Source organism: Moorena sp. SIO1G6, from assembly GCF_010672795.1.
Lineage (GTDB): Bacteria > Cyanobacteriota > Cyanobacteriia > Cyanobacteriales > Coleofasciculaceae > Moorena > Moorena producens.
Genome location: NZ_JAAHFZ010000004.1, coordinates 1 through 57671 on the forward strand (window position 1 = coordinate 1; position 57671 = coordinate 57671).

General features: G+C 43.3%; 48 protein-coding genes and 2 pseudogenes. 23 read left to right on the forward strand and 27 right to left on the reverse strand.

Annotated features, from left to right (window positions below; all coding sequences use genetic code 11):
* Window positions 1-465: 465 nt before the first annotated feature.
* Together F6K63_RS05250 and F6K63_RS05255 are read right to left on the reverse strand one after the other, a co-directional pair.
* Window positions 466-1680: an acyl-CoA dehydrogenase family protein gene (locus tag F6K63_RS05250; protein ID WP_008187099.1), complete on the reverse strand. Its 1215-nt coding sequence runs from the start codon at window positions 1678-1680 to the stop codon at window positions 466-468.
* A gap of 551 nt (window positions 1681-2231) precedes the next feature.
* Complete coding sequence (locus tag F6K63_RS05255; RefSeq protein ID WP_131827059.1) at window positions 2232-2429, reverse strand: hypothetical protein; 198 nt, start codon at window positions 2427-2429, stop codon at window positions 2232-2234.
* Window positions 2430-2716: 287 nt separating this feature from the next.
* Between F6K63_RS05255 and F6K63_RS05260 the strand changes: the two genes are divergently transcribed.
* Window positions 2717-2839: a hypothetical protein gene (locus F6K63_RS05260; RefSeq protein ID WP_287263928.1), complete on the forward strand. Its 123-nt coding sequence runs from the start codon at window positions 2717-2719 to the stop codon at window positions 2837-2839.
* Here the strand turns inward: F6K63_RS05260 and F6K63_RS05265 are convergent.
* The gene (locus F6K63_RS05265) at window positions 2821-3000 is read right to left on the reverse strand and encodes a hypothetical protein (protein ID WP_008187095.1); all 180 of its coding nucleotides are present in this window, start codon (window positions 2998-3000) and stop codon (window positions 2821-2823) included. The two genes, F6K63_RS05260 and F6K63_RS05265, sit on opposite strands and share 19 nt — an antisense overlap.
* A gap of 192 nt (window positions 3001-3192) precedes the next feature.
* Here F6K63_RS05265 and F6K63_RS05270 point away from each other — a divergent pair, with 192 nt between their 5' ends.
* Window positions 3193-3354: a hypothetical protein gene (locus F6K63_RS05270; protein ID WP_287263925.1), complete on the forward strand. Its 162-nt coding sequence runs from the start codon at window positions 3193-3195 to the stop codon at window positions 3352-3354.
* Between the two features lie 834 nt (window positions 3355-4188).
* Here F6K63_RS05270 and F6K63_RS05275 read toward each other — a convergent pair.
* Entirely contained in the window at window positions 4189-4425 is a 237-nt protein-coding gene (locus F6K63_RS05275; RefSeq protein WP_131827060.1) for a hypothetical protein, read from the reverse strand.
* A 6-nt stretch (window positions 4426-4431) separates the two neighbouring features.
* Here F6K63_RS05275 and F6K63_RS05280 point away from each other — a divergent pair, with 6 nt between their 5' ends.
* Together F6K63_RS05280 and F6K63_RS05285 are read left to right on the forward strand one after the other, a co-directional pair.
* Window positions 4432-7269, forward strand: a complete 2838-nt coding sequence (locus F6K63_RS05280) for an Ig-like domain-containing protein (RefSeq protein ID WP_287311126.1) — start codon at window positions 4432-4434, stop codon at window positions 7267-7269.
* Window positions 7270-7902: 633 nt separating this feature from the next.
* A complete protein-coding gene (locus F6K63_RS05285; RefSeq protein WP_287311128.1) occupies window positions 7903-9054 on the forward strand; it encodes a hypothetical protein in 1152 nt (383 codons plus the stop codon).
* 440 nt (window positions 9055-9494) lie between these two features.
* On the opposite strand, the gene F6K63_RS05290 is transcribed toward F6K63_RS05285, so the two are convergent.
* On the reverse strand, window positions 9495-9728 hold the full coding sequence (locus F6K63_RS05290) for a DUF2283 domain-containing protein (RefSeq protein ID WP_008187086.1): 234 nt from the start codon (window positions 9726-9728) through the stop codon (window positions 9495-9497).
* Window positions 9729-10182: 454 nt separating this feature from the next.
* Window positions 10183-11154, reverse strand: coding sequence for a threo-3-hydroxy-L-aspartate ammonia-lyase (locus F6K63_RS05295; protein ID WP_008187083.1), 972 nt, complete (start codon window positions 11152-11154; stop codon window positions 10183-10185).
* A gap of 89 nt (window positions 11155-11243) precedes the next feature.
* On the opposite strand from F6K63_RS05295, the gene F6K63_RS05300 reads away from it, so the two are divergent.
* Complete coding sequence (locus F6K63_RS05300; protein ID WP_267872066.1) at window positions 11244-11372, forward strand: hypothetical protein; 129 nt, start codon at window positions 11244-11246, stop codon at window positions 11370-11372.
* 148 nt (window positions 11373-11520) lie between these two features.
* Here F6K63_RS05300 and F6K63_RS05305 read toward each other — a convergent pair whose 3' ends face one another.
* The 6 genes from F6K63_RS05305 to F6K63_RS05330 all read right to left on the reverse strand — a co-directional run bounded on the left by F6K63_RS05305 (window position 11521) and on the right by F6K63_RS05330 (window position 18191).
* Window positions 11521-13893, reverse strand: coding sequence for a CHASE2 domain-containing protein (locus F6K63_RS05305; RefSeq protein WP_287311130.1), 2373 nt, complete (start codon window positions 13891-13893; stop codon window positions 11521-11523).
* Between the two features lie 250 nt (window positions 13894-14143).
* Window positions 14144-15127: a DUF1822 family protein gene (locus F6K63_RS05310; RefSeq protein WP_008187080.1), complete on the reverse strand. Its 984-nt coding sequence runs from the start codon at window positions 15125-15127 to the stop codon at window positions 14144-14146.
* Window positions 15128-15209: 82 nt separating this feature from the next.
* Window positions 15210-15848, reverse strand: a complete 639-nt coding sequence (locus F6K63_RS05315) for a hypothetical protein (RefSeq protein WP_008187078.1) — start codon at window positions 15846-15848, stop codon at window positions 15210-15212.
* A 142-nt stretch (window positions 15849-15990) separates the two neighbouring features.
* Entirely contained in the window at window positions 15991-16578 is a 588-nt protein-coding gene (locus F6K63_RS05320) for a zinc ribbon domain-containing protein (protein ID WP_008187077.1), read from the reverse strand.
* The gene (locus tag F6K63_RS05325; RefSeq protein WP_008187076.1) at window positions 16556-17359 is read right to left on the reverse strand and encodes an RNA-guided endonuclease InsQ/TnpB family protein; all 804 of its coding nucleotides are present in this window, start codon (window positions 17357-17359) and stop codon (window positions 16556-16558) included. The genes F6K63_RS05320 and F6K63_RS05325 overlap by 23 nt, the downstream gene beginning before the upstream one ends.
* Before the next feature lie 613 nt (window positions 17360-17972).
* A complete protein-coding gene (locus F6K63_RS05330; protein WP_008187074.1) occupies window positions 17973-18191 on the reverse strand; it encodes a hypothetical protein in 219 nt (72 codons plus the stop codon).
* 97 nt (window positions 18192-18288) lie between these two features.
* On the opposite strand from F6K63_RS05330, the gene F6K63_RS05335 reads away from it, so the two are divergent.
* From F6K63_RS05335 to F6K63_RS05360, 6 genes are all read left to right on the forward strand, one after another.
* On the forward strand, window positions 18289-19800 hold the full coding sequence (locus F6K63_RS05335; protein ID WP_287311132.1) for a hydroxysqualene dehydroxylase: 1512 nt from the start codon (window positions 18289-18291) through the stop codon (window positions 19798-19800).
* Window positions 19797-19931 carry a hypothetical protein gene (locus tag F6K63_RS05340; RefSeq protein ID WP_287311134.1) on the forward strand — a complete coding sequence of 45 codons (135 nt, stop codon included), beginning with the start codon at window positions 19797-19799 and terminating at the stop codon, window positions 19929-19931. The genes F6K63_RS05335 and F6K63_RS05340 overlap by 4 nt, the downstream gene beginning before the upstream one ends.
* Window positions 19932-20129: 198 nt before the next feature.
* Window positions 20130-21269: a Na/Pi symporter gene (locus F6K63_RS05345; RefSeq protein ID WP_287311136.1), complete on the forward strand. Its 1140-nt coding sequence runs from the start codon at window positions 20130-20132 to the stop codon at window positions 21267-21269.
* Between the two features lie 621 nt (window positions 21270-21890).
* Window positions 21891-22049: a hypothetical protein gene (locus tag F6K63_RS05350; RefSeq protein ID WP_287251791.1), complete on the forward strand. Its 159-nt coding sequence runs from the start codon at window positions 21891-21893 to the stop codon at window positions 22047-22049.
* 185 nt (window positions 22050-22234) lie between these two features.
* A complete protein-coding gene (locus tag F6K63_RS05355) occupies window positions 22235-23392 on the forward strand; it encodes a cupin domain-containing protein (RefSeq protein WP_287311137.1) in 1158 nt (385 codons plus the stop codon).
* 156 nt (window positions 23393-23548) lie between these two features.
* Window positions 23549-24550, forward strand: coding sequence for a ferredoxin family protein (locus F6K63_RS05360; RefSeq protein WP_287311139.1), 1002 nt, complete (start codon window positions 23549-23551; stop codon window positions 24548-24550).
* A 252-nt stretch (window positions 24551-24802) separates the two neighbouring features.
* Here F6K63_RS05360 and F6K63_RS05365 read toward each other — a convergent pair whose 3' ends face one another.
* Both F6K63_RS05365 and F6K63_RS05370 read right to left on the reverse strand, forming a co-directional pair.
* Window positions 24803-25282, reverse strand: coding sequence for a GNAT family N-acetyltransferase (locus F6K63_RS05365; RefSeq protein ID WP_229414619.1), 480 nt, complete (start codon window positions 25280-25282; stop codon window positions 24803-24805).
* 402 nt (window positions 25283-25684) lie between these two features.
* A complete protein-coding gene (locus tag F6K63_RS05370; protein WP_287311141.1) occupies window positions 25685-26533 on the reverse strand; it encodes an alpha/beta fold hydrolase in 849 nt (282 codons plus the stop codon).
* Window positions 26534-26788: 255 nt separating this feature from the next.
* Here F6K63_RS05370 and F6K63_RS05375 point away from each other — a divergent pair, with 255 nt between their 5' ends.
* On the forward strand, window positions 26789-27196 hold the full coding sequence (locus tag F6K63_RS05375) for an acyl-CoA thioesterase (protein WP_044494067.1): 408 nt from the start codon (window positions 26789-26791) through the stop codon (window positions 27194-27196).
* Between the two features lie 365 nt (window positions 27197-27561).
* Here F6K63_RS05375 and F6K63_RS05380 read toward each other — a convergent pair whose 3' ends face one another.
* Window positions 27562-27762: a hypothetical protein gene (locus tag F6K63_RS05380; protein WP_008187052.1), complete on the reverse strand. Its 201-nt coding sequence runs from the start codon at window positions 27760-27762 to the stop codon at window positions 27562-27564.
* A gap of 301 nt (window positions 27763-28063) precedes the next feature.
* Here F6K63_RS05380 and F6K63_RS05385 point away from each other — a divergent pair, with 301 nt between their 5' ends.
* The 3 genes from F6K63_RS05385 to F6K63_RS05395 all read left to right on the forward strand — a co-directional run bounded on the left by F6K63_RS05385 (window position 28064) and on the right by F6K63_RS05395 (window position 33408).
* Window positions 28064-31495 (forward strand): CHAT domain-containing protein, encoded by a 3432-nt coding sequence (locus F6K63_RS05385; protein ID WP_502708282.1) that lies wholly within the window; start codon window positions 28064-28066, stop codon window positions 31493-31495.
* A gap of 4 nt (window positions 31496-31499) precedes the next feature.
* Window positions 31500-31850: a hypothetical protein gene (locus F6K63_RS05390; protein WP_287311144.1), complete on the forward strand. Its 351-nt coding sequence runs from the start codon at window positions 31500-31502 to the stop codon at window positions 31848-31850.
* Window positions 31851-31977: 127 nt separating this feature from the next.
* Window positions 31978-33408 carry a hypothetical protein gene (locus F6K63_RS05395; RefSeq protein WP_287311146.1) on the forward strand — a complete coding sequence of 477 codons (1431 nt, stop codon included), beginning with the start codon at window positions 31978-31980 and terminating at the stop codon, window positions 33406-33408.
* An 81-nt stretch (window positions 33409-33489) separates the two neighbouring features.
* On the opposite strand, the gene F6K63_RS05400 is transcribed toward F6K63_RS05395, so the two are convergent.
* The 8 genes from F6K63_RS05400 to menA form a co-directional block, all read right to left on the reverse strand.
* A complete protein-coding gene (locus F6K63_RS05400) occupies window positions 33490-34398 on the reverse strand; it encodes an Rpn family recombination-promoting nuclease/putative transposase (RefSeq protein WP_287311148.1) in 909 nt (302 codons plus the stop codon).
* 183 nt (window positions 34399-34581) lie between these two features.
* Window positions 34582-35586, reverse strand: a complete 1005-nt coding sequence (locus tag F6K63_RS05405; protein WP_287311150.1) for an Rpn family recombination-promoting nuclease/putative transposase — start codon at window positions 35584-35586, stop codon at window positions 34582-34584.
* A 268-nt stretch (window positions 35587-35854) separates the two neighbouring features.
* Window positions 35855-36877 (reverse strand): tRNA dihydrouridine(20/20a) synthase DusA, encoded by a 1023-nt coding sequence (gene dusA, locus F6K63_RS05410; RefSeq protein WP_287311152.1) that lies wholly within the window; start codon window positions 36875-36877, stop codon window positions 35855-35857.
* Between the two features lie 12 nt (window positions 36878-36889).
* Complete coding sequence (locus tag F6K63_RS05415) at window positions 36890-37066, reverse strand: hypothetical protein (RefSeq protein ID WP_287311154.1); 177 nt, start codon at window positions 37064-37066, stop codon at window positions 36890-36892.
* The gene (locus F6K63_RS05420; RefSeq protein ID WP_287311156.1) at window positions 37054-38547 is read right to left on the reverse strand and encodes a 2-succinylbenzoate--CoA ligase; all 1494 of its coding nucleotides are present in this window, start codon (window positions 38545-38547) and stop codon (window positions 37054-37056) included. The genes F6K63_RS05415 and F6K63_RS05420 overlap by 13 nt, the downstream gene beginning before the upstream one ends.
* Window positions 38548-38645: 98 nt before the next feature.
* Window positions 38646-39578: an o-succinylbenzoate synthase gene (locus F6K63_RS05425; RefSeq protein ID WP_287311157.1), complete on the reverse strand. Its 933-nt coding sequence runs from the start codon at window positions 39576-39578 to the stop codon at window positions 38646-38648.
* 487 nt (window positions 39579-40065) lie between these two features.
* Window positions 40066-40764, reverse strand: a complete 699-nt coding sequence (ubiE, locus tag F6K63_RS05430) for a bifunctional demethylmenaquinone methyltransferase/2-methoxy-6-polyprenyl-1,4-benzoquinol methylase UbiE (protein ID WP_008187030.1) — start codon at window positions 40762-40764, stop codon at window positions 40066-40068.
* Between the two features lie 17 nt (window positions 40765-40781).
* Entirely contained in the window at window positions 40782-41693 is a 912-nt protein-coding gene (gene menA / locus F6K63_RS05435) for a 2-carboxy-1,4-naphthoquinone phytyltransferase (RefSeq protein WP_044494059.1), read from the reverse strand.
* A gap of 333 nt (window positions 41694-42026) precedes the next feature.
* On the opposite strand from menA, the gene F6K63_RS05440 reads away from it, so the two are divergent.
* From F6K63_RS05440 to menD, 6 genes and pseudogenes are all read left to right on the forward strand, one after another.
* The gene (locus F6K63_RS05440; protein WP_008187026.1) at window positions 42027-43223 is read left to right on the forward strand and encodes a methyltransferase family protein; all 1197 of its coding nucleotides are present in this window, start codon (window positions 42027-42029) and stop codon (window positions 43221-43223) included.
* Window positions 43224-43281: 58 nt separating this feature from the next.
* On the forward strand, window positions 43282-43473 hold the full coding sequence (locus tag F6K63_RS05445; RefSeq protein ID WP_154659860.1) for a hypothetical protein: 192 nt from the start codon (window positions 43282-43284) through the stop codon (window positions 43471-43473).
* Window positions 43474-43897: 424 nt separating this feature from the next.
* On the forward strand, window positions 43898-45346 hold the full coding sequence (locus F6K63_RS05450; protein WP_008187020.1) for an isochorismate synthase: 1449 nt from the start codon (window positions 43898-43900) through the stop codon (window positions 45344-45346).
* Between the two features lie 190 nt (window positions 45347-45536).
* Window positions 45537-46322 carry a 2-succinyl-6-hydroxy-2,4-cyclohexadiene-1-carboxylate synthase gene (menH, locus tag F6K63_RS05455; protein ID WP_008187019.1) on the forward strand — a complete coding sequence of 262 codons (786 nt, stop codon included), beginning with the start codon at window positions 45537-45539 and terminating at the stop codon, window positions 46320-46322.
* Between the two features lie 39 nt (window positions 46323-46361).
* On the forward strand, window positions 46362-46496 hold the full coding sequence (locus F6K63_RS05460; RefSeq protein ID WP_287311158.1) for a hypothetical protein: 135 nt from the start codon (window positions 46362-46364) through the stop codon (window positions 46494-46496).
* A 33-nt stretch (window positions 46497-46529) separates the two neighbouring features.
* A pseudogene (gene menD, locus F6K63_RS37090) lies at window positions 46530-47609 on the forward strand (2-succinyl-5-enolpyruvyl-6-hydroxy-3-cyclohexene-1-carboxylic-acid synthase); the annotation flags it as partial.
* On the opposite strand, the pseudogene F6K63_RS37095 reads toward menD, so the two are convergent.
* Together F6K63_RS37095 and F6K63_RS05470 are read right to left on the reverse strand one after the other, a co-directional pair.
* Window positions 47597-48013 (reverse strand): annotated as a pseudogene (locus tag F6K63_RS37095) (pentapeptide repeat-containing protein); the annotation flags it as partial. The pseudogenes menD and F6K63_RS37095 sit on opposite strands and share 13 nt — an antisense overlap.
* A gap of 707 nt (window positions 48014-48720) precedes the next feature.
* On the reverse strand, window positions 48721-49677 hold the full coding sequence (locus F6K63_RS05470; protein WP_287311162.1) for a GGDEF domain-containing response regulator: 957 nt from the start codon (window positions 49675-49677) through the stop codon (window positions 48721-48723).
* Between the two features lie 477 nt (window positions 49678-50154).
* On the opposite strand from F6K63_RS05470, the gene mfd reads away from it, so the two are divergent.
* Together mfd and F6K63_RS05480 are read left to right on the forward strand one after the other, a co-directional pair.
* Window positions 50155-54042, forward strand: a complete 3888-nt coding sequence (mfd, locus tag F6K63_RS05475; RefSeq protein WP_287311164.1) for a transcription-repair coupling factor — start codon at window positions 50155-50157, stop codon at window positions 54040-54042.
* Window positions 54043-55616: 1574 nt separating this feature from the next.
* Entirely contained in the window at window positions 55617-55973 is a 357-nt protein-coding gene (locus F6K63_RS05480; protein WP_008179812.1) for a Mo-dependent nitrogenase C-terminal domain-containing protein, read from the forward strand.
* Window positions 55974-56301: 328 nt separating this feature from the next.
* On the opposite strand, the gene F6K63_RS05485 is transcribed toward F6K63_RS05480, so the two are convergent.
* The gene (locus F6K63_RS05485; RefSeq protein ID WP_008179810.1) at window positions 56302-57018 is read right to left on the reverse strand and encodes a biliverdin-producing heme oxygenase; all 717 of its coding nucleotides are present in this window, start codon (window positions 57016-57018) and stop codon (window positions 56302-56304) included.
* A 427-nt stretch (window positions 57019-57445) separates the two neighbouring features.
* Complete coding sequence (locus F6K63_RS05490) at window positions 57446-57661, reverse strand: hypothetical protein (protein WP_131827057.1); 216 nt, start codon at window positions 57659-57661, stop codon at window positions 57446-57448.
* Between the last annotated feature and the right edge of the window lie 10 nt (window positions 57662-57671).

Genomic DNA, 57671 nt, shown 5'->3' on the forward strand with positions numbered 1-57671 from the left:
TCCTAGCTCTTTCAATATCCATTGTTCCATATTTGTGATAATAGATGCCAGAGGCGATTCTAGCAAGAACACACACTTGACTCTTTTTGTCAAGTTTTATGTTAAGAAAGATGTTTATAAAGCATAGCTTAATAAGGGGGGCTGGGGGGGATCTAATATCTTGCGGAAAACTTTGAAAACACGCCCTAGCCCCCCAATTCTGGGCGAGCAATCCCTCGCTCGGGGGACCCACGGGGGCTTTAACAAAACCAGATGATCGCGCATTCATTCCTTAATTCAGCAACGCCGCTTATTTTATTCAAAAGCACCGATTGCGCTACTTGAGGTGCTGCGCAAACAGTAGCGTGTGCTTGGGCATAAACTGTTCGGTGTAGCGTGGCCACAGACCCAAAGCACCTCAAGTAGCACCATCTGTAGCGCATAAGCACCTCAAGTAGCACCATCTGTAGCGCTTAAGCTGAATGCTTACTTCTGTGAAGAATTAAAAAACGCCCGATCGCTTTCTTGCCCCAGTATTTCCTGACCAATGGAGGCCAAAACGCGATCGCAATTATCATGGAGAGTATAGAAGGATAAATCGCGATAAATCCGTTCCAAAGGACTGGGTTGAATCATAGCACGAGCGCCACACATGCGAGTACAGTGTTCCAAAGTCTCCAGTGCCAATTTTTCTGACAAATAACGAAAGCGGTTACCAGCTTCTTTGGCCTGCTGGTGTTGACCTGTTTCCCACAACAAAGCCACTTTTCGTAGCCACAAGTCCATGGTTTCAATGTTCATGGTTGATTTAGCAATCCGATGCTGCACATAAGCATCCTGTTCTCTGCCTTGCTTTTTGATATGAGCGTGGGCATAACCATAAGCCCCTTCTGCCGCCCCCAAAAATGCCGCTCCATACTGAGGAGTAAAGCGAGTTTGCCACTCTTCAAGCAAGTATTGCCCTGGATAGCCAATCAGATTTTCTTTAGGAATAAAGGTGTGATCGAATTGTACGCGATAACTTACACTTCCCCGCATTCCAATCGGTTTCCACCAGGTTGAATCAAAGCTTACACTTGGGTCTGATAAATCACAGGCTAACATCAACACGGAATTCGCTGGTCCATCGTGATGACGAACAGCTCCTGTTCCGGCAGTACTCACAAACAATATCGCCCATTGTAGCCCATCCGCTCCTGTGGCAAAGACCTTGCAACCATCAACAATATAGCCCCCCTCTACAACCTTAACTGTTGTCCCAATACCACTGGTTTGCCCAGGGACTTTAGAAAGAGGTTCGCCACTCCAACCCGCCCATTTTTCCCCTCGTTGCACAATCCCTTCAAACCAACGTTGCTTTTGAGCTTCATTAGCGTTGGCAGTCAATAATACTTGTATATTAGTATGGCCTTCCCAGCAACGGGTGAAAGCTAAATCTACCTTTGCTAATTCTCGTGTCATCATCCAGAGGGTGAGGATATCACTGCTGTGACCTAAGCCTAAACCACCATACTTAATCGGTACAGCTGGGGCATGAAGACCTGCATCAAACAGAGTCTCAAAGTTTTCTGCTGGGAAGCTTGCTGTCTGGTCGTATTGAGCCGCCCTAGGGGCAAACTCTTCCTGAGTGAGCTGGCTTAAATGATCCAGGAGGGCTTGTGGATCATAGACTTGCCGATCTAAGAGAACAGGAGTTTGCACAGTTTATTGAGTAGATGTTTTTGTTCCTCGTTAATTGTAGCGGCTGGCAAACAGTAAAGGATCAACTACCAAATAACTTTATTTTTGCGGGGTAATTCTAGCTATTTTGTATAAAGTTTACTTGACAAAACAGACGTTCAATGTATCAGGAATTTAACTACAGCAATTTTCAATGGGGTGAGGTTTTTAGGGAGCAGGGAACAGGGAACAGGTAAGAAGTAAGAAGTAAGAAGGAAAAAATACTGTGTATCTGATAGTTATGAAGAACGCTGTATCAGCTAAATGATGCTAATTGTTAGATCATGTCCGGATAATTAGTTATCAAAAACCATTACCGATAAAACCTTACTTCTGCCTTCTGCCTTCTGCCAGCCCCCCTTATTAAGGGCTGATAAGGGTAGGTTTTTTACATTAGGGTAAAACATGGGGCGACCCAGAGGGAGAGGAAAAGGAAAACAACGAATAAATGATGATTTTTAACGACAAATTAAGTACATTGTCTTGATGCAATAGCGAGTGGTTTGAATTTACCGTAAGATCGGGTCGCCTTATTAAAAAATATTTAACCCTTTTCTGCATAACCTGCTAACTATAAAGGCGACCCTATCTAAGGTTTTGTCTCCGGGGGAAACCACGGCAATAGCGAGTGGGGAGGGGCTGTGTGCGGAACCTGCGTCCGCACCGCTGTTTGCCCCGTGGAGACCCCCAAGACCGTAATGGTGCGTTTGACCCGTAATTAAATTCGCCACGGGTCGCACCTCTGCCTCCCCAAGACCGCGCTGGATCGCTTTCTTATCCCCCACACCCGGTCACCCCACGCCCGCTCACCCCACACCTGAGGTCTTTGTAAAAAACCTACCCTTATGAGGGGGGGATTCCCAGCTGTTTGACCCACTCGGTGGAATTGGGGTCTTGGTAGAACAGGCATCTTGCCTGTGTACTATTTTGGTAGAACAGGCATCTTGCCTGTGTACTATTTTGGTAGAACAGGCATCTTGCCTGTGGACAAGATTTTGGTAGAACAGGCATCTTGCCTGTGATCAATATTTTCCTCACAGCATCGAAGCCTATTCTACACAACTACTCCCGATTCCCGATTCCCGATTCCCGATTCCCTATGTCACAGGCAAGATGCCTGTGCTACACCACTACTCCGTGATCCAAAAAAAGTAGAAACTTGGCATCAGGCATCAGCAGTTTCAGGACCTGCACATAGCCCTTGGCATCAGCAGGGTTGTCGAACCGAGCAAAAACGACTGGTGGCATTGGTGGCAATAGGCGCACCACTACCCATGGGTATAGGTGTTGAGTATGGGACATATTATTAAGTTATCTCCTGTAAGGGGAACCCAGAGCCAGCCTGCAGCCTGCGAAAACTCTAAGGCTGGCTCTTCCCGTGGATTTTTTTGTCCACACTTTTAGTTTAACACAAAAAATAGCAAATTATAGCATATTTTAAAAAGTTTTGTAACAAATTCTTTTTGAGGGAGCAGGGAGCAGGGAGCAGGGAGTGTGGTAAGTGTGGTAAGTGTGGTGAGTGTCCCCCCCTTGTTAAGGGGGGTTAGGGGGGATCTCCAGTTGGGGTTTAGCTGGGAAATTAGCGATCGCATAATCAATACAGTGGTGCGTTACGGGCAGCAACCTAACCGCGAACAGGCAGAAAATCAGGGCTAGCCCGTCCCTAACCCACCCTACGCAACTGCATCGCTGAAAGCCCCGTGGAAAGTGGGGATCCCCCCTAACCCCCCTTAATAAGGGGGGGACAAACCCTTAATAAGGGGGGGACAAACCGTTGCTGATCTGACTCCCCATCTCCCCACACTTCCCACACTTCACTCCCGACTCCATCGGTGCGCTTGACCCGTAATTAAATTCGCCACGGGTCGCACCGCTCCCGACTCCCGATTCCCGATTCCCGTTCCCCTCCTGGGAGGGGTTAGGGGTGGGTTCCGATTCCCGATTCCCTTATTTAGCAGAAATAGAAAATTACTACTATAAAGACTTGATGAATTTATCCGAATAATAGTGACATAAAAAAAAACTCATGGCATCAATGAATAAGGTGATTTTTTGACGGCAAGGAAAGAGCATGAATGGCAAGGCTCTTTCCTTTTTATAGGGGATATTACGTGAGAAATTGTAATGAAGCGATCGCTTCATTACAATTAATATTATCCTTCCCAAATATAAATAATGCTAAACCGATAATTTATTCATGTTTATGAAGCAAAAATATATTTATATATTATATTATAGCATCGGTTAATCTTTACTAGTTTATCTTACATTTGGCCATGAATCTGGAAAATAAATCCGGATATCTGGAGGTAAGTAGGTATTTATTTATTGGTAGATCATTAGATAAGCATTCAGCGTCGTGCTATCCAATATATGCTATCAGCTATTAATGATAAGTTCAACAGCAATCTTGCTATGACCTGCTAAGCTATCAGCTATCAGCTAATGCGCTACAGATGGTGCTACTTGAGGTGCTATCAGCCAATAGCGTCAGCCATTCGCGTAGCGTGGCCTTTTGGCCAAGGCTGACGGCTGAGGACTGACGGCTGAATGCTTAATGGACTTACTCTCTTGATTTAAAACGCTATCAGCTATCAGCTGACCGCTGAGCACTGATGGCTGATAGCTAATAGCTGTTGGCGTAGCCTGCGCGTAGCGCATATGCTTAGGATTATTGTCAATGTTAAGTGCCCACAGCCTTAGCAACTGAGGAGTTTTGTAAGACAAAATATTATGCCGAGATTTGAATTTGATGACCCCCGCTTTACTCTAAATACTTTTCAAGTTAGTGATAATAACGCTGCTTCAAATAATAAACTGATCGATTTACCTGACGGTAATAGCACTGGCACTGCTACTACAACCTTTGATTTGCCCAGTGGCACTTACCAGGTCATCCTGAAAGTTGCTGATGAGACAGACGGGAATAGCACAGTCGGTGTCACCATTGGTAATCAGACATTTTCATTCACTCTCGATGATCCCAATCCTAATGCTGGTATTTTTCCTGATGCTGATGCGTTCAAGGATCTGACCGTTAGCAATAGCATATTTATTCCCGAGGGGACTCAAATCACCATTAGTGGGGAAAGTGACGATGATGAACGTATTCGACTTGATTATATTGACTTCAACCTACTTAATGAAGCTCCTGTTCCAGTAGATGACACTGCTACTACTGATCAAAGTACCGAAGTTATCATTGATGTCCTAGGTAATGACTCTGATCCTGAAGGGGATCCCCTGACTGTAAACATTGAAGCGCAGCAATTTAATGGTACAGCAGTAGTCAATCAAGATAACACCATTACCTACACTCCTAATGATGGTTTCACTGGGACTGATACCTTCACCTACCAGGTCAGTGATGGCATCAATCCTGGGGTCACAGCTACGGTTACCGTTGATGTCCCTAATAAACCTCCAGTAGCGGAAGACGATACTGCAAGCACTGATTTAAACACTGCAGTTACTATCGATGTCCTAGCTAATGACGTTGATCCTGAGGGAGATCCCCTGACTGTAACCCTTGACCAGCAGGGCGGTAATGGCACAGCAGTAGTCAATGACGTTGATGGCACCATTACCTATACTCCTGTTGATGGTTTCACTGGCACTGATACCTTCACTTATCAGCTTAGTGATGGCATCAATCCTCCGGTCAAAGCTACGGTTAGTGTTAATGTTAATCAACCTCCAGTAGCAGACAACGATACTGCTACCACTACTTCAAACACTGCAGTTAATATCAATGTCCTAGGTAATGACACTGATGCTGATGGGGATGGGCTGACTGTAACCATTGAACCGCAGGAATTTAATGGCACAGCAGTAGTCAATGACGTTGATGGCACCATTACCTATACGCCAAATGCGGACTTCACTGGGGCTGATAGCTTCACCTACCAGGTCAGTGATGGCACTAATCCTCCAGTCACAGCTACGGTTAACGTTGAGGTAACTAATCCTAATCAACCTCCAGCACCGGTAGACGATACTGCTACCACTACTTCAAACACCGCAGTTACCATTGATGTCCTAGGTAATGACACTGATGCTGATGGCGATGGGCTGACTGTAACCATTGAACAGCAGGAATTTAATGGTACAGCAGTAGTTAATCAAGATGGCACCATTACCTATACTCCTAATAATGGTTTCACTGGGACTGATACCTTCACCTACCAGGTTAGTGATGGCGTCAATGATCCAGTCACAGCTACCGTTAACGTTAATGTCACTAATAATCAATCTCCAGTAGCGACAAACAATAACAATACTGCTACCACTGAGCCAAACACTCAAGTTACCATTGATGTTCTAGCTAACTACTCTGATCCTGATGGCGATCCGCTAAGTTTTGCAATTGTCACGGAGCCAACCAACGGTACGGCAGCAGTCAATGATAATGGCACTCCGGATAATCCGACAGATGACTTTATTATCTATACGCCAAATGCGGACTTCACTGGCACTGATAGCTTGACTTTTGAGGTAAGCGATGGCAGTGGCGGTACTAGCACAGGCACTGTTAACATCACCATTGAAGAGAGTGGTCCGGTATCCTCGACTCTGACTCAGAATGCCAATAATACCTTCACCATTACCGGCGACACTGCTGGACAATCCCAACTCCAATTCACTCTTACAGGTCGCGAGGCTGGTGAGGTCAGTGAAATTGGAGTATTTGCTGTTGATAGTGCCGAAGGTACAATCAATGGCATTGCCCCTGGTCAGAGTGGTTATGTACAAGCTGCTCTATCTCAGGCTAAGACAATTTTCTCTGTTCTCCCTGACGGTTTAGGTACTGCTCAAGCCACCCGCACCATCGACAGTTTTGACGTCAACGATAACCTGGTATTCTACGTAATCCAAGGTGGCTCTAAAGATGGGGTGCTAGGGGGACAGGATCCTACCTCCAACGTATTCTTCAGTGGTGCTTCATTTAATAGCGATGGTCAGAACCATGTACAGGTAACTGACAATGGCAATGGTCAGTTAACCTTGGGCTTTGAAGATGGCAATGACGGAGACTTCAATGATGCAACTGTGATTGTCTCAGACGGTTCAGGTTCGACTCCGCCAGTGGGAACAGGCACTACCCAGATTCAAGGGCAACGGGAACTGCTGGATTTGACCGATGTGACTGGTACAGTTACTGGTAGTCTTGTGGTCAACAGTGAAGCTTCTTTCAATAATACCATTGGCTGGTATCGGATTGATGATGAAAGTGGCACAGTTAACGGTATCAATGTTGGTAATGCTGGTTATGCACAAGCTGCACTATCCAATCAGGTAGACTTAAGTGCTGGAGTATCCGGTGGGGTACTACTGGCTCCATTCCTGATTTCGGATGGTACAGTAGCGGAGTTCCTAGCTGATAATCCTTCTAATGCAGATCAAGAGGATTCCGACCTGAATGCCTTCTTTGCTTTCGTGGGGGCTAACCCAGATGGAGTTGACCACGTTCGCCTGCTAGGGGATAACACCTTTGGTTTCGAGGATCTGTTTGGTGGTGGTGACCAAGACTACAACGATGTGGTAGTACAGGTTAACTTAAGTGTTGCCTAAGCACACTGCGGACGCTTTTTCCTAGTAGTAGGGTGCGTTAATAACGCACCTTACAATTACTCTAGATTTTGGACTAAAGCTATCAGCGTGTCGCGTATCAGCTAATGCGCTACAGGCACGCTACTGTTCGCGCAGCGTGCCTGTAGCGCAATCGGTGCTTTTGAATAAAAGAGGTAAGCAAAAGTTTAATCTGAGTTATAGCACTACGCATTCAGATGTTTGACATTGTCTTGATGCAATAGCGAGTGGGGGAAACCACGGCAGTCGCTCATGGGGGGAACCCCCAAGACCGCGCTGCCTCCCCAAGACCGTAATGGTGCGTTTGACCTTGGCGAATTAAATTCGCCACGGGTCGCACCTCTGCATCGCTCCTAAACTCCGAAACGTAAGTAATCGCTTACTTCTGACTTGCGGACTTGCGGACTTGCGGACTTGCGCGTAGCGCTATAAGTCTGCTCACCGCTGACCCCTGACCGCTGACCGCTGACCGCTGAATGCTTACCTCAAGCAAATATACCCTACAAGCCTCAGTATCAGCTGAGGTTTTTTTTTGTTTCATCGAATATTTTCACTGGTAAAATTAAAAATCGAATAGCACTATAGCAATCCCATCCCATCTACCATCCTATATATATGAACTCCTATCGTCGATTTAACCTAACCTTGGCAGCAGTTACCTTTCCCAGTTTATTTGGGTTTGGCTTATTGAACGCTGCTGTTGACCCTTACGGAGTCATAAATAGCCCAGAGTTACCCGGTCTAAATCAGTTAAAACCTGAACAATTTAACCATGTCAGACTATTCAAGGCTATAGATGTTATTCGTAATGAACCCAAAATCGTTTTGTTAGGTTCATCACGAACTGACCTGGGACTTAACCCAAACCACCCAGGACTGAAACCAGGAAACTCCGGATACAATTTGGCACTAGTTGGTCCAAATATGTATGAAGTTAAACGTTATTTTGACCATGCTATAACTAATCAACCGGATTTAAAAACCGTTGTGATTGGTATTGATTTTTTCATGTTCAATGACTTGAAAAATAATGCTCCAGATTTTAAGGAAAGTCTTCTTAATCAAGAAACTATTCCCCTGCAAGAGTTGATTAATTCGACCCTATCCCTAAACGCGCTGAATGCTACCAAATCAACCGTAAGTTCTAGTATCAAGTCAAAGGCTTACTATCTTTATGATGCCCATGGTATGCGTTTTGTTTATAACAATAAGCCCGATCAACCTTCACTAGGAAGGTTTAAGGACACGCTCAAGGGCTTAATGACAAGTGATGGATATTATAAAGAGTATCGACTTTCCGATAGTTTTTTGGATGATCTTCAAGACATTGTTGATACCTGTAAGGAAAAAGGGATAGAGCTAAAAGTATTTATATCACCATCCCATGCTACTCAATGGGAAAGTCTTAGGGTTACTGGACTTTGGCCAGTGTTTGAAGAATGGAAACGTCGGTTAGTGGAGATTACACCATTGTGGGATTTTTCTGGTTATAACAGCATTACCACAGAATCGATTAGGGAAGGGATGAAAAACTATTGGGATAGCTCTCATTATCGCGAGGAAGTAGGTGATCTAATCCTGAATCGCCTGTTCAGTTATCAAGTTCAGACTGTTCCAGAGGATTTTGGTGTTCTAATTACACCAGCAAATATTGAATCCCACCTCGGTAAAGTTAGGAATGAGCGGGAGTCATGGGCAGAGACTAATCCTGATCTAGTCAAGTTAGTGGAAGATTTAAACCAAAAATCTGAGATAGCGAGTAAGTAATTTTCCTATACTTAGTGTGGTTTGGTAAGAAGTAGGGTGGGCAAAAACCTTTTGGTTAAAATCAGTCTTCTCGATCAGATAACTTTGCCCACCCTACTATCAGGCAAAAACCTTTTGGTTAAAATCATTCTTCTAGATCAGATAACTTTGCCCACCCTACTATCAGGCAAAAACCTTTTGGTTAAAATCATTCTTCTAGATCAGATAACTTTGCCCACCCTACTATCAGGCAAAAACCTTTTGGTTAAAATCAGTCTTCTCGATCAGATAACTTTGCCCAGCCTACTATCAGGCAAAAACCTTTTGGTTAAAATCATTCTTCTAGATCAGATAACTTTGCCCAGCCTACTATCAGGCAAAAACCTTTTGGTTAAAATCAGTCTTCTAGATAACATAACTTTGCCCACCCTTTAATTGGGATTTTTTTGACACGCAAGTCCCTAAGCTGAATGCTTACCCGAAAGATTCAAGAGCTTCCCCTGGGCTGATTCTACAATGGCGTCTCGGATGAAGGCACTTGCTTGGATAATCTCTATTCCAATTAAGTCTCCTGCTTCATTGAGTTCGGCCGTAATGTTAGGACTAATCTCGACACTACCTGCTTCTGGTTCATCAGACAGGGTAAGGTGAAGGATATCCTCTTGTTCAAAGTATGTCATCTTGGCATTATTCATTAATTGTAAATCTCCCAGTTCTTAAGCGGAATCGTAGTTGTTGACGGGTGGTGCTATGGATGGTTACTGGAGTTATCAAATCACCACTGCGTTCATAAGGAATTATGACTAACTGATTGTCGTGCTTGCCAACTGCGATCTGTCTGCCTGTGACGGTATCATAATATCTCTATCCAGAAAATCTCAGGATTTCCTCGATCTTAGCTAGGTCAAATCCCCTGAGTTCGGCTCGATACTGTAGATAATTTGACCAGACAATTTGTGGCATTTGTTAAACGTTGCTGAAGTTTGAGTTGCGAGCACAACTTCTATAATACACGCAAGCAATCCCACTCCTTCTTACAATATCTTCCAATTCTAACCAAAACGCGATCGCCTACGGTGGATACTTCGTACCATCCTAAAAATACCTCATCCTTAATATTTAATCCTTAAAACTTAATACTTCTAATACCTAGTTTCCAGTCAATTGAGCAATTTGCTTCAAATCCACATTGCCACCGCTGATAATGACACCAATCCGAGCATTGGGCATGTTAATGATACCTTCAAGTAGGGCAGCAGCAGCTAAGGCACCAGTGGGTTCAACTACAATTTTGAGCCGTTCCCAGAGGAAAAACATGGTACGGATAATCGCAGCTTCCGATACAGTTACCATGTCATCGACGTAATTAAGGACTAGGGGAAAGGTAAGTTTACCCAGGCTGGGAGTTCTGGCTCCGTCAGCAATGGTATTGGGATTGTCAACAGTTTGGAGGATTTTGCTATGGAAGGAACGGGTGGCATCATCGGCCTGTGCTGGTTCTACACCAATCACACGGCAATTAGGATATAGGGTTTTGGTTGCGATCGCACATCCGGAGAGTAAGCCACCACCACCACAACACACCAGTAACAGATCCAGTGAACCAACTTGTTCTAGGAGTTCTTTGGCCGTAGTACCCTGTCCAGCAATAATGTGGGGGTGATCGTAGGGAGGAATGATAGTGAGTTTGCGATCGCGTGATAACTCTTCCGCTAATGCTTCCCGTCTCAATTCAGCCCGATCATATAAAATTACTTCAGCACCATAGCCACGGGTAGCGGCTTGCTTGACAGCTGGGGCATCTTTGGGCATGACTACAGTGGTGGGAATACCGAGGAGGGTGCCAGATAATGCGATCGCTTGGCCATGATTACCAGAAGAAAAGGTGAGAACCCCTCGCTGTTTTTGTTCTTCAGATAGTTGTGACAGAGCGTTATAAGCCCCTCGAAACTTAAAGGCACCAATACGTTGGAAGTTTTCGCATTTGAAGAAGACTTGAGCCTTGGTGAGCTGGTTGACAGTCCTGGAGGTATGGACTGGAGTTTGATGGGCATTGCCCAATAGGCGTTTAGCGGCGGCTTCTATGTCAGTGTAGGTTACGGGTAATGCTTGCAGTTCCATAGCAGTAGGGAGTCGGGAGCGGTGCGACCCGTGGCGAATTTAATTCGCCTACGGAAAGCGCACCGAGGGAGTAGGGAGCGGTGCGACCCGTGGCGAATTTAATTCGCCTACGGAAAGCGCACCGAGGGAGTAGGAAGTCGGGAATCGGGAATCGGGAATCGGGAGTCGGGGTAAGAAACTTGAATGTACCTGATCAATATAAGAAACAGGCTTACTAAATTCTCAATTCTCAATTCTCAATTCTCAATTCTCAATTCTCAATTCTCAATTCTCAATTCTTAATTCTCAATTCTCAATTCTCAATTCTCAATTCTTAATTCTCAATTCTCAATTCTGAGATTACTTGATCAATTTTAGAGGATATGGTTAAGGTTGATCATAGAGAACAATAAAACTACCAATAACCACCACAGCCAATGCTGAGGGGACTAATGGTACCCAATACCCTTGTTTCAAAAGACCTAAGCAGGACCCGTAGAGAATCGATAGAGCCAACAGCAACACACCCAAACGTAGGGAGGATTTACAGCGCCAACAAACCAGACCAACCGTTAGGCCCCAACCCCAAATCCACACTACTTCACGCCATGCAGGCCAATGCCGTATCAGGGGTCGCTCATCTAAAACAGCACTGAGAATCTGACTTACCATGTGGCCATGAATAATTACCCCTGGTGTTTGATCCTCTATGTCATTACCTTTACTATAGGGTGTAAAAAAATAATCCTTACGGCTGGGAGCAGTAACCCCAATCAGAACAATTTTTCCCTTGAAAGCATCAGGATTGATCTTACCCTTTAGAACTTGAGAGAGAGTGACTTGGGGCACAAAATCCTCTGGAGATTGGTGAAAACGGTAATTCAGCATGATTTGGTGTCCCCAGGCATGAAGCTTATGATAACTGCCAGTATGATGGGTTAAGGGTTTAAAGACTACATCACCTAGCTGTAAGTATTGTTTATCTTGTTTTTGAGCTTCTGTGTATTTGGGAAAGATTCCCTCTGCCACTAGATACCGCATGGCCAACTGGGTACTCAGAGCATAAGAAGCACTACACACTGATTTTGGATCAGGGTTAAACGCCAACAGATGGCGACGGATCACCCCGTCTGGGTCAACTACAACATCACTAAAGCCCAAGTTTTGTTTCGGAACTTCTGGGGGCGGTGAAATTCCTTTATCCTCTTCGTTACTGGCTTTGCAGACCGTAACCAAATTCTCGCTTTGCTCTAGGAGCCTTCCCAAATCCTGATAATCTGGGGCTACAGGAAAATCACGATGAATATCTAGGCCAATGACTTTGGCTTGAGAGGAATTAAGTATTTCTAACAGTTGTTGGAGTGATCGGTCTGATAAGGAGGTAGCTGGTCTTAAATCCGACTGCTGAGCTTCAATATCTTCTTCAGTCACCTCTACCACTATCAGACGGGAATCGGGAAACTCCGCTGGTCTTCTATTGATCAGGTGGTCGAAGGCTTTCAACTCCAAACCTTGCAGTAAACCGAGCTGCTGTATAACTATCAAGAAGCATGTAATTACTAAACTGCTCACTAATACCTTGACGAAGCTTAGAGGCTCAGGGCGTGGAGGTGGAGGTGGAGGTGGAGGTGGAGGTGGAAGTGGATATTTTCCATCAAAACTGTCCCTCAACCCTGGCCAAGTCGGTGGCTTTGCGGCAGGATTCTGACAAATTATCGGTAACCAAGTTGCACAAGGAAACTCGTCTTCTATCCCTTGTAATCGTTCCCTAGCTTCCCGCACTGCTAAATAGAAGGACTGCCCCCCAGCAAAAGCGGTTAAAAAATATTTCAAAAATTCCTGTGAAACCCGGTCGGGTACCGGTTCTCGCATCACAATAATTTGGGGAATCTGTAAATTAGCCAGATTCGAGGCTAAACCCAATCCATCACAAGAATTAAAAATAGCGATTTTTAAGCCTTTTCCAATTGCTCTTTTTAAGCCAAACTTTAACTGATTAATGGTTAAACTATCGGTTTGATTAATATAAATGTGGCCCGTTTCACCATCGTTTTTACTGGAACTATGACCAGCAAAAAAGAGGATATCCCAGGATTGCTCCCAAAGGGCTTCATGGACTTGCTGGCGCTTGGGTTCTATAAGGAACGTGAGCTGAGCATCAGGTAATTTCTCTAGCAACTTCTGATCCGCTTCGGTATCAATACCAATACTATTGCCAATAATTGCTAAAATTTTCACCTTCTGGTGGGGCTTGGGATTTAGAGTGACTGGTTCAAACTTTAAGGCACTTAAAGCAATTTCTGCCTTGGAATAGCGTTCCCAAAAATCCCACAGATGCCAGGGCAGTCGCCGTAAACAACTGTTCTCGGTTTGAATAATGAGACGAATTTCATCGGAGGGTAATAGTTGTTCGAGTAATTTCTCCTTAATCGGTCGAAATGGCTCTGAGGATAGCCAAGCATTTAAGCGATCGCCTAAGACTTGGGCTGCATTGTAGCACCGTTCCAGTTTAGATACATTGGTCACTTGTACCACAGATGCTTCTAGACGGGAACGTAACCCCAAACTGTGATAACTCGTTGTCCAACTTTGGCACGATTGCATAATTTCCGGAGCAGGAGGTAACCTGCCAGTGATTTCCAACAAAGGGCTTTTGCCCTCTTCCCAAATCTGTAAAGTGACTGGAAACCCTTGGTCAAAGCAACCATCTCCTATCTTTAAGACAACTAATTTACCAATGCTGCGCGTGTTATTTGTCATTGGTCATGGATCACTGGTGTTGCAGATGTGATTTCTACCCTCATTTTACTTATTTATAGAGGTTTATAGAGGTTTATAGAAGGTGTATCGGTGCCTTAGGATTGACCACTGACTGATATCAAAACTGATATCAAACAAGACACCAGATAACCGATCTATCCCCGAAGGACTTTGAATTATAACGCTTTCGGTGGTGTGTCGATGGCTAAATTCAGGAATTCCTAGATTGGCCGTAGGCCACGCTACGGGATCAGATTGCAAAATCCTCAATAATCCTGGCATCGCCAAGGGCAACTTCGACACTAAATTGCTCTCCTGGTAAACCACTGAACTGCAATTGAATGTAATTATCGATTTGTCTGGCTTGGGCTTCAAGAAACACTGTTCCCGATCCATCCAGCACAGTGAGTGTGAGGTTGGGAGGCAAATAGGTTTTACTACCGGTGGGATATACCTTGAGGCAAATATTTTGCTTGAGTTCAGATTCTGGTAAAAGTTCCACCACCAAAGCCACGGGGGAACCCGCTAGCAATAGGCCTAAGTCGATTAACTTAGCCCGCCTAATCCCCACATCAAGATTTTCCTCTAGGGGTAACGCCTCAGTTGACTCTAGACCAGAAGAGCGGAAAGCGAAAATTGGTTCGGGTGGGTTTAACAAGTTTTCCAAGCTTTCGAGAGTTTGCCAACCGGTTTCAACCACATTGTCTAACCACTGACTCAAGTTTACCCTAGTTCTCTGGGCTAGCTCTGAGATGGGTTGATGGAACTGATCGATTAAATCGTCAACGGGTCGTAGTTGGCTAATGGGTAATTCTTCGGTATCAGCAGTTGGAGTAAATCCCAACACTGTTCCCTGGGACGATTGTTCATCAATCTGAACAACTACATAGCCAATCCGATCACACCAAACTTCGGGGGGAATATGGCAAAGGGAATCTTGGGCTTTGATCGGTCGGCATTCGATACGACCGATATCGGATATTTCCAAGTCGGCCACATTAGCTAACAGGCGTATAATAGGATTCCAGCTGTCTGAGGCTTTTAAATCTGTAGGCATCCCCAGCATTTGCATGTAATCATTGACAACCAACACAGCCAAGGTGTTGAGTCGAACTTGCTCAGCTTTTTCAGAGGTAGGCTGCTGCCTAGCAAATTGCTCAGCACTCCTGCGTGCATTGTCAGTAATGGGCAGAGGAAGGGCAAATTGTTCTAGGTTATGGGTGTTGTAGGTCATAGGAATTGTGTTTCTGTACTGATGTGAACACCTTGACTGAACCAGGTTAAGGTTAAGGTAAGTCTTTTTAAGGAACCTCCTATTATAGATATCCTTCCGATTCTCCAAATTTACGCAAACGGGGCAAACATTGTCGCTGATAAAAGCTACTTAATGTAGAAATTGATACATTAAACTCTTCTGAGAGAGTTTTCCAGCTAGTTTCTGGAGGCAAGCGTCGTAAAATTAAGACTTGGCAGGTGACCTCTGGATGACCTTTAACATGGGTAGTGCGTAGATCACTATCAACACCCGCCGTTTCCACCCATTCCCTAACATCTTCGAGTAACCTAGGCACCTCAGGTGGAGCTGCCACACTATTGATCGGGTCAAGGTTTTCACCATTTTGAGCCTTGATAGGAGAGACTGTCTGACGTTGTCCGTCTATGTTCTTGATGCGAAAGTCTTGGAGTCGTTTCTTCAAGTAGAAATTGAGCCAAGTGACCACACTGCCACGGCTAGAGTCGTAGGGATTACCGGTTTTGCCTTCGCAAATATTCTGGCAAAAGTAAATCCAGGTTTGTTGGAGTGCGTCTTGATAGTAGGGAGTATGTTCTTGCCAAAGTTTCTTAGTGACTAAACGAATAATTTTTGTTAAGTTTTTTTGACGGTGAGCGCTTCCAGGTGGATGACTACATGCTTCCGTCACTAGCTGGTTGAGCTGCTCATAGAGTTGAGTCATAATGCGATCGCTCCGCCTTTGCTGATATTGCCTTTCTCCGAAAATACTATGTTCACACAGGTATGTATATGTTATGCAGGGTCAGCCTCAGGTCTGTAATGTGACGCTCCTACACCAACCTTAAAGGTATGGTGTAGGCTTCTCAGGCACCCCGAAGAGTGCGTAGAACTTCCTTGGAGGTATCATCAGTAATAGAATCAACTATTTTGATGCTACCTTTAAGGCGTTTTATAGTGGGGAACACGTCCAGCCCCACTCTCTTGATGTTGATAGCAGCATTAATATCTCTATCAACCCAGAGGTTTTCTATTTCATCCCAATATTTCCGGATACCGCAATCAGTAAAAATCACTTGATCTCGATAGGATAACAATTGAGAGGTATAAGCAGGATTCTTGGCAACCACAACGGCTCCAGCTTTCGCAGCTATGTGACCAAGGATTACAAAGAATTCTCCAAAAGCGGCATCCGCCCAACTTAGGTTGAGCCCGGACTTGGCCGATTGACCATTTGGTAGGTATTTCCCTTCTTTGTCTTGTAATGGTGCATTACGCTTACTTAAACCTTTAAGGTTGAGGTTTTCATGAAAGAATACTTTCTTGCCTGTACTTACTAAGCTGTGGGCAGTCTTGTATTGGAAATCTTTTCTGGCGCGAGCAATTTTTTGGTGTTGCAACCCCTCTTTTTTCGCTAGTTTTCGGCGTGCTTTACTGCCTTGAGGTGCGAGCATTTTTCTTTTTGGAAATTTTGGCTAATTTAGATTGATTTCGCCTCAAAAACTTGGCGGATGGTAGCTTTCCCCCTAAAGATGTCGCCAGATAGTACTCCTGGTGAAGTACTGCATCCATTCCTAGGGAGTTCTCCCAATTCGGCACGATTACATCAGGTGTAATACCAGGAACAGTAGGATCATCAAGTTTAAGGTTTACAAACCATCCATCACTTTTTTTGATGAATTGCACTTGTTTGAGGATTGCACCATCCGGTAGATGGCGGTGAGAGCGAATTTTTAGCAAGCCGATCTTGGGTATTTTCAGGTAAAGGAACTTTCCCCCAGTCGAACATGAATGCAGGGTTAAACCTGCTCCTTCAACAATAAATGAGCGATAACGAGGTTGAGATTTGAAGCGAGGCTTACCACTCCTATTGCCGTTATTGTCCCCATAAATAAACCGATCAAACGCCTTATCTACACGTTTACAGACCTGCTGCAGAGTATTAGCTGGAACCCGTGAAAAATCTAAATCATATCCTGACCATTCCACTGTTACCTTACCCTTTTTGAGTCCTGGTAAAAGTTTCTTTTGGCTGTAGTAGTTGGGGCGATCGCGCAGTTCAGGAAGATGACAGACCAAGGGGCAAGAGTTAACCGAAGTTCTGTTACGTTCCCACCAATCAAACCTTTCACCAAGCTGACGATTATACCAGTACTGGCAAATCCTTAGCCAAAGATTTATCTCTAGCTTTTGGTCGGTGCTTGGAAGTGCTTTATACTGGTAAGTGTATTTCATCCCCTGGTGTTGGTCACTATAGTTAATAATACACTAATTAGTGTATAGATTTTGGAAAGGTTGCCATGAAAGATGATTAAATTATTACGAAGATATATTAAATCTCAGGATTCTTTGAAAGTGTAATTTGCTGTTAAAGGGGTATTGAACCCCTTTAACAGCCGCGCATTCCTCTCACACCAAATCAAAGATTATGGTGTGAGGCTCCTGCTAAGCTAGCTCAACTACTCCAGGATACTCGGAGTTTTGGTTAAGACTAACCCAGTATTCAGCTGTTGACAGTCTAGGTATTATGTGTTAATTACTAGGGACTAGAAACTTTGATTAACTATCTAACAGTTAATATCTAACAGTTAATATCTAACAGTTAATATAAAATATCACTAAATAATTACTTGGCGGTTAAAATACAAGATTTTAAGTTAAGTTGTAAGACCTAACACCTAATACCTGATACCTAATACCTAACACCTAACACCTAACACCTAACACCTAACACCTAACTCCTAACACCTAAGGCAAGCAGTGATGTTTCCCAATTGCCAGAAATTTCTGATCAAATTTTCGGGAATCTGTGGAAGACACCTTGTATTAAGTAAGTAACGTAGCTTTACTAGAGCTTGTCAAACATCTTGGACAGTTTTTGACATATGCCTCTAGGATTTCCTCCCAGTTGATGTACAGTGGCGGTTGTAGCAATGGTTGCAGCCGCTTTTTTTTTTGGAGAGTAATGGGTAATGGGTAATGGGTAATGGGTAATGGGTAATGGGTAATGGGTAATAGCCACTGCTGTATTGAGGATTTGCCGAATGCGTTCGCGTAGCGGCTCCAAAGGAGCATCGCATCACCGATTACGCAGTGACCTTAACATAACTTCATAGTTATGTCATCCTGAGAAAAGAGTTGTAAATAGACTCAAGAAAAGGCCAATGTCAGAACTCTCAGAAAGAAAACGAGTAGTTGTAGTCGGTGCTGGATGGGCAGGCTTAGGCGCAACTCACCACTTAGCCAAACAAGGTTACGATGTCACTCTCCTAGAAGCAAGTTCCTATCCCGGTGGTTTAGTGGCAGGATGGAAAACGACCGGTGGACGTTCTGTAGAAGGGGGAATTCATGGTTTCTGGTATCCCTATCACAACATTTTCAACCTCGTAAAGGAACTCCGACTCAATCCTTTCACTCCTTTCACCCGTTCTTCCCAGTATTCTCCTGCTGGATTAGAAGTCGAATCCCCTATATTTCAAAATGAACCACGACTTCCCACCCCTCTAGGAACCTTCCTCTACACTGATTTCAAACGCTTACCCCTGATTGATCGACTCTCTGCCTTACCCCTGCTCTATGCCGTTATTGACTTCGATAATTCCCACCAGGCGTGGGCTAGGTACGACTCGGTAACCGCCCGTGAATTATTTAAACAGTTTGGGGTTTCGGCTCGACTCTACAAGGATTCCTTTGAGCCCATGCTGTTAGTGGGTTTATTTGCTCCAGGAGAGCAATGTTCAGCCGCAGCCGCCCTAGGAATGCTGTATTACTTCATTTTGGCTCACCAACCGGACTTTGATGTGGTCTGGTGCCGAGGAACGGTAGCACAGATGATATTTAAACCCTGGATGGAACAGATTGAAAAAGCCGGGGGAAAGGTACTTACCAATAAACGGGTCAATGACATTATTTTAGACCACACAGGCAAGGCCAAAGGGGTGATGTGTGGTGATGAATGCTTTGAGGCTGACGCGGTGATTTTTGCTGTCAGTGTCAATGGTATGAAGAAAATCCTTCAGAGTAGCACCATGCTCCAAAGCCGCAAGGAATTCCGCAACCTGATGAATTTAGGGGCAATTGATGTGCTATCAACCAGGCTATGGTTTGACCGCAAAGTTATGATTCGCCATCCCTCTAATGCTTGTTTTGGCTTTGATGCAACCACGGGTTGGACATTTTTTGACCTTAATGCCTTGCACGATGAGTACCGGGATGAACCTGGTAGCGTGATTGAAGCAGACTTTTACCATGCTAACCAGTTGCTACCCCTGAGTGATCAGCAAATTATCCAGAAAGTTCAGCGTGACCTAGGCACCTGTGTTTCTGGTTTTCGAGAGGCAAATCTGATTGACAGTACTGTGATTCGAGTACCGCAAGGGGTGACTCACTTTGCTCCCGGTAGCTATCAGTATATGATGCAGCGAACCACTAGTATTGAAAATGTATTTATGAGCGGGGATTGGATTGTCACTCGCCACGGTTCTTGGTCTCAGGAAAAAGCGTATGTTACCGGTTTAGAGGCAGCAAATTTGGTAATTAGGCGCTTTAGACAAGGGAATCTAGCTAAGATTATTCCTGTTGATGCAGATGAATTCCATATTCAGATAACACGGAATATTAACAAAACTGTACGGGAGTTTGGTCAGACGTTATTCACTAATTTTTGGTTACCTTGATTTTAAGCATATGCGCTACGCGCACGCTACGCGAACAGCGGTCAGCGGTCAGCCTTCAGCCTTCAGCCTTCAGCCTTCAGCCGTCAGCCGTCAGCCGTCAGCCTTTGGCTGTTCGCTTAGGGTGCGCGTAGCGCATAAGCACCTCAAGTAGCGTGCGCGTAGCGCATAAGCTGAAAGCTGATAACTGATAGCTGATAACTGATAGCTGATAGCTGATAGCTGATAGCTGATAGCTGAAAGCTGATAGCTGATAGCTGAAAGCTGATAGCTGATAGCTTACAGTTTGACTTGGTAGTTGCTGAATAAACTAATACAGTAATAATAAAGTAATGGAAAGGGTTCAGAACTCAGACAAGCTTGTTATTAGCTTCTACAAATGGGTAGGTATTCTGGTTTTGGTTTACCTACTGATTGTGGCAGTAGGGATAATTGGTACAGGCTTTAGGTCAGCTACTGGGGAGCAAGCTAAGGAATTGTTCGAGTTTGCTACTAATCCCTTTGCTGCTTTAATTGTCGGTACCCTAGCAACTGCTTTAATCCAATCTTCAAGTACAGTAACCTCGATTATTGTAGGTCTAGTAGCTGGTGGTTTGCCAGTGGCAACGGCTGTTCCTATGGTTATGGGCGCTAACATTGGCACCACCATCACTAATACACTGGTTAGTTTAGGACATATTCAAAATAAGGACGAATTTAAACAGGCTTTTGCTGCTGCAACCATCCACGACTTCTTCAATCTGATTAGTGTCGTTATCTTCCTACCTTTGGAAATTACCACTCACTTCCTGGAAAAGATTAGTCTGTTTTTAACAAGCCTGGTTGTGGGGGAAAACTCGCTCAGCTTAAACAACGTTAATCTGATTAAATTTGCCACTGCTCCAGTCACTGATAGGATTAAAACTATCAGTAACATTTTCCCAGAACCATTTAATGGTATTGCCCTGATTGTCCTAGGTATCAGTGTTATTTTCCTATCCATCTTTTTCATTGGCAAACTACTCAAAACCCTAATGGTAGGACGAGCGAATCAGATGTTGCACACTGCTATCGGTAACGGTCCCATTGCTGGGATTGCTTCTGGGACACTAGTCACTGTAATCGTGCAATCTTCCTCGACTACCACCAGCCTGATCGTTCCCCTAGCTGGTACAGGTTTATTGAGCTTACAAGAAATTTATCCCTTCACCCTAGGAGCAAATATCGGAACCTGTATCACTGCCTTACTTGCCGCTACCGGAATAACCGAAAACCCAATCCCTGCTCTAGAAATAGCTACAGTGCATCTACTTTACAACAGCCTCGCAGTTGTGATCATCTACAGCATTCCTGTGTTGAGACAAATGCCAATCCTGGGTGCAGAAACCTTAGCCGCTGTTGCCACTGAGCGGAAGTATTTAGCCTTTGTCTATATTGCAAGCGTTTTCTTCTTGATTCCTGTACTACTTCTGAGTCTATCCACCTTGCTGTGACAGCTTAGCACTTCCTTAAGAGCAGAGTGCTGGTAAGCTATCAGCGTGTCGCGTATCAGCTCTCAGCTATCAGCGTGTCGCGTATCAGCTATCAGCTATCAGCGATTAGCGCTATCCGCACGCTACTTGAGGTGCTAGCTTATGGGCACGCTTGGCCAAAGGCCAATGGTTTACTGCTGAATGCTTAGATGGGCTTTTACCCAGACTTTCAATTTGATAAAATCTCCAACTCTTAAATTTTTTGGTTCCAGGTTTATGTAAAGCATTAGGCTGTTCCCATAGCGTGAGCCTAATGCTCACGGCTGACAGCTGACGGCTGACAGCTGACGACTGCTGATTCTCTATAGTCCACTTAACTCTAGAGAGTTCATTAATAATAATTATTGCTAAGCAAACCATAGCAAGCCTTACTATACAAGCTTTATCTTCTCTAAGGCTAACTCTTAGCTTATAGGCTTAGGATAGCTTTAGTAAAATTTATCAAAATAATTTCTCAACTATTGACTGCCGCGTTGCCTTTGAGTTACAGTCTATAAAATAGACCCGATCACTGAGCCTTTCCAGCAATAGCCGAAAGGTTAAGCAGCAAAAGGGTGAATCTACACTAGATGGAGACACAGTATGTTAGAGCAAATCAAAGGATTGACTGCTGAAAAGCGCACAGTTAGCAAAATTCAAGTCGAAATCAAGGAAATCGTTCCCAATACTCCCCGTAAGACTACTGAATCTTCCCTAAATACTGACGCTGACGGTGGTGATCTTAGAAGCGAGGAATCCTGAGACTATCTGACCTTTTCAGGTAGCTATTGCTTATGAGCCTAGAATTGTTTGCAATAATTAGTTGCTAATAATTTTGGCGTAATCCGAGCTTGTATCAGAAATTAGAGAAATCTTCTCAATTATATTTCTGGTGCAAGCTAGTTGCTTAGTATATTTTTTTTGTTGCTAAAGATTCTCAAATAGTTATGTCAGTGCTCGCAAAAATCCTCAATCCTTATAGTGAGCAGAAATTCCTGGAATACCATTGGACGAGTAAAGCAGTATTTATCCCAACTGAGGACGAAAAGAAGTTTGCTGATCTATTTTCCTGGCAAAAACTCACCGATCTGCTGAATTTCCATCAATTTAAGTATCCGGAGCTGCGCTTAGCCTTAGATGGCAAAGTTTTGGAGGGAAAGGAAAACGCTAATCTGATCAAGTGGTGTCAATCAGGGGCAACTCTAATCATCGACAAGGTACATAAACTAGTACCAGAAATTACTAACTTCACCTCAGAAGTTAGACAAGATTTAGGCTATAGTGCTCAAGTCAATTCCTATTGTTCATGGCCCAGTAAACAGGGATTTTCCTGTCACTACGATACTCACGAAGTCTTTATCTTGCAAATAGAGGGAAACAAGGAATGGTATGTATTTAGCGATACTCTAAAATACCCCTTGACTGAGCAAAAATCAGCCTCTGAAACACCTCCGGAAGGAGACCCTTACTTGAAGTGTACCCTTACCCCTGGTGATGTGTTGTATATACCCCGTGGACATTGGCACTATGCTGTTGCTCTAGATCAACCTTCACTACATTTAACCCTAGGGATTCATTGCCAGACTGGTGTAGATTTTTTAGACTGGTTAGTAGGTGAGTTACGGCAGAATGAAGCCTGGCGTAAAAGTTTACCACTGCGGTTCGATGCTGAGCCATTAGATCAGTCGATTGATAACTTAATCCAAAATTTCAAAGAATACCTTACTAACAGTGATATCCAGGAACGATATAACCGTTATCTTGATGGCTTAGTCAAGCCACTAGCTAGATACTCTCTACCTGCGCAAGCAGGATTTAATATATTTCCCAATGGTGTAAAGACTAGGTTTAGTAATCCCAAATTTAAGCGCCTCAAAATTTCACAGCTGCCAGATAACAATGGCTACCAAGTTATCGTTTCAGGTAAAGAAATCACTTTAGGAGGAGTAACTGACTCGTTGGTGGAAAATTTATTCACCAGAGAGACGTTTACCGGTAGTGATGTCATGACATGGTTACCAGGTTTCGATTGGGAGGTTGATGTTGTTCCTCTTTTAACCCACTTAGTTACTGAAGGAATAATTTTTGTTGACTCCAGAGTATAGCGCTACGCGCAAGGCAATAGGCAATAGGCAATAGGCAAAAGTTCACTAAAAGAGCGTTTAAGCTTGTATCAATATCAAACACCTTAATACGTAGTGCTATATAATTAATATTTTTTTTCTAGTTTAAAAAAAAATGATAGTTAAGGATACAAAACGATGAACACTTTTTTTTGTTCTGACCATTCACAGAAGTTAGCAGAAGATATTATCGGTAGTGGTACTAATTACCAAGTGTATGTTTTAGTAGAATGCCGCCAACCGTGGCTGTCTAATGCCATGGATTCTAAGTATATTCCAGACAATCTTAGGAAATTGGTGGATGAGGTAAAGCAGCGTAAGCTGCCAGTAAGATTCCTACTGATTGCTAATAATAAAACTCTAAAAGCAGATCAGACTAAGCTTTTGATTTATAGTCACAACGGTGAAGCCAGGTTAAAAGGGTACAGCAAGCTAGAGTTTGATGTGACTAATCTTGGTGAGGTAGCTGGGATTGTCAGACAATTCTTAGCTGGAGAAACGCCAAACTGTGTCACACAAGACAGTGATACTAGAGACATTTTAGTTTGTACCCATGGTAGCCATGATGTGTGTTGCGCCAGGTATGGTAATCCTTTTTACTGCAAAGCCTTAGCTACTGTTGCTGAGTTATCTTTAAGCAATGTCAGACTCTGGAAAGCCAGCCACTTTGGTGGTCATCGGTTTGCTCCCACTGCCATTGACTTGCCAGATGGAAGATACTATGGTGTCTTAGATCAAGATTCATTTAAATCAATTTTAATCCGTAGTGGTGATATTGAATGCTTCAATCGGGTTTATCGAGGTTGGGGAATTCTACCGACTAAAATTCAGGTATTGGAAAGGGAACTTATCCTCCGCTACGGATGGGATTGGTTTAAGCACAAAGTTGGTGGTTCAATTATTAAGGAAGATGTGAATCAGGATTCTATTCAAGCTGAGATCAGCTTTGAAAAACCTAATGGCTTGATTTACCATTGTCGTGCTGAATTAGTTAAAGATGAAAGTAAGACATTGCAGCTGAAAGGATCTTGTGGTGCTCAGAAAGAGTCACTATTTGTTAAATATACTATTAAGAATCTCTGCCTTTACTCGGAATTGCTGGAAATTCTTCCAGTTTATCAACCGCAGATGGCAAGCTAAGAGGTAAGCATTTAGCAGTCAGCCGTCAGCAGTCAGCAGTCAGCCGTCAGCGGTCAGCCGTCAGCTCAACTAGTAGGGTGCGTTATCAACGCACCTTAAATATAGAGTTACTGGTGTTAGTAATTTACTTAGTCATTGGTATAGAGTCCGTGTAGGAATTGTGATAATTTTTGATGGCATATTCCCTACGGTGCGCGTTCACGCTTAGCTTTGAAAAAGCGCGGGGTCGCACCGCTCCCTACTCCCTACTCCCTACTCCCTACTCCCTACTCCCTGTTCCCTATTCCCTTGACTAGATATATTAAGATACATGAATTGGTGGCTGATGCCAACATAATCAAATTGGTCACCGTCGGCTATAAAACCAAGGCGACTATAGAAACCTAGGGCATTAATTCTACTCAGTAGTCTTAAAGCATTGAAATTGTTTGCTTTGGCTTTTTCAATTAATGTTTCCATCAGTTTGGTGCCGATTCCTTGGTGACGAAATTCAGGTAATAGTGCAACGTAGGCAATACTGCCCAATCCGGGAGACAATTCTCTTAATCTTGCTGAACCAATTACCTGATTATTACAGACAGCAACGAGATGAAAAGCACTACTATCGTACTTGTCTTGTTCTGTTCCTTTTTCCATGCCCATAGGCTCTCTGAGCACAAGCCACCGCTGGTGGTACATATCCTCTAACTCTTGTTTAGTTTTAACAGGACGTACTTCAATTGTCGTCATCATGCTTAACCATATTTAGAATGTAGAATGTAGAATGTAGAATGTAGAATGTAGAATTGAGAATGTAGAATTGAGAATGTAGAATTGAGAATTGAGAATGTAGAATTGAGAATTGAGAATTGAGAATGTAGAATTGAGAATTGAGAATGTAGAATTGAGAATTGAGAATTGAGAATTGAGAATTGAGAATTGAGAATTGTAAGCTATCAGCTATCAGCTATCAGCTTTCAGCTTTCAATTAAGAATTAAGAATTGTCATAATATGCGCTACGGGCAGGCTACGCCAACAGCTATCAGCTTTGAATTAATTCAAAATTCTACATTTTAAATTATAAATTATTAATTCTACATTTTAAATTATACATTCTAAATTCTGCATTCTAAATTCTAAATTATACATTCTGATCACCTCACAACTTGGGGATTATTGCTAATCCAGCTGTCGATATCTTTTAACACCTGATCCGGAATTTCCCAAGGAAACAAGTGAGCAGTATTGTGATAGCATTGCCATTGGCTATCTTTAAGATGTTTAGCGGTTTCTCGACTTGATGCTGCGGTAATATGGCGATCCGCAGCTCCTGCTAAGACCAGGGAGGGGCATTGAATCTGGTTTAAGTCTGGCAAACGGTTATAGCCAGCCCTAATGGCAGTGTTGAGTGCTGCTGTAGCGGCTTGGGAGGTCTGTAAATAGGCTGATATGGCGTGGTTGGCAATATACTGGTAGGCGCTGGTTGTGTGTTGTTGGATCAGGTACCGAAAAAGCGATCGCTTACCAAATGTGTCAATATTCCATTGCCATCCTGGTTGTAACCAATTTAAGACACCAGCGATGCCGGTATAGAGATTATCCTGCCAACTAATGGGGGGATGATTACCCCAAGGTCGAGCGGCTGTGGCGATTAAAATTAAACCCGTGACTCTCTGAGGTAGCGTCAGGGCAAGCTCCATTGCCAAAATTCCCCCTAAAGACCAACCTAGTATCAAACAGCGGTCAATTTTGTAATAGTCGAGCAGGGATTCCAAGTCAGTCAAGTGGTCGGTCATCTGAAAATCCCGATCAGCTGGACTTTTACCATATCCTCGCAAATCAGGGCTGATAGTCCAGAACCTCTGGGATAGATGTTGGGTAAAAACTGAAAGGCACTGACTTGAGGCTGGATGACCGTGAAGGCAGAGAATTGGGAATCCTGACCCCTGGAGGTCAGTGTTGAGATATACTGCTGCTTGAGAGGTTTTTTTGATCCCATTCATGTTAATTGTTAATTGTTAGTTGTGTAAGCATTCAGCCGTGAGCTAAAAGCTCACGCTACGCGAACAGCCATCAGCCGTTGGCCTTAGGCCACGCTACGCGAACAGCCGTCAGCTTATTTTATTCAATAGCACCTCAAGGAGGTTACGCTATGGGCAGAAACTTTGTAAGCATTCAGCTGATAGCTGTTCGCGTAGCGTGCGCGTAGCGAATTAGCTGATAGCTGATAGCTGATAGCTGATAACTGAAATGGTATGATCTCTTTTACTTATAATCGCACTGTTCGGTTTTCAGATACCGATGCGGCTGGTGTGGTCTATTTTGCTAATGTTTTATCTATCTGCCATGAAGCCTATGAAGCCTCTCTAGATGCATCGGGCATTAATCTCAAGTCCTTTTTCACTAAGCCCGCTGTGGCAATTCCGATTGTTCATGCCAGTGTGGATTTCTTGCGTCCTATGTTTTGTGGGGATCCACTGCTGATTCATGTGATGCCTGAGCAGTTGAGTGAAAGTAAGTTTGAAATTGCTTATCAAGTTGTTAAAGCTTCGTCATCGCAACAGTTACTGGCAAAGGCAATTACCAAGCACGTTTGTATTAATGCAATGACTAGAACCAAAATTCCCTTACCTGAAGAAATCGTGCAATGGCTAGGTAATAGGTAATAGGTAATAGGTAATAGGTAATAGGTAATAGGTAATAGGCAATAGGCAATAGGCAATAGGGAAAAAATCCTGTTTACCTGATAGCTCTGAAAAACTCTTTACTAATTTTATCATCTCTTATGATATAGCTGACAGCTGACCGCTGACAGCTGACCGCTTAAACAAAAAATAGCCGTAGAAATACTATCTACGGCTAGCGAGTTCAACTTTTGATTTATGTCACAAAAATACCCGAAACTTTCGGATGTGATCCTATACTATCAGACCAAATCCAAAGCCACCGGGGGGGAAACCCCCCCAGAAAGTTAGCGATGCAGCGCGGTCTTGGGGGTTTCCCCCATGAGCGACTGCATCAAGACAAGGTGTTATGGCAACAACCAATACTTGGTCATGGTAGTTATCACTTCACCGGGCACTTCAGTAGGCTCCAGAGGAGTCCATTCAGCAATCTCGGCATAGCCCAGGGAATAAAACATTTGCATACTATAAATGACTGATTGGCGAGGACCTTTGAGAGTGTGCTGAGTTGGTTGTTTTTTGAAGTTCCGAGTAAATTCTTTTGACATAGTGCAAAAATTCAACTTTAGTTAATAATGATTATTGTAATGATTATAATTTAATTTGTCAAGGGGTTTTAAAAGTTTTTTTTGAGAGTTTTAGAGTTGATAAAAAAAGCAATTACCTAAATTTACATTTCAGAAAAGTGCTATTAAATAGCATCAATTCTTGAGATAGTTTTTCAAAAAAATATCATTTATATCTATAGCGTTTATTGCCTGTTCTCTGTTCCCTGTTCCCTGCTCCCTACTCCCGGTTCCCTTTAAATTAAAGTAGTATAATAGTTAAAAAACTATTGTAGAGCAGTTGATGGCAATGGCTGACAATACATCTGATGGCCAACTAGACTTTCTCTTAGAGGTGCTACAAGCAATTGCAGACAGTAATGGTGATCAGCAGGTAGTTGAGAAATTACTCGAAGCAAATATCGACAAATTTAATCAGACCTTAGCAGATAAATTGCGGGATTGGGCAACAAGTAAGCTGGCGGAAGCGGAAGCAGGTGAAGCCAAATCCCTAAGCGCAGATATTGTTGAATTTAGCAAAATAGTAGCAAAATTACCTTTGGGTGACAAAGCCAGCACTATAGAAATTGCCATCACTGGCTATGAAGTCGCCCTAAGTGTTTACACCCGTGAAGCTTTTCCGTTTGATTGGGCAAAGACTCAATACAATCTCGGTAATGCTTACCGTAACCGAATCACAGGGGAAAAAGCAGAAAACCTAGAAGAAGCGATTGGTTGCTACAAATTGGCTTTAGAAGTACACACCCGTGAAAGGTTTCCGATTGATTGGGCACAGACTCAACACAATCTCGGTACTGCTTACTATTACAGAGTCATAGGTCAGAAGGCACAGAATATAGAACAAGCGATCGCTTGTCACCAAGAAGCTCTAAGAGTAAGAACCTTTGAGGCATTTCCGATTGAGTGGGCATGGACACAAACTAGTCTCGGTGCTGCTTACTGTAACCGAATAAAAGGGGAGAAAGCACAGAATATAGAAGAAGCCATCCTTTGTTTCCAACAAGCTCTAAGAGTAAGAACCTTTGAGGCATTTCCGATTGAGTGGGCATGGACACAAACTAATCTCGGTGCTGCTTACAATAACCGAATAAAAGGGGAGAAATCACAGAATATAGAAGAAGCGATAACTTGTTTAGAACAGGCTCTAAGAGTCAGAACCTTTGAGGCATTTCCTTATGATTGGGCATCGACAAAAACTAATCTCGGTGCTGCTTACAATAACCGAATAAAAGGGGAGAAATCACAGAATATAGAACAAGGCATCACTTGTTTCCAACAGGCTCTTAGAGTTTTTACCTTTGAGGCATTTCCGATTGAGTGGGCATTGACAAAAACTAATCTCGGTGCTGCTTACAATAACCGAATAAAAGGGGAGAAATCACAGAATATAGAAGAAGCCATCCCTTGTTTCCAACAGGCTCTTAGAGTTTTTACCTTTGAGGCATTTCTGATTGAGTGGGCAACTACACAAAATAATCTCGGCAATGCTTACAATAACCGAATAAAAGGGGAGAAATTACAGAATATAGAACAAGCCATCACTTGTTTCCAAGAAGCTCTTAGAGTTAGAACCTTTGAGGCATTTCCGATTGAGTGGGCATTGACAAAAACTAATCTCGGTGCTGCTTACGGTAACCGAATAAAAGGGGAGAAAGCACAGAATATTGAAAAAGCCATCCTTTGTTTCCAACAGGCTCTTAGAGTTTTGACCTTTGAAGTATTTCCTTATGATTGGGCAAATACACAATACAATCTCGGTGCTGCTTACGGTGACCGAATAAAAGGGGAGAAAACACAGAATAGTGAAGAGGCCATCGCTTGTTACCAAGAAGCTCTTAGAGTTAGAACCTTTGAGGAATTTCCTATTGAGTGGGCACAAACACAAAATAATCTCGGTATTGCTTACGGTGACCGAATAAAAGGTGAAAAAGCACAGAATATTGAAAAAGCCATCGCTTGTTACCAAGAAGCTCTAAGAGTATTAACCTTTGAGGCATTGCCCCAAAACTATCTAGAGACTAACAATAACCTTGGTTTCGCTTACCGATATTCTCAAAATTTATCGGAAGCTTATAAGGCTTTTGATGCTGCCATTAAAACCGTAGAATTCCTGCGAGATGAAATTATTTATGGTTCTGGAGAAGACGAATACAAGACTAAACTAGCTGAAAAAAACAACCGAACCTACCGAGGCATGGTAGAAACTTGCCTAGAATTAAATAATATCACAGAAGCGATTGACTATGTTGAGCGGAGCAAAACCCGCAATTTAGTTGAAGAGATTCTCAGCCGTGACCGGAAAACTATCTTTCCTGTAGATGTTGCCACTCAACTAGAACAATACAGGGATGAAATAGCCATATATCAATATCAAATCCAGCATCGCAAAGCTGACAATCCCACCGCCCTGGCACAACATCTCCAAAAGTTGCGACAGCAGCGGAATGATTTACAAGACCATTATTTACCTATCGGTTCTAGCTTTAACTTTGATAAATTTCAGAACAAATTAGATCACGACACTGCCATTATCGAGTTTTACATTACATGGGATAAGCTGCTTACTTTTATTTTTACTGCTCAAAGTCAACAGCCAATAGTTTGGCAATCTGAGCCCCAAGACTTCGACAAATTGGGAAATTGGGTAGATGAATATCTGGAAAGCTACGACACCGAAAAATCTGATTGGCAAAACCACCTAAGTAACTGTCTACATGGGTTAGCTGAAATTCTGGCTATTGATGACATCATTAAGCAGATTCCAGAAAAGTGCGATCGCTTAATTTTAATCCCCCATCGGTATTTACATTTGTTGCCCATTCATGCTTTACCGATTAACAGTCAGCAGGGACAAGGTAACTCTAAACTTCTAATGGATCGGTTTCCAGCAGGGGTAAGTTATGCCCCTAGCTGTCAACTACTGCAACTTGCCAAAAGCAGAAAACGCCCAAAAGATTTTACCCACCTGTTTGCGGTTCAAAATCCCAGTGCTGATTTAGTTTATACTACTATCGAAGTAGAAGTAATCAAAAGCTACTTCAATCCACCACCAGATACAGAAGTTCTTGTGGAAAACGCTGCCACCAAAGCCGCCATCGATAGCAAAGCTTTCAACACATTCCACTATGTCCATTTTAGCTGTCACGGTTACTTTAATTACCAAGAACCACGGAAATCGGCTCTAATTTTGGCCAATGCCCACAAACCGGTATCTGCTGAACCCAATTCGGAGCGCTATTTACGGATAAGAGAAGAGGAAGTAGTTGACCTAGAGAAATGTCTGACTATAGACGAAGTATTTGGCCTACAATTAGAACAATGTCGTTTGGTCACTCTTTCCGCTTGTGAAACGGGATTGATTGATTACACTAACACCAGCGATGAATACATTGGTTTACCCAGTGGTTTCCTAGTGGCGGGGAGTCCAGCAGTAGTTAGTAGCTTGTGGATGGTGAACGATTTATCCACAGCGTTGTTGATGATTAAATTTTATCAGAATCTACGACAGCAAATGGCTTTAGCAGTTGCCCTGAATAAATCGCAATTCTGGCTGCGGGATAGCACCCAGTCTCAGTTGCTAGCCTGGAGTAGGCAGTTACCCCTAGACAACTCTTTGATGAAAAAGATTGAACAAGCACTGGATTGGTTTAACCCCGATGAGCAACCGTTCCAAAACCCCTACTATTGGGCAGCATTCTGTGTAATTGGAGAGTAACATTATGATTGATTACCCTCAAATTCTAGTATTTCCTTACTTCCTGGAAAGCAAACTAGAAGTGTTTTCTAGGGAAGACTTACAGGACTTAGAGCAGACCTTAGCCCGTTTGCAGAGTAACCCACCAGAAAATGTTGAGGAAATTCTCAGGAATTGGTTTAAGGAACGGTTTACAATTAGGGATGAATTCAGAAAATTTTACGATATTCGTAAGAAGGAGCTTGGCAAAGTTCCTCCCACGGAACCTATCCAGCCAGATCGCCTTAATAATTGGTTTCAGGAGCTGCGTGAGCAGGTGAAGGATCAACTTAATAATAAAGGGAACGGGGAACAGGGAATAGGGAACAGGAAGTAGGGAATAGGGAATAGGGAGTAGGGAGTAGGGAGTAGGGAGTAGCGATGCAGCGCTGTTTCAAGTCCCGAATTAATTCGTGGGATATTTTTTAATTTTGAATTGATAATTTTGAATTGGAGCGAAGCGATTGACCTCTAAAGTCTATGCCCCTAATGTCCATTTATTTGCCTTTCATCTAAAAACTAGTAAGCCAACTACCTTACTCTGGGACAAGTGCAACCAGATTATCTCTCAAAAATTTGGAGTGACTAAGCAGCTTGAAATTGAAGAAGAGTCAGGATATCGAGTAGACCTGCTCAAGGATAAAACTACTGATGATGTGGCTTTCCACTTTGGGAGTAATGTTACCCTAGATAATACTTCCCTGGATGTTAGCGGAGTTGCAACTCCCCTCAGAATTCAAGATACCTATGCCTTAGCCCTAAACCTCCGCCGTCCTGAACAAGAGGAAAATCAGACCCAACGCACCCAACCAGTCCCCTCCAGCTTTCTAGAAAAATTGAACCCAGCAGGCTGCTTGATGCCTGATCGAATCAGCAGTTCCATTGGTCAAACTCTGGTCTTAACAGTTTGGTATACAGAACAAAAACGCTTTATTCCCTGGAAGTTACTGCAAAATCGCCAGGAATTAAGACAACTGGCTGACGAGTGTTTGCGAGCCTTCATTCCTGCTCAAATTCCCTGTCCTCACTTCAATCAAGAAGGGGAATTATTCGGCAGTCCAATTTTTGAATACGGAGTTCCTAGTCAACAGGAAAAATACTGTCATATCCTGGTTTGGATTTTTTGGGAAGCAGAAGCCAGTGATAAATTTATCGATTACTATTCCAATTTTATTAACCTATTTTGTTATCGAAATAAAGTCATCCGTGCTTATCAGCTTAATCGTGATGTTTATCAGGTAATTAAAAAGGAATATCAAACCATTGAGCAGTATTTTGACGAAACCTTTAAACACTGGCCAGCTAGTCAAAGCTTGAGTCAAGCAGAGTTAAATAAATTCAAGGAGGATATCAAATCAGTTTCCCAAAAGGCATTAGACTACTCTCGCTTACTCCGAGATTTAGACCATTATCGACTAACAATTAACATTAATGCTGAAAACTATAAGCGAGAACTGAGGGATATCTCCGGTAAACTCCCCCAAGATGACCTGAGCTTTCTAGAAACCTTTTTCAATGATTGCCGCCTCTTTCAAGAACAAATCCAATCAGATTTGGGCTATTTTGGGAATGGTGCTGCACTACTGGAACAAGCCCTAAGTGCGATTCGAGCCCGAGTAGACATTGACCAGGCAGAACGGGAGAAACGATTACAACGTTCCATTGCCCTGGTGGGTACTGGTTTAGCGGTTAGTGCTATTTCTGCCCAAACCGCTGGTAAACCGCTAGAGTCTATTATCGACCCGAAACAATCCTTAGATTGCCCCAGCTCTGGTGTTACACCTTGCTTGACTTACAGTGTCGTGTTTGTGCTATTCCATGTGGCAGTTGGTGCGATCGCTGCGTTTATTTTAAATGGAATTATCAATTTGGTATCAAAAGATGTTAATAAATAGCTTGTATGGTGGGCAAAAACCGTTTAGTTCTTTTGAGAATTCTATATCCTAGAATTTTGCCCACCCTACTTAATGGCTATATCATTGGTTATCCCGCAACCAATTCGACAAATCTACGCTGGTGGTAAAATCTGCCATAGCAACTCCTAAAGCTTCTAATTGGTCTAGAGATAATTGTTGAATTTTATCTAGAATTTCTGAAGGTATTGCACCAAGTTTACCTTCTAGTTGACGGGATATCAGTCCCTCCATTAATAATCTCCCTTCTTCCCGACCTTGTTCGAGAGCTTGACGAATTTCACCTTTACGGTCTTCCATAAACACTTCTCGTTTGTGTAATTCCTCCAAGTCTTTTCTACTCATATTCGCCTGATTAGCTATGGTTAGCGCCTGAGCAATTTCCGGTATTTCTGATAAGGTATCGGGAATTGCTTCTAAATTTGGGGCTTCTTTCATAAAATATATCCATTTCTCCGATGCCGTTTCTAACTCTTCTAAAGACCGGGAAAATTTCGGCAATTCCACAAACACCATAGTTAGGTCTTGGTTTTGGTAGATAAAATTATCTTGTTCTTCTTGAAATAGAAATCGAGTTAAGTATCGGTCGGTTTGCTCAAACATAGTGAAGTCTGTAATTGTTAAACCAATCACCGGCTTACGTTTAGAAGACCTTTCCCCAGATTTTAATTGATTGCCATAGGTTTTGGTGAGATTATATATTACTCGTTCATCAAAAACCGGGACATTTAACATTTGCATTTCAATAATTACTGTCGAGCCGTCATTTAGAATCGCCTTGACATCCAGGTAGGTATCCTTTAACTCCGTAGTATAGCCAGCATTGTATGGGTCAATAATCTCTAAGTTATTTATCCTAGATTTCCCGCCATAGATCAGAGCATCTAGAAAGCTGATCAGGACTTCTTTACTTTCAGAGGAACCAAATATTTTCTTAAAAGCAAAATCGGTTTTGGGGCTGATAAATCTCATGGTTAATTATTGATTGGTGATTGTTTATTAATGAATTTAATTGGTACAGCACTACTACTTAATAGTATTATGGTGGGCAAAAACCGTTTAGTTCTTTTGATAAGAATTCTATAACCTATAATTTTGCCCACCCTACTTAATAGACTTCTGACTTCTAACTTATGACTTCTGCGTATCGCTATATCATTGCTTATCCCGCAACCAATTCGACAAATCTACACTGGTGGTAAAATCTGCCATAGCAACTCCTAAAGCTTCTAATTGTTCTAGAGATAATTGTTGAATTCCCTCTAGAATTTCTGAGGGAATTGCACCAAGTTTACCTTCCAGTTGACGGGATATCAATCCCTGCATTAATAATCTCCCTTCTTCCCGGCCTTGTTCCCGACCTTCTTGTTTACCTTCTTCTCGGCCTTGTTCCCGACCTTCTTGTTTACCTTCTTCTCGGCCTTGTTCCCGACCTTCTTGTTTACCTTCTTCGAGAGCTTGACGAATTTCACCTTTGCGGTCTTCCATAAATACTTCTCGTTTGTGTAATTCTTCCAAGTCTTTGCTACTCATATTCGCTTGATTAGCTATGGTTAGCGCCTGAGCAATTTCCGGGATTTCTGATAAGGTATTGGGAATTGCTTCTAAATTTGGGGCTTCCTTCATAAAATAGATCCATTTCTCCGATGCCGTTTCTAAGTCTTCTAAAGACCTGGAAAATTTCGGTAGTTCCACAAACACCATGCTTAGGTGTTGGTTTCGGTAGATAAAGTTATCTTGGTCTTCTTTAAATACAAAACGAGTTAGGTATCGGTCGGTTTGCTCAAACATGGTGAAGTCTGTAATTGTTAAAGCAATCACCGGCTTCAGTTTAGAATATCCTTCTCCATATTTTAATTGAGTGCTATAGGTTTTGGCGAGATTATAGATTACTCGTTTATCAAAAGCCGGAACATTTAAAACTTGCATTTCAATAATTACTGTCGAGCCGTCATTTAGAATCGCCTTGACATCCAGGTAGGTATCTTTTAACTCCGTAGTATAGCCAGCATTGTATGGGTCAATAATCTCTAAGTTATTTATCCTAGATTTCCCGCCATAGATCAGAGCATCTAGAAAGCTGATTAGGACTTCTTTACTTTCAGAGGAACCAAAGATTTTCTTAAAAGCAAAATCGGTTTTGGGGCTGATAAATCTCATGGTTAATTATTGATGGATGATGGGGAGCGATTTTTGAAGCAAAAAATCTGGATTAGAGCAGTATTTTGTCGCTAAATCCGCCACTACCACTATTAGGTTTATGATTATTATATATTATAATAGTACAAAAATACTTAATAATATAAAATGGTAGATATGGCAATAAAAGGTGGCACAGGCTTCTAGCCTGTGACCTAACCCATTAGCTGACCGCTGACCGCTGATAGCTGATAGCTGACCGCTGACCGCTGATAACTGAATGCTTACCCTAAGGAATTTTAGCTAAAGCTTCGCGAACGACATCAGAACCAACACCAACCAAGCATGAATTTTCGGTTATATGACGTTTCCAGGCTCTACTACCGGGTTGCCCTGCAAATAATTGCAGCATATGTCGGGTAATTTTGTGAAGCTTAAGACCTTTGCCTACCCAGTGATCAATATAGGAAAACATGGCTTCGACAACCTGATGGCGAGTTGGGGGTATAACTATCTCGCTATAGATATCACAATCAGCTTTGGCAAACAGATAGGGATTGTCGTAAGCTGCACGCCCAATCATGACCCCATCGACATACTCCCGTTGTTCTTGCACTTGTTCAAGACTAGTGAATCCACCATTAATTTCCACGAATAAGTCAGGTAACTCCTGCTTGAGACGATGGACGTCACTGTAACGTAAGGGTGGGACGTTGCGATTCTCTTTTGGACTCAAACCCTGTAGCCAAGCCTTGCGAGCATGTACAGTAAAATGCTGACAACCGGCCTCTGAGACAATGCGGACAAAGTTAGCCATGTCTTCATAGCGGTCAAGGTCATCAATACCGATACGGTGCTTGACAGTAACAGGTATGTTCACTACTTTAACCATAGCCTCTACACAGCGTGCTACCTGTTCAGGCTGCGCCATCAAACAAGCTCCAAAATTGCCATTTTGCACCCGACTACTGGGACAACCAACGTTGAGATTAATCTGGTCATAGTCCATCGCTTCAGCAATTCGGGCGCATTCAGCTAAGTCACTGGGAGTGTCACCACCAACTTGTAAGACTAGGGGTTTCTCTTGTGGGGAAAAGCCTAGCAAGCGTTCGCGATCGCCATGAAGAATTGCTGCACTGGTGACCATTTCGGTGTAGAGCAATGTCCGTCCTGTAATCTGGCGCATGAAATAGCGATAGTGGCGGTCAGTGCGATCCATCATTGGCGCAATACTTAAGGGATAACCGCTACTAATAATTTTGGATTGCGTTGGAAGTGATTCGGGTGAAATAGCTGTACTCGGAGCAGTCATTGGTTGAGGCAGTTATTTAGGGAGCAGGGAGCAGGGAGCAGGGAGCAGGGAGCAGGGAGCAGGGAGCAGGGAAGTCGGAAGTGGAAAAACAATCCTGTGTACCTGATAGTTATGCAAACCGCCGTATTCCCAGCCTAACAATTTAGCTTGACCTGATTGATTTTGTTGAGTTTCAATTAACTTAAACAATCTCGCGCGATAACTTTCACCTGTTCATAATTCAATTTTCCTTGACCATTGCGCGGCAAAGATTCTACCGCCACCCAATCCTTAGGACACTTGAATTTACTTAAATTCCTCTCTACCTTCTGTTGCACCATCGCCACAGAAACCTGATCGGAACTAGGCACAAAAACAGCGGTTACCACTTGACCCCAATAGTCATCGGGTAAGCCAATCACACAAACATCACTGACGAGCCCTGTGCCACGAATTACCTGTTCTACCTCAGCGGGAAATACATTTTCACCACCAGTAATAATTTTGTTACTGCGACGCCCAACAGTATATAAGTAACCCTGTTGATCGAAATAGCCTAAATCGTCCGATTGTAGCGTTTGGAATCTGTTGGGCAATTTACTTAGCTCAGACTCTAGGGCGAGATTTGTGCTAGGGCTATAGTAGCCATGGAATAAGGACTTTGCCTCAATAGTAATCACACCGGTTTGATTAGCCTTGAGAATTTCTCCATTACCATTGCGAATCGTTACTTTGGCATGGGGTAAAACCTGACCACAACTATTGTTACCACTGTTACCACTGTTACCACTGAGGAAATCTTCAGGTTTAAGGGTGACTACACCAGAAGCGGTTTCGGTCATGCCATAGGTAAGAGCTAAAGGAATACGATACTGTCTTGCTTGTGTTAATAGGGATTCCCAAGCCGGAGCACCCCCTAACAACACTGTCCGAAAGCGGGATAACCAGTCAGAGGCATCTTGGTTGATCAGCTTCGCTAGTTGAGTCGGTACCAGAGAGATAAAAAATTCTTTGGGATCAATGTCTCGTCCTTGCCCAGCTTTCAAGGCTTTAAAGGGCAAAATCACCATACGTCCACCGGTGGTTAGCGATCGCATAAACTGCATCAAACCACTGACATGATACAGAGGCAACACACAAAAGGAATTCACTGGCTTGTTCCCAAAATACTGATGAAACCCTGCTACTGATGCCATCAAGGTTTCCCAAGTGTGAATGGCAAAGCGGATTTTGCCAGATGACCCCCCTGTGGGAATCATAATGAGTGCTGAGGGGTTAATATTGATGATTGAATATTGATTATTGAGCCTTGAGTATTGATTATTGAGTATTGATGGCTCAATAATCCTGGCTAATTCTCCGATAATTATATCGGGATGGATTTGGTTAAGGACTTGTTGCCATTCTGGTTTTACCCAGTGGGGATTGCCTAAGAATATATGACAATTACTAGCAACAGCAGCTAGGAAAGCGGCGATAAATTTAAGAGGATTTTGCTCTACTAAAAGGATTTTCGGTGCTTTTTCCTGGTAAAGTTGGGAGAATTGCTGATAGTATTGCTCAATAATTTGCTGAACTTGCTGGCTATCATAGCCAATCAGCCATTGTTCACCAGAACGGTGTTGGACATAGCTTAGGGGCTGTTGTACGTATGAATCTTCCCCACATTTACTCTTTAACGCTTCAACCATCTAACCAAATCACCTTAACACCTAATAACCTTAAACATTCCAACCTTTAACCATCTAACCTTGGCCAAAAGGTCACGCTACGCGAACGTCCATCGCTTTCAACCTTGATTAAACCAATGGTTGACACCAAAACCTACAGCGCGCTTGAAGTCAGAGAGTTCTGCTGCTAACTGGAGAACCGCTTGTTGACCAATTGTAGTTTCCAAGGCGGATGAAAACACGGTATCAATCGGATAGGTTTGGCAAAACTGCCGTAGTCGTTTCCGAGAACCTGCGATCGCAGCTTTAATCACAAAAATTCCTCGCCATCCCTGCTGGTAAGACTGTTCAAGTTGGTCAAGGGTTGCCACAGATTCATCCAATGCGATCGCAGTCGAATAGTTGTGGCTCATCTCCAACATCACATCGAACTGCTCTGGAGGTAGAGGCTGTTCGATAAACTCAACGGCTCCAATAGTGTCACATACCATCAGCCACTGCTCAGCTTGTTGTTTAGTCAATCCCCCATTGGCATCCAAACGCAATTGGGCAGAAGCAGGTATTGCTTCAACCAACTCCTGAACTCTCTTGACTTCATCCTCAATCGGAGCAATACCAATTTTACATTTAAAGCTTCGGTATCCCTGATTCCAGGGAGCTTCCCAGGACTGTTTTGCTGCTTGATTACTCGGTAACAGGTAACTGTAGTGTTGTTTGCTTTGTTCAAAGTCCTTTGTCCAAAGTCCTTTGCCAATCACTAGCTCCCAAGCCGATTCAAACCCAAATTGACAGCAGGGGAGTTGAGCAGGAATGGCGAAAATCTCCTCTGTAGTAATCTCCTGAGGTAATTGCTCGCAAAAATTAAAGGCTTGTTCCAGAGTTTCCGAACCAAACCAAGGGATAGGAGCAATTTCACCCCAGCCAATGTTCCCTATTTCATCACTAAGGCTAAGAATGATACCTTCTCTGACTGTCCATTTGCCATGACTAGTAGACAACGGATGCTTAAAGGGACGCTGGTATGGGTGAAACTTGAACTGATAGTTCGTCATTGATGAATTGCTAATTGCTATTTTTAATTGCTATTGCGCTGCATCCCTATGTAAGCTATCAGCTATCAGCTATCAGCTATCAGCTATCAGCTTTCAGCTTTCAGCTTTCAGCTTTCAGCTTTCAGTGATCAGCTTATGGGTTATAGCACTACGCATTCAGATGTAAGACAATTCCTAAACTCCGAAACTTAGTCATAGCTTACTTCTGACTTCTGACTTGCGCGTAGCGCTATATCACAGCATCGAAGCCTGCAGGGTTATTCACAGCGTCGTTCGCACAGCGTGGCCATTCGCGTAGCGTGGCCAACGGCCAAGGCCAAAGCCTGTACCACGCAGATGGTGCTTTTGAATAAAATAAGCTGACCGCTAACGGTTGAGAGCTAACCACTGACGGCTGACCGCTGACGGCTGACCGCTGACGGCTGAATGCTTACATCCCGATTCCCGATTCCCGATTCCCGATTCCCGATTCCCGATTCCCTATTTCCTATTCAACACTTCTAGGTTTAGTCAATACCAATACTCCTAATGTTCCGCCAACAATCGGGTAGTGAGTTGCACGAAAGCCTACTTGCTCTGCTAAAGATTCTTGCTCCGGACCACGGGGAAATCGCTGTATACTCGGCCAGATATAGGCATACTCTTCCTCAAGTCCTTGCTGACGGGCTAGGGGAACAACAATCGTTTCCATATACCACTGTTCAAACTGCCGAAACAGTGGCTGAGAGGGTAAGTGAAAGTCAAGAATTGCTGCTTTAGCGCCTGGTTTAACAATACGGTAAATCTCCTTTAGGCTTTTGGGGATATCTACGACATTACGTAATCCATATCCCATAGTTGCTCCGTCAAAGGTATTGTCAGCAAATGGTAAATCTAAAACATCCGCCTCTACCCACTCAATGTGTGGTTCAGAGGATTTTTGTTTTGCGATCGCTAACATCTGGGGCGCAAAATCTACTCCATACACCTTTCCTTGAGTGCCTACTTTCTCCGCTAATAGTCGAGTCAGGTCTCCACTGCCACAACAAAGGTCAACACAGGTATCTCCTGGCTTAGGCTCAGCCCATTTAACCGTCATCAGCTTCCAAATGCGATGCTGACCCCAACTGATCCAGTCATTAAGCTGGTCATAGTTAGAAGAGATGTTATCAAAAATTCCCTGAATCTCCTGGGATTGCTCTGACATGATTCATTCAATGAAGGTTAATTAAGGTTAATTACGAAACCGACACCCAACAAGAGTCCACTCCAAAAATGTAGCGCTACGGCAATAAACTTACAATTACTCACCTTTTCCGGTTGGTTGTAATGAGCGTTAACATGGCGGCAAAGCTTGATAGCAAAGGGCAATCCCACCAAAGTGAGTAATGTCCATATGGGGAATAGCCCCATGAGCACAAACCCACCAGTAGCAGCGAATAGGCTACCACAAATCCAGGGCAACAGTTGAGCACCTCGTTTGGTGCCAAGGCAAACAATAGGCGATCGCTTCCCAGCTGCTATATCATCCTTTACTTGGTGAAAATGGGAGCAAAATAGAATTAACATAGTCCCAAGACCCACAATTATCGATGCCGCCAGGTTAGTCACAGACCAACTCTGGGTTTGACTGTAGTAGGCAGCTGACATGCCTAACGGACCAAAGCTCAAAAAGGCCAGAATCTCTCCTAGACCTTGGTAGCCCAGGCGGAAGGGAGGTCCTTGGTACATATAGCCAAGGCTGCAGCATAGGAGTACTAACGCCATCAATGTTAAGTCTTGCTGCCACCAGCAGATCAGTAGCATGCCAAGGATAGCCAGTCCTAAACACAGGTTCCCTAGCCAAAAAATTAACGATTTGTTTCCCGTCAGGTTCACTATCGAGTGAGCTTTGTTTTTATCAATCCCAGTCTCAGAGTCAAACACATCGTTACTCAGATTCTCCCAAGCCAGAATCAGAATCGAAGCACTGACAAAGGTCAAAAATATCGTCCAATTGAGGTGATTGGTCTCAAACCATGCCACAGCAGCTGCTACCCAAACATAGATAATTGCCACGCTATACATGGGGGGCTTGATGGCTGCTAGCCACAGTTTCTGTTTGGAGCTAGGAGCATTAATTGTGTTTGTTGTCAAAATAGTCACGGAATATGAATGCCAGTCGTGCTAGAGTGACCGTCAAACCATAAACCAATACTGCTGGGACTGTTCAAGCTTTGGGTCAACGGTCTTCAACGGTGTTAAGGGGCTGACTAGCAGAATACCATTAATCCCAATCAAGGTCGTGAATTGATTATAGGTTAATATTTTGTAAATTTTATTTAAAAAATATTAACTAAAGTTGTAAAATAACAACTATTAATATAAGACTTACGAAAAATTGAACCCTAAACTATATAAGTAGTAGGGTGCGTTATTAACGCACCCTGTAAGTCTTGTAAGCAATCCTAAAAAGTATGACTCAAAAGTATGACCAGTAATGTCAAAGTGCTAGCACGGGATACTCTAGAGATAAAGTCGAAACAGCAAAGATTTGGACTGCCATCTAAATTGGTAGGTTTAGTCTTGGCGATCAAAAAGTATTTCCCAGAAGCTATCAATAGCTTAACGAAAGTTATTGGTAATCGAATCAGACTCTTAGAAAGAGCAGAGATGCTGGCAGATGCTACCAGTTTCCAACGTACTGCAATTATTATGTCAGCCGTGAAACTTGGTGTTTTTGATTATCTGCACAAGCATCCCGGAGTTTCTGCTAATTTAGTAGCCAGGGACTTGAATCTTAATTTGATATCAACCGAGCGATTGCTTAGGGTTTTGGAGAGTCTCGGTTATCTCAACAGTAGCCAAAGTAGCCAAACTAATCATGATCAAGGTGTTGGCTATGTTAACACCAAAATAACTAAGAATTATTTGGTTAAAGAAAGTCCAAGTTATTTGGGTGATTATTACAATCTAGTCTCTCAGACATGGTCATCCTGGTTATCATTAAATTTAACTATCCAAACTGGCAGCTCAAATCAGCAGATGGATTTGTTTAATGGTAATGATGAAACCCTTTATGAGTACTATGCATTTGCTAACGAATATCTGAAAGAACCGTCCCGAGAATTGTTCACTAAAATTCCTATTGATCAGGTTAAGAGAATTATTACTGGCGAAGTGGGTATTACCTTTATAGGCAAGCTACTGGAACGCAAACCCGATGTAGACTTTGTGCTGGCAGGCTTGGAAAATCAAATTAATTTTTTAGAGCGACTTTTAAGCAAGTATCCTTTACCTAAATCTCCGGAAGAGATTATTATATCTCCCGAGGGAAACGCTTTGTCTGACCAGTGGGGTGCTAATGAAGAGTATGATATTGTATTCTTATTTAGAAAATTGTCCTACAGCGATTATGGTAGCCAGTTTATCAAAAAATCTTTTCAGGTTTTAAGACCAAAGGGTATGGTGATTATCCTGGAACCTACCACTGACAGTTTGGTTCCTTCACCATCATTTTTGCCAGAATTAGAAATAATGGATTTATTGATTGGCGGAGTCAAAGCTCCCCCGCTTTACTCCACCGATAAAATTGTTAACCTCTTAAGAGAAGTAGGCTTCATTAAAACTGAAGTGGTGTCTACTCAAAAGGGCAGCTTTTTATTTGTAGTAGGTTGGAAAAATTAATCAGGGATTGTTTATACTAATATCCCCTTGATTTCCGTCTTGATTAGTGACCAAATAAATGATTGGTCATCAAAACCAAAATTTTTACTACCAAAACTATTGCTCATCATTAAAATTAAAAAGCGATGCAGCGCGGTCTTGGGGAGGCAGCGCGGTCTTGGGGGTTTCCCCCATGAGCGACTGCCGTGGTTCCCCCCATGAGCGACTGCATCAAGAAATGATGGTGAGCAATTATATAATTCTAGGGTAAGCGCAAGAAAAATCAAACCAAAATGTGATAGCGATGCAGCGCGGTCTTGGGGAGGCAGCGCGGTCTTGGGGGTTTCCCCCATGAGCGACTGCCGTGGTTCCCCCCACTCGCGCTTTGCATCAAGAATAGAGCAAGGATTATGACCATAGTAAGCCTTGATTATCATAATTATTGAAATTAATTATCAATAGTTTGGAGAATACCCCCTATTTATTGATTTTTGCCCTTACCCTGCTTTTCTTAATTGCCAAACATGCTGATAATTGATCATTAGTAACTATAAATTCTGTAAGTTAAAAAGTTATGTAAAAACAAGTTAAGAACTATGTAGTAAAGAGCGTTAGCGCAGCGTGGCCTACGGCCAATCGCGTTTGTGTTGTTGTTCATTGAGGTAAACACTCCTGTAATTCAAGAAAGCCTATATATGTTAGTCATTCCCTGCCCTGCTAACCTCTTTCATGAGCCTAAAGAGTTACATCAGTTTCTCTTAGCCTGCCAGAAAAAATCTCAAAAACAAGGTATTGCCAAAATTGCCAGTATTTCTCAAGAAATTTCACCCCTCGACCCACTGGCGGTTTTTCAGGCAATTCGGGATAGAGCCGCCCCTTTTGCCGCCACCCCCGAGCCCCTACACTTCTATTTTGAAAATATAAGTAATCAAGAATCAATTGTTGCTATTGATGCGGCTGTATCCCTTAAGTTAGCTGGTGAACAACGGTTCTATAAAGCACAACAATTTATCGACTCATGTTTAGCTAACACCATAATTAGTGGTGAAATAGAGCAGCGATTGGCTGGACCTCATTTCTTCTGTAGTTTTACGTTTTTTGCTGACAAGTTTAATAGTAACAACCCTTTCCCATCTGCCACTATTTTTCTACCTCGCTGGCAAATTTCACTTTGTCAAAGCCGATGTGTAGTAGTGGCTAATCTTGAAATCAACTCTCAAGTTAATCTGGATTGGCTGGTCGAAAGCGTAGGTCGGCAGTTCAATCTAATCACCTCTTCTGGTCGTCTGCTCTACTGTTTTACTGGTAAGGCTAACCATCATGAATTTCTCAAGCAAGATTCAAAAAAAGCCAAAGACTTCAAATTATCGGTTTCATCAGCCTTAAAATCTATCCAAGCCAATCAATTTAGCAAAATTGTCCTTTCCCAAGCCGTCGATGTCGTCTCACCAATACCGTTTAATCTGGTAGATTCTCTGGACAATTTGCGCCATAACTATCCAGATTGCTATATTTTTTCGATCAGTAACGGCAAAGGCAAAAACTTTATTGGCGCTAGTCCTGAACGTCTGATTAGTATTTACGACCATCAGTTAGTGACGGATGCTTTAGCAGGGTCTGCTCCACGAGGTCAAACCCCAGCTGAAGATGCGGATTTGGCGAACCAATTACTTAGTAGTGAAAAAGAGAGACGTGAACATAACGCAGTGAGTGAATTTATTATCCAACGTCTTTGTCAACTGGGTTTGGAACTGGATTTTTCGCCATCTCCCCAACTGCTGAAACTGTCGAATATCCAGCATTTATGGACTCCGATTAAAGCAGCATTACCAGCTCATGTCAATCCCCTAGAGATTATAGCGAAACTGCATCCTACTCCAGCAGTGGCTGGTGTTCCTACCAAAATTGCTTGTGAGCAAATCCGACACTACGAAACCTTTGACCGTTCTCTGTATGCTGCTCCCCTCGGATGGATAGATTATCAAGGCAATAGTGAATTTATCGTTGGGATTCGGTCTGCTTTGATAGCAGGTAATCATGCTCGACTCTACGCTGGTGCTGGAATTGTTGCTGGTTCTGATCCCAATAAAGAACTGGCGGAAATTAACCTGAAGCTAATGGTGCTTCTTAAAGCCTTAGTTTAACCCTGTGTTCATTGGTCGTTGCTGTTGGATAATCAGTTAAAATAATTTCGATATCATGAATTGTAACAATTATAGCAATTCTTATAGCTATGAGGTACAAAGCGATCCCCCTAAATCCCCCTTAAAAAGGGGGACTTTGAGGTTAAAAAGCGTACCTCATAACTGCAATTAACGCGCTTATATTTGATAAATGCTATATAAGTTTCACTATGAGTTAAGAGGAAATCGAGAGCAACCACGGATTCTTTTTTGCCATGGATTCATGGGTAGCAGCCAGGAATTTGATGAAGCAATATCATTACTCTGTGAGGAATTTTGTTGTCTAGCTGTTGATTTACCTGGTCATGGTAAGACCAAAGTTTTAGGTGGGGATGAGTGCTACACTATGCCAAACACTGCTCACGCCTTAAAGGAATTACTAGAGCAGTTAAACTTTGAACCATGCTTTTTAGTTGGCTATTCTATGGGAGGTCGATTGGCTCTCTACATGACCCTTCATTTCCCCGAATGTTTTAGTAAAGTAGTACTCGAATCAGCATCTCCAGGGCTAAAGACTCAAGCAGAACAATTAAAGCGCCGTCAGCGAGATTTGCAAATTGCCGAAAAATTGGAAACTGGGGATTTATTGACCTTCTTATCAAATTGGTACAATCAGCCTCTGTTCAGCTCCCTCAAGCAGCATCCTAAATTTGAACAGATGATCAAGATTCGACAACAAAATAATCCTCTGGAATTAGCTAAATCTCTGCGTCATATCAGTACAGGATGCCAACCATCTCTGTGGGAATCACTCCAACATAATCAAGTTCCTTTGCTTTTGCTAGTTGGAGAGTATGATCATAAATTTAAATCGATTAACTCAGAAATAGTAACACTTTGTACAGAAGCTAATTTAAACGTCATTGCTGATTGTGGACATAACATCCATTTTGAGAACGTCAATGAATTTGTTAAAAATGTTAGACAATTTTTTTAGGGATTAGAAATTAGGGATTAGGGATTAGGGTAGTCAACCTTGGCCTTTGGCCACGCTACGCGAACAACCCTCAACCGTCAACCTTGGCCTTTGGCCACGCTACGCGAACAACCGTCAACCGTCAACCTTCAACCTTCAACCTTTAACCGTCAACAAAATCCAATCAACATTTAGAATATTCGAATTAATGTTGATTAACATAATTGAATGCCTATTGATTTTCGCAACACCAATAGCCTCTGGGCTTCCATCCTGGTAGAAACCCTACAGCGCTTGGGATTGACCACAGCAATCATCTGTCCAGGGTCACGCTCAACCCCTCTAACTGTTGCGTTTGCTCAACACCCACAGATTGAGGCGATTCCAGTTCTGGATGAACGTTCAGCCAGCTTTTTCGCCTTAGGCATTGCTCGACAATCGGGAAAACCAGTTGTCCTGGTTTGTACCTCTGGCACGGCTGGGGCTAATTTCTATCCCGCTGTGATTGAAGCCAGAGAAAGCCGAGTACCACTATTGGTATTGACTGCTGACCGTCCCCCAGAACTCCAAGATTGTCATTCCGGACAAACCATTGACCAAATCAAATTATACGGCAACTATCCCAACTGGCAAAGTACCCTAGCGGTACCTCAAGCTGATATCAGTATGCTCCGTTATCTACGGCAAACCGTAGTTCATGCTTGGGAGCGAGCCTCCTTTGGCAGCACTCCGCTAACACATTTTCCTACCCCTGGTCCAGTACACCTAAATCTACCCTTTCGTGACCCCCTCCCACCTATTCCCGACACAACCACTAACCCATTAAAATCCCAATTACAACCAGAAGAATTCTTTGCTCACTGTCAGGAGCAAGCTGTAACTGACAACCTGCAACCTACAACTTATAACCTGCAACCTGCAACCGCTAAAGTCATACAGCAGTGGCAAAAATCCCAGCAAGGAATAATTATCGCTGGTCCAGCTCAACCCCAAAATCCCAAAGACTATTGTAATGCGATCGCATCCTTGTCCAAAACCTTAAGATGGCCTGTACTAGCAGAAGGGCTCTCACCGGTAAGAAACTATTGCGACCTCAACCCCAATCTAATTTCCACCTATGACTTGATCCTGCGTAATCCACGATTAGCGCAACAGCTAAAACCCACAATGGTTATTCACATTGGTGAACTACCGATTAGCAAAGAACTGCGTGCTTGGTTGGATAAATGTCAACCGCGACGTTGGGTGATTGACCCTAGCCACCACAACCTCGACCCCCTCCATGGCAAAACAACTCATCTGCGGATGAGTGTAGAACAACTGGGGATATGGGTAAAGGAGTTGAAAGTTAACCAGTTGAAGGTTGACAAGTTGACGGTTGACAGGTTGACGGTTGACAGGTTGACGGTTGAAGGTTCACCATCGTTGACGGTTGACAGGTTGAAGGTTGAAAGGTTGAAGGTTGACGGTTTACCACTGTTGAAGGTTGACAGGTTGAAGGTTGAAAGGTTGAAGGTTGACGATTCTAACCTGCAACCTGATAACCTGCAACCTGATAACCTGCAACCTGATAACCTCCAACCTGATAACCTGCAACCTGATAACCTGCAACCTGATAACCTGCAACCTGATAACCTGCAACCTGATAACCTCCAACCTGATAACCTGCAACCTGATAACCTGCAACCTGATAACCTGCAACCTGATAACCTGCAACCTGATAACCTCCAACCTGATAACCTGCAACCTGATAACCTGCAACCTTACCTAAAAAAGTGGTGTGAGGCTGAAGCGAAGGTCAGGGCAAAGGTTGACCAAACAATGACTAAAATGAGTCAGTTGTTTGAAGGGAAAGCGGCTTGGTTACTGTCCCAATGTCTACCACCGGAAACACCTCTATTTATTGCTAACAGCATGCCAGTCAGAGATGTGGAGTTCTTTTGGAAACCTGGTAACAGGAGGATTCGACCTTGGTTTAATCGGGGCGCTAATGGGATTGATGGTACCTTATCAACAGCTTTAGGTATTGCTCATCGTAATCAAAGTAGTGTGATGCTAACGGGTGACTTAGCATTTTTGCATGACAGCAATGGTTTCCTAATTAAAAACAAGTTTGTTGGTCATTTAACCATTATATTAATTAATAACAATGGTGGTGGCATTTTCGAGATGTTGCCCATTGCCAAATTTGACCCACCCTTTGAAGAATTCTTTGCCACACCCCAAGATGTCAATTTTTCACAGTTGTGTCTGACTTATGGAGTAGAGCACCAGCTGATTGAATCATTGCAGCAGCTCAAGCAAGGTTTAAACCCACTTCCTAGCCAAGGCATTAGAGTGTTAGAATTGCCTACTGACCGTAGAAAAGATGCTAGTTGGCGTCAAAATATTTTAAGTCTAATGACTACTGATTTTTTCATTAGTAACTAACATGAACCAGGCGATTTCTACCGGCAGTTTTTGCCTTATATAGTGCTTTATCAGCCTCGTAAAATAAATTATCTGGGGATGATTTTACTGAGGGAATCGTACTGGCACCCCCCAGGCTGACGGTAACAATGTCACTCACCAGAGAACCAGAATGAGGGATCGCCTTTTTGTAGAGTTTAGTTTCAATTGTCTCTGCTACCTGAATAGCGCCTTGTATATCAGTACTCGGCAAAATTACCACAAATTCCTCACCCCCATAGCGAGCCACCAGATCCCCTGGACGCTTTGCTGCTTCACCAAGGATTTGAGCAACTTGTTTAAGACACTCATCTCCTGATTGGTGTCCATAAGTGTCATTGTAACGCTTAAAAAAATCAATGTCACACAATACTAAAGACAAGGGGTTTTCTTCCCGTGCCAGTCGATACCATTCGTTGTTAAAATATTTGTCAAAGGCTCGGCGGTTGGCAACTTGGGTTAAGCCATCGATAGTAGCGAGGCGTTCCAACTCTTTATTGGCGATTTTTAACTGTATCATTGTCCAACTTGATTCAATCAAACGACGTACTCTTCGTCGCAAAACTGGCCAGTGAATTGGCTTAGTTATATAATCCGTCGCACCGGCTTCAAACGCTCGTTCTACAGATTGCTCATCATAGAGTGCTGTAATCATTAGTATAGGAGGACATTCGGAACCCAAGTTATCCTTCAATTTAGCACAGCAGGTAAACCCATCAAGTATGGGCATTCTGGCATCTAACAGCACAATGTCTGGCAATTTTTGCTCACAGATATTCAGACATTGCTCACCGTTGCTAGCTTCAATGACTTTATATCCTTCCTTTGTCAAGCTACGACGTAGCACCAAGCGTAGGATCTTCTCATCATCAACCACGAGAACCTGAGGAGTTTTATTATTAAAGTTATTCAAGTCAGTATTATCCATTATTGCTGCTTGAGTCAGTAATGTATTTCTTATCGATAGCTCTTGGTTATCTTGGCTAGAAATTAATTGAAATTTTGATCGGTAATATCTGTTTAATCTAACCTAAGAGGATTAAATCTTCTAAAGATTAGTCAACAATCAAGTCGTAACCCCTGAAACTGTTATAGCCGAATCCTTGACCTAAAAAGGATTTCGCCTTATTCAAGATAAACAGGATTTACGCACAGACTCTACCTGTAGTGTGGGCAAAACATTGCCCACAGTACAGGTAGAGTAAAATTGAGGTATTTGCGTAAGTCCTAATAAATTAATGTAGACCGACGGACTTGGAAACACTCCTGCATCCAGTGGTAATGCCAGTGGTGAGATAAGTTAACCTATTCAACAACAGTCAATTTGCCCCAGGCATTGCTATTCCTAGTAAAATGAGAGAAACAGCTATCCTGGAAGCCCTATTGTCAAGTACCCACTGAACTAATGGCACTTTCCTCGATCATTCGGACACTAGAGCACTCCCCTCTCACCAGTGAACTACTCACGAAACTCAATCGCCAACAGTCTCTATCTCTGAATGGTATTCCCCGTTTGCCAAAGGGATTAGTAGCATCAGCCCTGGCCAAGGCAGACCAACGTCTGCTATTCGTAGTCTGTAGCACCCTAGAAGAAGCAAGTCGCTGGGCAACCCAACTGGAAGCCATGGGTTGGGATACAGTCCACTTATACCCCACCTCAGAAGCATCCCCCTATGAACCCTTTGACCCAGAGTCGGAAATGACCTGGGGACAAATGCAAGTATTGGCAGATTTGGTCGAAAGGTTGAAGGTTGACAGGTTGCCAGTTGAAAGTTCGGACTTACAACCTTCATTGGTTCAACGTTCAACTCATGGGATGGCTATTGTTGCCACTCAAGCAGCACTCCAACCCCACTTGCCCCCTGTCGATGCCTTTAAGCCCTACTGCCTTACCCTTAACCAGGGCATGACTTGGGATGGCAAAAACCTTGATCAAAAGTTGGCACAGCTGGGTTATGAACGGGTTCCCCTAGTGGAAACAGAAGGTCAGTGGAGTCGGCGGGGTGATATTGTAGATGTTTTTCCGGTAGCCTTAGAATTGCCAGTGCGACTGGAATGGTTCGGGGATGAGTTAGAGCAGTTGCGGGAGTTTGACCCCGCAACCCAGCGTTCCCTGGATAAAATTGACGGCATCGTGCTGACCCCCACGGATTTTGGTCACATTATTAGCCAAGTTCTGAGAACTTCAAAAGCACAACTAATCCAATCTTATCTCTCACCTCAGGAGCAAGAATCTTTCGAGGAAGGTCAATCTTTAGAGGGTAGCCGCCGTTTCTTGGGTATTGCCTTTGACCAGCCAGCCTCTCTACTGGATTACCTGCCAGAAAATACTTTAATTGTCATTGATGAACCAGAACAGTGTGCTGCCCATTGCGATCGCTGGGTGGAACATGCCGAAGAACAATTAGAGGAACTGAATCATTCCCTGCCCTGTCTCCATCGTTATTTTGATCATGCTCTAGAGTTGAAGGTTAACCAGTTTCAGGTTGAAGGTTCACCACCGTTGAATGTTAACCAGTTTCAGGTTGAAGGTTCACCACCGTTGAAGGTTAACCAGTTTCAGGTTGAAGGTTCACCACCGTTGAAGGTTAACCAGTTTCAGGTTGAAGGTTCACCACCGTTGAAGGTTAACCAGTTTCAGGTTGAAGGTTCGAACCTTGGCCAAAAGGCCACGTTACGCGAACAATCTAATAACCTTCAACCAGCCAACCTTGGCCAAAAGGCCACGCTACGCGAACAACCTACTAACCTTCCACCAGCCAACCTTGGCCAAAAGGCCACGCTACGCGAACAACCTACTAACCTTCCACCAATCCTGTATTTATCAGAATTGGTGGAAGAAACTACCCAAAATGCCGTTAATCTGGCTAGCCGCTCTGTACCAGTAACACCCCACCAGTTTGCCAAACTAGCAGAAGTACTCCGAGAGCAGAGCGATCGCCGTTTCTCTATTTGGCTGGTTTCTGCCCAACCTAGTCGTTCTGTTGCCCTGCTCCAAGAACATGATTGTCCTGCCCAGTTTGTCCCCAACCCTCGGGATTACCCAGCTATTGACAAATTAAATATCCAGAGGACAGCGGTAGCGGTCAAATATTCGGGCTTAGCAGAACTAGAGGGATTTATCCTCCCTACTTACCGCATCGTGGTTGTGACTGACCGGGAGTTCTTTGGTCAGCATACCTTGGCAACTCCCAGTTATATCCGTAAGCGCCGCCGTGCTGCCTCCCAACAGGTTGACCCCAATAAGCTACGTCCAGGGGATTATGTGGTTCACAAGAATCATGGGATTGGTCAGTTCCTCAAGCTGGAAAAATTAAGCATAAATAATGAAACTCGTGAGTATTTGGTGATCAAGTACGCTGATGGTTTGCTCCGGGTGGCAGCGGATCAGTTGGGGGTACTATCTCGGTTTCGACATACAGGTACCGGTTTGCCTCAACTCCACAAGATGTCCGGTAAAACCTGGGAGAAAACCAAAAATCGTGTCCGTAAAAGTATTAAGAAAGTAGCGGTGGATTTGCTGAAGCTCTATGCCCAGCGAGCACAGCAGTCTGGTTATTGCTTTCCAGCGGATTCCCCTTGGCAGCAGGAATTAGAAGATTCTTTCCCCTACCAACCTACTCCTGACCAACTCAAGGCGATACAGGATGTGAAACGGGATTTAGAGAGCGATCGCCCTATGGATCGCTTAGTTTGTGGGGATGTGGGGTTTGGTAAAACAGAAGTGGCAATTCGGGCTATTTTTAAAGCTGTGACCTCTAACAAGCAAGTAGCTTTCCTTGCCCCAACCACTATCCTGACTCAGCAGCATTATCATACCATCAAAGAGCGGTTTTCTCCCTACCCGATCAATGTCGGTCTACTCAACCGCTTTCGTACCCCCCAGGAAAGGCGTGATATTCTTCAACGCCTTAAAACTGGGGAGTTAGATGTGGTGGTAGGTACCCATCAGTTGCTCGGGAAGAGTGTAACTTTTCGAGAGTTAGGGCTGCTGGTGATAGATGAAGAACAGCGGTTTGGTGTCAACCAGAAGGAAAAAATTAAATCTTTCAAAACTCAGGTAGATGTATTGACCCTCAGCGCTACTCCCATTCCCCGTACCCTCTATATGTCCTTATCGGGGGTACGAGAAATGAGTTTAATTACTACACCACCACCCTTACGGCGTCCCATTAAAACCCACTTATCTCCCTATAAACCAGAAGCTGTCCGCACCGCCATTCGTATGGAACTTGACCGAGGCGGTCAGGTATTCTATGTCGTACCTCGCGTTGAAGGGATTGAAGAAGTTGCTGCGGAACTCAGGGAAATGATCCTTGAGGCCAGAATCGCCATTGCTCACGGTCAGCTCGACCCAGCAGAATTAGAGTCAATTATGCTCACCTTTAGCAACGGTGAGGCAGATATCCTAGTGTGTACTACGATTATTGAATCTGGGCTAGATATTCCTAGAGTCAACACCATTGTGATCGAAGATGCTCACAAATTTGGTCTTGCCCAACTCTACCAATTGCGAGGACGAGTAGGTCGGGCGGGGATTCAAGCCCACGCTTGGTTACTTTATCCTAACCAGAAGGTACTCTCAGAAGCAGCCAAGAAACGCTTACGAGCAATTCAGGAGTTCACTCAACTCGGGTCAGGTTATCTGTTAGCAACCCGGGATATGGAAATTCGAGGGGTGGGGAATCTCCTAGGTGTAGAACAATCCGGTCAGATGGAAGCCATTGGCTTTGACCTCTACATGGAAATGCTGCAAGAAGCGATTAAGGAAATTCAAGGGCAAGAAATTCCCCAAGTAGATGATACTCAGATTGACCTTCAGATTACAGCCTTTATTCCCGCTGACTATATTCCAGATATAGACCAAAAAATCAGTGCTTATCGAGGAGTAGCTGCAGCAGCCTCCCAAAAGGAGTTAGCACAGATCGCAGCAGATTGGAGCGATCGCTATGGTCCAATTCCCTCCGTGGCAGAGCAATTACTGCGGGTGATGGAGCTAAAACAGTTAGGGAAGTCTTTGGGATTTTCCCGAATTCGACCTGAGGGTAAACAACACATTCTCCTAGAAACACCCATGGAGGAACCAGCCTGGAAGTTACTGCAAGAGAACCTGCCCCAACATTTGCGATCGCGTTTTGTCTATTCTCCTGGTAAAGTTACGGTTCGTGGTTTAGGTCTGCTCAAGACGAATAAACAGCTAGAGAGCCTGATTGACTGGTTAGGCAAGATGCAAGGCGCACTGCCAGAACCGACTGTGGTTGGGTTACCCCAATCCCCAATCCCTAATTCCTAATCCCACACTCCCTAATCAGTAATTGGTAACTGGGGAGTGTGGGGAGATGGGGAGATGGGGAGATGGGGGAGGTTTTTATTAAGGGTAATTATCCTGATACCGAGTTGCATTCAAAGATAGTAGATCCGGAGATGGGGAGATGGGAAGATTGGGGGAAGAGAAAGTTGTACGTTTGAGCGCAACTTGGTATGAGATCATATAAGATGATGGCTGTTGAGTGTTCACCAGCAAAAGTCAACAATCAACCAATTAGTTTTATCAAAAATTCATAGTTTGATTGGTCTTTCTTCTTTAAAACTTTACCAAACCTTTGTTGTGTATTTTTGTCCTTGAAATCAGGTAAGCTGTGATGGTCAGCTCATAGAATTTAGTATAAATTGTAACTGAAAATAAGCAGTTAACCTATTTTCATTGAAGTTGGTAAAAGCGTCGGTAAAAACCAGTATATTAGTCCTATCGAGTCCAATATCTTGGCTTACTTTGAGCAAGAAAAAAAGAAGTCGTCGGGCACGCGCCCCGCGTCGGTAATGTCGAATCGCAATTAAAATTTCCAGCTTTCTCAAATCACAGAAGAAATAACAGGATTATTGAGAATATAGGCAGTTTGTTAACATTAATTAAAATTAAATTATAATTATAATACCATCTTTAAACCTTTATCTGTAGTTTTTGATACAAATTTAGATGAGCTTACCCAGGGTAATGTCAGCTTTTTAAGAGTGGAAAACCCTGGCCAAAAGGCCACGCGTGCGCGTTCAAGAAGCTTATTTATTATGGCTTTGAGCTGAAAGCTGATTAAGAATGGCTGATAACACCTCAAGTAGCGTGGCTTTTAGCCAAGTCTGAATGCTGAAGTCTTAGCTCATCAGTTAAGTGGTAACACTTGAGCTCCTGTGCAGTTGTTTTGGTAGTGTCATAAGATGTTGGCTGTTGAGTGTTCACCAGCAACAGCCAACAGTCAACCAATTAGTTTTATCAAAATTTCATAGTTTGATTGGTCTTTCTTCTTTTAACCTTTACCAAACTTTTCCATTGTATTTTTATGCTTGAAATAAGGTAATATATCAGCTTTTTAAGAATGGAAAACCCTGGCCAAAAGGCCACGCGTGCGCGTTCAAGAAGCTTATTTATTATGGCTTTGAGCTGAAAGCTGATTAAGAATGGCTGATAGCTGAATGCTGAATGATGAAAGCTTACCTAATAAGTTAAGTGGTAACAATTGAGCTCATGTCCGGTTGTTTTGGTAGTGTTTATAGTTGTTATTTGTGGTAATAGGTAATAACTCGGGAGTAATCCCAATTACCTATTACTAATTACACAAGCTTTACAATACCTAGGCGACCGGACATGCTATGAATTATAGCTATATAAATTTTTATAAATTACCGCCAATATGGCAATACAGCTCAATAGTAATCGTGTTTGATTACTTGATGTCTACCTACTTAATTAGAACTCTGCAAAAGCCATTCCACAGGTGCGACCCGTGGCGAATTTAATTCGCCAAGGTCAAGGGCACCTATAGGAATGCCTTAGCTGAGGACTTTATTGATTAAATTTAGAGATGTATAGCCATGTTCAGAACTAACAAGCAAAGTACCAATCCATCCCTCTCACAGGTAGCTGATCTCAATACCAGTCTAACTCCGCGTGATCCACTGCCCAACAAACGTGTTGATTTACTAAAACCTGTGCGCCGATGGCTGGATCAAATAGAAATTACAGATCAAACCCTAGCTAGATTCCTCTCCAAAATTATTCCTGGTCAATGTCCCTTTGAGCGGGATTTAAAACTTTTCGGTCACTTAGTACTACACATCCCTCCCCTATGTAAGCTCAACCCTCTCTACGAGCAATTAGCTAGCCTACGTTTTCGGGCTCTGTGTTACCTAGTGGATCAGTGTGGAGAGGATATTGAATTTTACGCTTGAGAGGGGTATACCTTCTCTGTTTCGGCTAAGCAAATACACAAAGTTGATTACACATTTCACAAAACTCAAAGGCTTACAATGTCAGGGTTACAGAGATTGGGACTAGGTAATTAATTCTGCTATCGGTGCTTAGTAGTTAGTACTCAAAACGTAAGCATTCAACCTAGCGCATAAGCTAATCGCTGATAGCGATAGGCTGAATGCTTACCTCAAAACTACTAACTACTAATAACTAATCACAGGAGACGAAAGCTAATCGCCTTGATTTCTAGTTAAGGTGATTAGTCGCCACCCATCTTTGGTGCTAATCGCAGTTTGTGCAATAAGCTTACTCAGCTGTAGCCAGTTCTGTGCTGCCACGAACGCGACGACGGGTCAGGGTGTTGTATAGCATTATACCAATGGCTTTAATCAGATTACCCTCTAGTTCCTGGAACATCTTCATATTCATGCCAAACGCAGCATTAGCTTCTTCCACAATCCGATCCGCTGTGGCATCATCAATGGGTAGCTCATCCATGGCTTGCCGATACGTGGCTTTGAATCCCTTCTCATCAGAGATTTGCTTGAATTCATAAAAAGCAGTACCTTGCCCATCTGATAAATTCATCCCCCGCTGGGCAATCTTTTTGAGAATCTGTCCACCAGATAAGTCCCCTAAATAGCGGGTGTAGGAGTGAGCAACCAATAGTTCTGGTTCCTTCTCAGAGATATCTTTAATTCTTTGGACATACTCTTTAGTGGCCACTGAGGGTACTACTTGCTGTTGCCAGTTAGAACCGAAGTAATAGCATAGGTCTTGCTCTAGGCTCTTTTTCCGATCAAGCTCTTGGAAGTAGATTTTTGAAACAATGGGGTGTTCCCGATGGCGCTCCATCTCTTCTTCCATCGTGGAATAGACGAAGTAAAGGTTGGATACTAATTTCCGGTAGGAGGTTTTTTCAACGGTTCCTTTCAAAAAGCACTTGACAAAACCCACATTCTCTGCCATGGTATGGGATTTTTTTGTCCCCTCACGTAACTTGGTGGCTAAATTGGTACTCATTCTTTATTTTTGTTCCTAAAGTTGACGGTATTTGTATTACTACTTACAGACAAGCGAATATCTTTCCAAATTATTAGAGTAAACTGATTTAATGAAAAATTTTGTTAAGAATTCTTACGTCAAGCCGAGATTCTATCTCCCCCACGGTCAGAGAGCAAGTTCATAGATCCTGAAACTGATCAGTTTAGCAACGGTTTGATCAGTACACAGAGGGGGGAAGGGAGAAGTTGTATGCTAGATTCAAAGGCTCAACTGTCGCAACCATCCAAAAAACTCTAGAAACTAGCAAGACACCAGGATTATTTAAGTAAAAATACTTAGGCAGTCGTCAGCCATCAGCTCTCAGCCATCAGCCATCAGCCATCAGCTGAGAGCTCTGAGCTCTCAGCGATTGGGCTGTGGCCACGCTACTTGAGGTGTTTATGCGCTACGGGCACGCTGTCTTGATCCAAAAGCGAGTGGTTTTGGGTCTACAGACCCAAAACCACGGCAGTTGCTCATGGGGGGAACCCCCGCAGGTCGGCACTGTCTCCCCAAGACCGTAATGGTGCGCTTGACCCGTAATTAAATTCGCCACGGGTCGCACCTCTGCCTCCCCAAGACCGTAATGGTGCGTTTTCCGTAGGCGAATTAAATTCGCCACGGGTCGCACC

Excerpts from the sequence above, each read along its gene's own strand:
- ubiE (WP_008187030.1), bottom strand. The coding sequence starts at position 40,764 with ATGTCAGAGCAATCCCAGGAGATTCAGGGAATTTTTGATAACATCTCT.
- dusA (WP_287311152.1), bottom strand. The coding sequence starts at position 36,877 with ATGACTGCTCCGAGTACAGCTATTTCACCCGAATCACTTCCAACGCAA.
- F6K63_RS05370 (WP_287311141.1), bottom strand. The coding sequence starts at position 26,533 with ATGAATGGGATCAAAAAAACCTCTCAAGCAGCAGTATATCTCAACACT.
- menH (WP_008187019.1), top strand. The coding sequence starts at position 45,537 with ATGCTATATAAGTTTCACTATGAGTTAAGAGGAAATCGAGAGCAACCA.
- F6K63_RS05325 (WP_008187076.1), bottom strand. The coding sequence starts at position 17,359 with ATGAAATACACTTACCAGTATAAAGCACTTCCAAGCACCGACCAAAAG.
- F6K63_RS05380 (WP_008187052.1), bottom strand. The coding sequence starts at position 27,762 with ATGTCAAAAGAATTTACTCGGAACTTCAAAAAACAACCAACTCAGCAC.
- F6K63_RS05470 (WP_287311162.1), bottom strand. The coding sequence starts at position 49,677 with ATGGATAATACTGACTTGAATAACTTTAATAATAAAACTCCTCAGGTT.
- F6K63_RS05445 (WP_154659860.1), top strand. The coding sequence starts at position 43,282 with ATGATTGGTCATCAAAACCAAAATTTTTACTACCAAAACTATTGCTCA.
- F6K63_RS05425 (WP_287311157.1), bottom strand. The coding sequence starts at position 39,578 with ATGACGAACTATCAGTTCAAGTTTCACCCATACCAGCGTCCCTTTAAG.
- F6K63_RS05315 (WP_008187078.1), bottom strand. The coding sequence starts at position 15,848 with ATGACTCAACTCTATGAGCAGCTCAACCAGCTAGTGACGGAAGCATGT.
- F6K63_RS05345 (WP_287311136.1), top strand. The coding sequence starts at position 20,130 with ATGGAAAGGGTTCAGAACTCAGACAAGCTTGTTATTAGCTTCTACAAA.
- F6K63_RS05390 (WP_287311144.1), top strand. The coding sequence starts at position 31,500 with ATGATTGATTACCCTCAAATTCTAGTATTTCCTTACTTCCTGGAAAGC.
- F6K63_RS05405 (WP_287311150.1), bottom strand. The coding sequence starts at position 35,586 with ATGAGATTTATCAGCCCCAAAACCGATTTTGCTTTTAAGAAAATCTTT.
- F6K63_RS05335 (WP_287311132.1), top strand. The coding sequence starts at position 18,289 with ATGTCAGAACTCTCAGAAAGAAAACGAGTAGTTGTAGTCGGTGCTGGA.
- F6K63_RS05400 (WP_287311148.1), bottom strand. The coding sequence starts at position 34,398 with ATGAGATTTATCAGCCCCAAAACCGATTTTGCTTTTAAGAAAATATTT.
- F6K63_RS05295 (WP_008187083.1), bottom strand. The coding sequence starts at position 11,154 with ATGGAACTGCAAGCATTACCCGTAACCTACACTGACATAGAAGCCGCC.
- F6K63_RS05365 (WP_229414619.1), bottom strand. The coding sequence starts at position 25,282 with ATGATGACGACAATTGAAGTACGTCCTGTTAAAACTAAACAAGAGTTA.
- mfd (WP_287311164.1), top strand. The coding sequence starts at position 50,155 with ATGGCACTTTCCTCGATCATTCGGACACTAGAGCACTCCCCTCTCACC.
- F6K63_RS05385 (WP_502708282.1), top strand. The coding sequence starts at position 28,064 with ATGGCAATGGCTGACAATACATCTGATGGCCAACTAGACTTTCTCTTA.
- F6K63_RS05355 (WP_287311137.1), top strand. The coding sequence starts at position 22,235 with ATGTCAGTGCTCGCAAAAATCCTCAATCCTTATAGTGAGCAGAAATTC.
- F6K63_RS05360 (WP_287311139.1), top strand. The coding sequence starts at position 23,549 with ATGAACACTTTTTTTTGTTCTGACCATTCACAGAAGTTAGCAGAAGAT.
- F6K63_RS05420 (WP_287311156.1), bottom strand. The coding sequence starts at position 38,547 with ATGGTTGAAGCGTTAAAGAGTAAATGTGGGGAAGATTCATACGTACAA.
- F6K63_RS05305 (WP_287311130.1), bottom strand. The coding sequence starts at position 13,893 with ATGACAAATAACACGCGCAGCATTGGTAAATTAGTTGTCTTAAAGATA.
- F6K63_RS05450 (WP_008187020.1), top strand. The coding sequence starts at position 43,898 with ATGTTAGTCATTCCCTGCCCTGCTAACCTCTTTCATGAGCCTAAAGAG.
- F6K63_RS05485 (WP_008179810.1), bottom strand. The coding sequence starts at position 57,018 with ATGAGTACCAATTTAGCCACCAAGTTACGTGAGGGGACAAAAAAATCC.
- F6K63_RS05480 (WP_008179812.1), top strand. The coding sequence starts at position 55,617 with ATGTTCAGAACTAACAAGCAAAGTACCAATCCATCCCTCTCACAGGTA.
- F6K63_RS05310 (WP_008187080.1), bottom strand. The coding sequence starts at position 15,127 with ATGACCTACAACACCCATAACCTAGAACAATTTGCCCTTCCTCTGCCC.
- F6K63_RS05280 (WP_287311126.1), top strand. The coding sequence starts at position 4,432 with ATGCCGAGATTTGAATTTGATGACCCCCGCTTTACTCTAAATACTTTT.
- F6K63_RS05265 (WP_008187095.1), bottom strand. The coding sequence starts at position 3,000 with ATGTCCCATACTCAACACCTATACCCATGGGTAGTGGTGCGCCTATTG.
- F6K63_RS05290 (WP_008187086.1), bottom strand. The coding sequence starts at position 9,728 with ATGAATAATGCCAAGATGACATACTTTGAACAAGAGGATATCCTTCAC.
- F6K63_RS05285 (WP_287311128.1), top strand. The coding sequence starts at position 7,903 with ATGAACTCCTATCGTCGATTTAACCTAACCTTGGCAGCAGTTACCTTT.
- F6K63_RS05440 (WP_008187026.1), top strand. The coding sequence starts at position 42,027 with ATGACCAGTAATGTCAAAGTGCTAGCACGGGATACTCTAGAGATAAAG.
- F6K63_RS05320 (WP_008187077.1), bottom strand. The coding sequence starts at position 16,578 with ATGCTCGCACCTCAAGGCAGTAAAGCACGCCGAAAACTAGCGAAAAAA.
- F6K63_RS05350 (WP_287251791.1), top strand. The coding sequence starts at position 21,891 with ATGTTAGAGCAAATCAAAGGATTGACTGCTGAAAAGCGCACAGTTAGC.